Annotated in this window: 61 protein-coding genes (1 of these 61 running past the window's edge); 25 read left to right on the forward strand and 36 right to left on the reverse strand. The window is 49.5% G+C overall.

Annotated elements, in window-relative coordinates:
* Both ABJO30_13415 and ABJO30_13420 read left to right on the forward strand, forming a co-directional pair.
* On the forward strand, positions 1-621 hold a 621-nt coding region (locus tag ABJO30_13415), incomplete at its 5' end, for an NAD(P)-dependent oxidoreductase (protein ID MEP3233818.1).
* Positions 622-650: 29 nt separating this feature from the next.
* Positions 651-1817, forward strand: a complete 1167-nt coding sequence (locus tag ABJO30_13420; GenBank protein ID MEP3233819.1) for a pyridoxal phosphate-dependent aminotransferase — start codon at positions 651-653, stop codon at positions 1815-1817.
* Between the two features lie 39 nt (positions 1818-1856).
* Here ABJO30_13420 and modC read toward each other — a convergent pair whose 3' ends face one another.
* The 11 genes from modC to ABJO30_13475 all read right to left on the reverse strand — a co-directional run bounded on the left by modC (position 1857) and on the right by ABJO30_13475 (position 13095).
* Positions 1857-2933 (reverse strand): molybdenum ABC transporter ATP-binding protein, encoded by a 1077-nt coding sequence (gene modC / locus ABJO30_13425; protein MEP3233820.1) that lies wholly within the window; start codon positions 2931-2933, stop codon positions 1857-1859.
* Entirely contained in the window at positions 2926-3636 is a 711-nt protein-coding gene (gene modB / locus ABJO30_13430) for a molybdate ABC transporter permease subunit (protein MEP3233821.1), read from the reverse strand. The genes modC and modB overlap by 8 nt, the downstream gene beginning before the upstream one ends.
* Positions 3637-3654: 18 nt before the next feature.
* A complete protein-coding gene (gene modA / locus ABJO30_13435) occupies positions 3655-4455 on the reverse strand; it encodes a molybdate ABC transporter substrate-binding protein (protein ID MEP3233822.1) in 801 nt (266 codons plus the stop codon).
* 87 nt (positions 4456-4542) lie between these two features.
* The gene (locus ABJO30_13440; protein MEP3233823.1) at positions 4543-5331 is read right to left on the reverse strand and encodes a crotonase/enoyl-CoA hydratase family protein; all 789 of its coding nucleotides are present in this window, start codon (positions 5329-5331) and stop codon (positions 4543-4545) included.
* Complete coding sequence (locus ABJO30_13445; GenBank protein MEP3233824.1) at positions 5324-6190, reverse strand: hydroxymethylglutaryl-CoA lyase; 867 nt, start codon at positions 6188-6190, stop codon at positions 5324-5326. The genes ABJO30_13440 and ABJO30_13445 overlap by 8 nt, the downstream gene beginning before the upstream one ends.
* On the reverse strand, positions 6187-8148 hold the full coding sequence (locus tag ABJO30_13450; protein MEP3233825.1) for an acetyl/propionyl/methylcrotonyl-CoA carboxylase subunit alpha: 1962 nt from the start codon (positions 8146-8148) through the stop codon (positions 6187-6189). The genes ABJO30_13445 and ABJO30_13450 overlap by 4 nt, the downstream gene beginning before the upstream one ends.
* Positions 8149-8153: 5 nt before the next feature.
* Positions 8154-9698, reverse strand: coding sequence for a carboxyl transferase domain-containing protein (locus ABJO30_13455; GenBank protein ID MEP3233826.1), 1545 nt, complete (start codon positions 9696-9698; stop codon positions 8154-8156).
* A 56-nt stretch (positions 9699-9754) separates the two neighbouring features.
* Positions 9755-10903, reverse strand: a complete 1149-nt coding sequence (locus tag ABJO30_13460) for an isovaleryl-CoA dehydrogenase (GenBank protein MEP3233827.1) — start codon at positions 10901-10903, stop codon at positions 9755-9757.
* Between the two features lie 14 nt (positions 10904-10917).
* Positions 10918-11544, reverse strand: a complete 627-nt coding sequence (locus ABJO30_13465) for a TetR/AcrR family transcriptional regulator (protein ID MEP3233828.1) — start codon at positions 11542-11544, stop codon at positions 10918-10920.
* A 127-nt stretch (positions 11545-11671) separates the two neighbouring features.
* Complete coding sequence (locus ABJO30_13470) at positions 11672-11914, reverse strand: hypothetical protein (protein ID MEP3233829.1); 243 nt, start codon at positions 11912-11914, stop codon at positions 11672-11674.
* Positions 11911-13095, reverse strand: coding sequence for an aromatic ring-hydroxylating dioxygenase subunit alpha (locus ABJO30_13475; protein MEP3233830.1), 1185 nt, complete (start codon positions 13093-13095; stop codon positions 11911-11913). The genes ABJO30_13470 and ABJO30_13475 overlap by 4 nt, the downstream gene beginning before the upstream one ends.
* Before the next feature lie 164 nt (positions 13096-13259).
* On the opposite strand from ABJO30_13475, the gene ABJO30_13480 reads away from it, so the two are divergent.
* A complete protein-coding gene (locus ABJO30_13480; GenBank protein ID MEP3233831.1) occupies positions 13260-13742 on the forward strand; it encodes a hypothetical protein in 483 nt (160 codons plus the stop codon).
* On the opposite strand, the gene tdh is transcribed toward ABJO30_13480, so the two are convergent.
* The 7 genes from tdh to ABJO30_13515 all read right to left on the reverse strand — a co-directional run bounded on the left by tdh (position 13739) and on the right by ABJO30_13515 (position 20113).
* Positions 13739-14764 carry an L-threonine 3-dehydrogenase gene (tdh, locus tag ABJO30_13485; protein MEP3233832.1) on the reverse strand — a complete coding sequence of 342 codons (1026 nt, stop codon included), beginning with the start codon at positions 14762-14764 and terminating at the stop codon, positions 13739-13741. The two genes, ABJO30_13480 and tdh, sit on opposite strands and share 4 nt — an antisense overlap.
* A gap of 8 nt (positions 14765-14772) precedes the next feature.
* The gene (locus ABJO30_13490) at positions 14773-15960 is read right to left on the reverse strand and encodes a glycine C-acetyltransferase (GenBank protein MEP3233833.1); all 1188 of its coding nucleotides are present in this window, start codon (positions 15958-15960) and stop codon (positions 14773-14775) included.
* A 97-nt stretch (positions 15961-16057) separates the two neighbouring features.
* Entirely contained in the window at positions 16058-16615 is a 558-nt protein-coding gene (locus ABJO30_13495) for an XRE family transcriptional regulator (protein MEP3233834.1), read from the reverse strand.
* 35 nt (positions 16616-16650) lie between these two features.
* Entirely contained in the window at positions 16651-17277 is a 627-nt protein-coding gene (locus ABJO30_13500) for a nicotinate-nucleotide adenylyltransferase (protein ID MEP3233835.1), read from the reverse strand.
* A 16-nt stretch (positions 17278-17293) separates the two neighbouring features.
* On the reverse strand, positions 17294-18571 hold the full coding sequence (locus ABJO30_13505) for a glutamate-5-semialdehyde dehydrogenase (GenBank protein ID MEP3233836.1): 1278 nt from the start codon (positions 18569-18571) through the stop codon (positions 17294-17296).
* A gap of 109 nt (positions 18572-18680) precedes the next feature.
* Complete coding sequence (locus ABJO30_13510) at positions 18681-19847, reverse strand: M20 family metallopeptidase (protein ID MEP3233837.1); 1167 nt, start codon at positions 19845-19847, stop codon at positions 18681-18683.
* A gap of 59 nt (positions 19848-19906) precedes the next feature.
* Entirely contained in the window at positions 19907-20113 is a 207-nt protein-coding gene (locus ABJO30_13515) for a DUF1674 domain-containing protein (GenBank protein MEP3233838.1), read from the reverse strand.
* 86 nt (positions 20114-20199) lie between these two features.
* Here ABJO30_13515 and htpX point away from each other — a divergent pair, with 86 nt between their 5' ends.
* Complete coding sequence (gene htpX, locus ABJO30_13520; GenBank protein MEP3233839.1) at positions 20200-21141, forward strand: zinc metalloprotease HtpX; 942 nt, start codon at positions 20200-20202, stop codon at positions 21139-21141.
* The gene (locus ABJO30_13525) at positions 21141-21809 is read left to right on the forward strand and encodes a DNA-3-methyladenine glycosylase I (protein ID MEP3233840.1); all 669 of its coding nucleotides are present in this window, start codon (positions 21141-21143) and stop codon (positions 21807-21809) included. The genes htpX and ABJO30_13525 overlap by 1 nt, the downstream gene beginning before the upstream one ends.
* A 16-nt stretch (positions 21810-21825) precedes the next feature.
* Here ABJO30_13525 and ABJO30_13530 read toward each other — a convergent pair whose 3' ends face one another.
* Positions 21826-22089, reverse strand: coding sequence for a BolA family protein (locus ABJO30_13530; GenBank protein MEP3233841.1), 264 nt, complete (start codon positions 22087-22089; stop codon positions 21826-21828).
* Between the two features lie 154 nt (positions 22090-22243).
* On the opposite strand from ABJO30_13530, the gene ABJO30_13535 reads away from it, so the two are divergent.
* The 9 genes from ABJO30_13535 (at position 22244) to ABJO30_13575 (ending at position 32143) form a co-directional block, all read left to right on the forward strand.
* The gene (locus tag ABJO30_13535; protein ID MEP3233842.1) at positions 22244-22858 is read left to right on the forward strand and encodes a DnaJ domain-containing protein; all 615 of its coding nucleotides are present in this window, start codon (positions 22244-22246) and stop codon (positions 22856-22858) included.
* 177 nt (positions 22859-23035) lie between these two features.
* Positions 23036-24022: a cobaltochelatase subunit CobS gene (cobS, locus tag ABJO30_13540; GenBank protein ID MEP3233843.1), complete on the forward strand. Its 987-nt coding sequence runs from the start codon at positions 23036-23038 to the stop codon at positions 24020-24022.
* An 11-nt stretch (positions 24023-24033) separates the two neighbouring features.
* Entirely contained in the window at positions 24034-26079 is a 2046-nt protein-coding gene (gene cobT / locus ABJO30_13545) for a cobaltochelatase subunit CobT (GenBank protein MEP3233844.1), read from the forward strand.
* Complete coding sequence (locus tag ABJO30_13550) at positions 26079-27116, forward strand: esterase-like activity of phytase family protein (protein MEP3233845.1); 1038 nt, start codon at positions 26079-26081, stop codon at positions 27114-27116. The genes cobT and ABJO30_13550 overlap by 1 nt, the downstream gene beginning before the upstream one ends.
* A gap of 91 nt (positions 27117-27207) precedes the next feature.
* A complete protein-coding gene (locus ABJO30_13555; GenBank protein MEP3233846.1) occupies positions 27208-27876 on the forward strand; it encodes a DUF3833 family protein in 669 nt (222 codons plus the stop codon).
* Between the two features lie 53 nt (positions 27877-27929).
* Positions 27930-28973 carry a GTPase ObgE gene (gene obgE, locus ABJO30_13560; protein MEP3233847.1) on the forward strand — a complete coding sequence of 348 codons (1044 nt, stop codon included), beginning with the start codon at positions 27930-27932 and terminating at the stop codon, positions 28971-28973.
* Between the two features lie 2 nt (positions 28974-28975).
* The gene (proB, locus tag ABJO30_13565; GenBank protein ID MEP3233848.1) at positions 28976-30091 is read left to right on the forward strand and encodes a glutamate 5-kinase; all 1116 of its coding nucleotides are present in this window, start codon (positions 28976-28978) and stop codon (positions 30089-30091) included.
* Between the two features lie 73 nt (positions 30092-30164).
* Positions 30165-30782, forward strand: coding sequence for a recombination mediator RecR (gene recR, locus ABJO30_13570; GenBank protein ID MEP3233849.1), 618 nt, complete (start codon positions 30165-30167; stop codon positions 30780-30782).
* A 29-nt stretch (positions 30783-30811) separates the two neighbouring features.
* Positions 30812-32143, forward strand: coding sequence for an MATE family efflux transporter (locus ABJO30_13575; GenBank protein MEP3233850.1), 1332 nt, complete (start codon positions 30812-30814; stop codon positions 32141-32143).
* Here ABJO30_13575 and ABJO30_13580 read toward each other — a convergent pair.
* Positions 32140-33225, reverse strand: coding sequence for a quinone-dependent dihydroorotate dehydrogenase (locus tag ABJO30_13580; protein ID MEP3233851.1), 1086 nt, complete (start codon positions 33223-33225; stop codon positions 32140-32142). The two genes, ABJO30_13575 and ABJO30_13580, sit on opposite strands and share 4 nt — an antisense overlap.
* Positions 33226-33229: 4 nt before the next feature.
* Positions 33230-33571 carry a DUF952 domain-containing protein gene (locus ABJO30_13585; protein MEP3233852.1) on the reverse strand — a complete coding sequence of 114 codons (342 nt, stop codon included), beginning with the start codon at positions 33569-33571 and terminating at the stop codon, positions 33230-33232.
* 160 nt (positions 33572-33731) lie between these two features.
* Here ABJO30_13585 and ABJO30_13590 point away from each other — a divergent pair, with 160 nt between their 5' ends.
* From ABJO30_13590 to ABJO30_13600, 3 genes are all read left to right on the forward strand, one after another.
* Positions 33732-34133 carry a hypothetical protein gene (locus ABJO30_13590; GenBank protein MEP3233853.1) on the forward strand — a complete coding sequence of 134 codons (402 nt, stop codon included), beginning with the start codon at positions 33732-33734 and terminating at the stop codon, positions 34131-34133.
* A gap of 2 nt (positions 34134-34135) precedes the next feature.
* The gene (locus ABJO30_13595) at positions 34136-34462 is read left to right on the forward strand and encodes a hypothetical protein (protein ID MEP3233854.1); all 327 of its coding nucleotides are present in this window, start codon (positions 34136-34138) and stop codon (positions 34460-34462) included.
* Between the two features lie 113 nt (positions 34463-34575).
* Positions 34576-35217 carry a response regulator transcription factor gene (locus ABJO30_13600; GenBank protein ID MEP3233855.1) on the forward strand — a complete coding sequence of 214 codons (642 nt, stop codon included), beginning with the start codon at positions 34576-34578 and terminating at the stop codon, positions 35215-35217.
* Positions 35218-35254: 37 nt separating this feature from the next.
* Here ABJO30_13600 and ABJO30_13605 read toward each other — a convergent pair whose 3' ends face one another.
* On the reverse strand, positions 35255-38827 hold the full coding sequence (locus ABJO30_13605) for a PAS domain-containing hybrid sensor histidine kinase/response regulator (GenBank protein MEP3233856.1): 3573 nt from the start codon (positions 38825-38827) through the stop codon (positions 35255-35257).
* Between the two features lie 207 nt (positions 38828-39034).
* Here ABJO30_13605 and mscL point away from each other — a divergent pair, with 207 nt between their 5' ends.
* The 6 genes from mscL (at position 39035) to cobU (ending at position 43184) form a co-directional block, all read left to right on the forward strand.
* Positions 39035-39448: a large conductance mechanosensitive channel protein MscL gene (mscL, locus tag ABJO30_13610; GenBank protein MEP3233857.1), complete on the forward strand. Its 414-nt coding sequence runs from the start codon at positions 39035-39037 to the stop codon at positions 39446-39448.
* A 250-nt stretch (positions 39449-39698) separates the two neighbouring features.
* Complete coding sequence (locus tag ABJO30_13615) at positions 39699-40892, forward strand: ATP-binding protein (protein MEP3233858.1); 1194 nt, start codon at positions 39699-39701, stop codon at positions 40890-40892.
* A 7-nt stretch (positions 40893-40899) separates the two neighbouring features.
* On the forward strand, positions 40900-41529 hold the full coding sequence (locus ABJO30_13620) for a response regulator (GenBank protein ID MEP3233859.1): 630 nt from the start codon (positions 40900-40902) through the stop codon (positions 41527-41529).
* Positions 41530-41648: 119 nt separating this feature from the next.
* Complete coding sequence (locus ABJO30_13625) at positions 41649-42167, forward strand: response regulator (GenBank protein ID MEP3233860.1); 519 nt, start codon at positions 41649-41651, stop codon at positions 42165-42167.
* Between the two features lie 103 nt (positions 42168-42270).
* Positions 42271-42663 carry a DUF1636 domain-containing protein gene (locus ABJO30_13630; protein MEP3233861.1) on the forward strand — a complete coding sequence of 131 codons (393 nt, stop codon included), beginning with the start codon at positions 42271-42273 and terminating at the stop codon, positions 42661-42663.
* On the forward strand, positions 42663-43184 hold the full coding sequence (gene cobU / locus ABJO30_13635; GenBank protein MEP3233862.1) for a bifunctional adenosylcobinamide kinase/adenosylcobinamide-phosphate guanylyltransferase: 522 nt from the start codon (positions 42663-42665) through the stop codon (positions 43182-43184). The genes ABJO30_13630 and cobU overlap by 1 nt, the downstream gene beginning before the upstream one ends.
* On the opposite strand, the gene cbiB is transcribed toward cobU, so the two are convergent.
* The 4 genes from cbiB to ABJO30_13655 are packed head-to-tail and all read right to left on the reverse strand — an operon-like array spanning position 43181 to position 47917.
* Complete coding sequence (gene cbiB / locus ABJO30_13640) at positions 43181-44146, reverse strand: adenosylcobinamide-phosphate synthase CbiB (GenBank protein ID MEP3233863.1); 966 nt, start codon at positions 44144-44146, stop codon at positions 43181-43183. The genes cobU and cbiB overlap by 4 nt on opposite strands.
* Positions 44147-44157: 11 nt before the next feature.
* Positions 44158-45168, reverse strand: coding sequence for a threonine-phosphate decarboxylase (locus ABJO30_13645; GenBank protein MEP3233864.1), 1011 nt, complete (start codon positions 45166-45168; stop codon positions 44158-44160).
* The gene (locus ABJO30_13650) at positions 45168-46625 is read right to left on the reverse strand and encodes a cobyric acid synthase (GenBank protein ID MEP3233865.1); all 1458 of its coding nucleotides are present in this window, start codon (positions 46623-46625) and stop codon (positions 45168-45170) included. Before ABJO30_13650 ends, ABJO30_13645 begins: the two co-directional genes overlap by 1 nt.
* On the reverse strand, positions 46622-47917 hold the full coding sequence (locus tag ABJO30_13655; protein MEP3233866.1) for a cobyrinate a,c-diamide synthase: 1296 nt from the start codon (positions 47915-47917) through the stop codon (positions 46622-46624). The genes ABJO30_13650 and ABJO30_13655 overlap by 4 nt, the downstream gene beginning before the upstream one ends.
* A 49-nt stretch (positions 47918-47966) precedes the next feature.
* On the opposite strand from ABJO30_13655, the gene ABJO30_13660 reads away from it, so the two are divergent.
* Together ABJO30_13660 and ABJO30_13665 are read left to right on the forward strand one after the other, a co-directional pair.
* On the forward strand, positions 47967-49094 hold the full coding sequence (locus ABJO30_13660; protein ID MEP3233867.1) for a cobalt-precorrin-5B (C(1))-methyltransferase: 1128 nt from the start codon (positions 47967-47969) through the stop codon (positions 49092-49094).
* Positions 49091-49813 carry a cobalt-precorrin-6A reductase gene (locus ABJO30_13665; protein ID MEP3233868.1) on the forward strand — a complete coding sequence of 241 codons (723 nt, stop codon included), beginning with the start codon at positions 49091-49093 and terminating at the stop codon, positions 49811-49813. The genes ABJO30_13660 and ABJO30_13665 overlap by 4 nt, the downstream gene beginning before the upstream one ends.
* On the opposite strand, the gene cobM is transcribed toward ABJO30_13665, so the two are convergent.
* The 10 genes from cobM to sppA form a co-directional block, all read right to left on the reverse strand.
* A complete protein-coding gene (gene cobM, locus ABJO30_13670) occupies positions 49810-50586 on the reverse strand; it encodes a precorrin-4 C(11)-methyltransferase (GenBank protein MEP3233869.1) in 777 nt (258 codons plus the stop codon). The genes ABJO30_13665 and cobM overlap by 4 nt on opposite strands.
* A complete protein-coding gene (cobJ, locus tag ABJO30_13675; protein MEP3233870.1) occupies positions 50586-52388 on the reverse strand; it encodes a precorrin-3B C(17)-methyltransferase in 1803 nt (600 codons plus the stop codon). The genes cobM and cobJ overlap by 1 nt, the downstream gene beginning before the upstream one ends.
* Positions 52378-53097, reverse strand: coding sequence for a precorrin-2 C(20)-methyltransferase (cobI, locus tag ABJO30_13680; GenBank protein ID MEP3233871.1), 720 nt, complete (start codon positions 53095-53097; stop codon positions 52378-52380). Before cobI ends, cobJ begins: the two co-directional genes overlap by 11 nt.
* Positions 53094-54308, reverse strand: coding sequence for a precorrin-6y C5,15-methyltransferase (decarboxylating) subunit CbiE (gene cbiE / locus ABJO30_13685; GenBank protein ID MEP3233872.1), 1215 nt, complete (start codon positions 54306-54308; stop codon positions 53094-53096). Before cbiE ends, cobI begins: the two co-directional genes overlap by 4 nt.
* The gene (locus ABJO30_13690) at positions 54308-54949 is read right to left on the reverse strand and encodes a precorrin-8X methylmutase (protein MEP3233873.1); all 642 of its coding nucleotides are present in this window, start codon (positions 54947-54949) and stop codon (positions 54308-54310) included. Before ABJO30_13690 ends, cbiE begins: the two co-directional genes overlap by 1 nt.
* Entirely contained in the window at positions 54949-56097 is a 1149-nt protein-coding gene (locus ABJO30_13695) for a sirohydrochlorin chelatase (GenBank protein ID MEP3233874.1), read from the reverse strand. Before ABJO30_13695 ends, ABJO30_13690 begins: the two co-directional genes overlap by 1 nt.
* A gap of 23 nt (positions 56098-56120) precedes the next feature.
* Positions 56121-56360 carry a DUF6732 family protein gene (locus tag ABJO30_13700; GenBank protein MEP3233875.1) on the reverse strand — a complete coding sequence of 80 codons (240 nt, stop codon included), beginning with the start codon at positions 56358-56360 and terminating at the stop codon, positions 56121-56123.
* 180 nt (positions 56361-56540) lie between these two features.
* Complete coding sequence (locus tag ABJO30_13705; protein MEP3233876.1) at positions 56541-56879, reverse strand: LapA family protein; 339 nt, start codon at positions 56877-56879, stop codon at positions 56541-56543.
* 98 nt (positions 56880-56977) lie between these two features.
* A complete protein-coding gene (locus ABJO30_13710) occupies positions 56978-57271 on the reverse strand; it encodes an integration host factor subunit beta (GenBank protein ID MEP3233877.1) in 294 nt (97 codons plus the stop codon).
* A gap of 32 nt (positions 57272-57303) precedes the next feature.
* On the reverse strand, positions 57304-57671 hold the end of the coding sequence (sppA, locus tag ABJO30_13715; protein ID MEP3233878.1) for a signal peptide peptidase SppA. 619 nt of this gene lie beyond the right edge of the window; only the last 368 of its 987 coding nucleotides appear in the window; its start codon lies beyond the right edge, outside the window — the gene reads right to left on this strand; it ends in the stop codon at positions 57304-57306.

Here is a 57671-nt window from a genome sequence, read left to right on the forward strand (position 1 = left end):
ACGGTTCGCGAACTACCGCAAGCGGAGCGTTATTTGCGGGCGGGAAAATGGGGAGCCAAGGGGTCTTACCCGCTCACTCCAGCATCCCTACAAACCCGCACGCTTGGCATTTATGGTCTGGGCCGCATCGGCATGGCAATCGCCAAGAGAGCGGAAGCTTTTGGCATGGCAATTGAATATCACAACCGTTCGAAAAAGAACGATGTTGATTATCCCTATCACGCGAGCCTTTTGAGCCTTGCCAAATCCGTCGACACGCTCATGGTCGTTGTACCAGGCGGTGCTGGCACGTTAAACGCAGTCAATGCTGAGGTGTTGGAAGCACTTGGCTCCGATGGTTTATTGATCAACATTGGACGTGGTTCCACCGTTGATGAAGAAGCGCTGGGTGAAGCGCTTGGCGACAATACAATCCTCGGCGCAGGTCTCGACGTGTTCGCCGATGAACCCTATGTGCCTGCAAACTTCATGAACCATCCGCGCGTGGTACTTTTACCGCATGTCGCGTCAGCGTCGAAACACACATGCGGCTTGATGGCGCAGGTGACAGTCGATAATGTAAAAGCATATACAACCAACGGCAGCTTCATCACACCAGTACCAGAAACACCAGTTTCTTAGAAACTCACACAATCACTATGGGACGTTACATGAAAACCATTTCAGGCTTTGATCGCATTGGCGAAGAGAATGCTTTCGCTGTATTGGCACGCGCAACAACGCTTGCAAGCGAAGGGATGGATGTCATCAATTTGGGCATTGGCCAACCTGACTTCCCAACCCCTGATCACATCGTGGAAGCCGCCGTTAAAGCGCTTAAAGATGGGCATCATGGTTACACACCTGCCAATGGCATTCTACCGCTACGCGAAGCGGTGGCCGCTGATTTGCAAGGGCGTTATGGCGCTGAGGTCAATCCAGATAACGTGATCATTTTACCAGGTGGCAAGGTCACCATGTATGCGGCAATTGTCATGTTTGGCGAACCGGGTGCGGAAATTCTTTATCCTGATCCAGGCTTCCCCATTTATCGCTCGATGATCGAGTTTACGGGCGCAACACCTGTTGCCATTCCGATCCGCGAGGAAAACCAATTTGCGTTTTCTGCCGAAGAAACATTGGCACTGATTACAGATAAAACTCGCTTAGTCATCATCAATTCACCCGCCAATCCTTGCGGTGGTGTGACGCCAAAAGCAGAGATTGATAAATTGGTGGCCGGTCTTGAGAAGTTTCCAAACGTCGCGATCATGTCGGACGAAATCTATGATCGCATGACCTATGACGGCGAGGAGCATGTTTCACTTCTCACCTACCCAGAAATCCGCGACCGTTTGATCCTACTCAACGGCTGGTCAAAGACATATGCCATGACAGGCTGGCGCATGGGTTATTCTGTTTGGCCTGATCAACTCTATGACAAAGTACGCAAGCTGGCGGTCAATTGCTGGTCCTGCGTCAACGCTCCTGCCCAACACGCAGGACTTGCCGCCCTCACTGGCCCACAAGACGAAGTAACCCGAATGATGGCCGCTTTTGATGAACGGCGCAAAGTGGTGACAGACGGTTTAAACGCCATAGAAAATGTCAGCTGCGTCACGCCAAAGGGGGCATTCTACGCTTTCCCCAACATCAAAGCGACAGGTTGGAAAGCCAAAGAGCTTGCCTCTGCCTTGCTGGAAGAAACAGGCACTGCTTTAATCGGCGGACCTGATTTCGGCATCCACGGCGAAGGTTATATTCGCGTGTCTTATGCAAACTCAACAGAGAATATCGAGCGAGCCTTGGTACGGATTTCTGAGTTCTTGAACAAGTAAATTGCACAGACGCACAGCAGTCGATCAAAATACAGAAACCTAGCGCGCGCCTTCGACAGCGACAGATTTGATCATCACGAAGACAGGCAAATCCACGCTAAGCGAAAGCTCATTGTGAGCTTTGTTTGTCACCCGTGCAATGATTGGCTGACCATCAATACTGAGGGTCACGTCAGAAAAAGCAGCGCTCATTTTTTCAATCGCCAAGACACGACCATGCAGCACATTCTGGAAGCTCGTCCCACGAGGTTCTTTCAACGCAATAGCAACATCACTTGCATCAATCCGCACACGATACGGTTCATCGCGTGGTTTCAGTTTTTCAGGTAAGGCAAAATTTTGCCGACCGATCTTTAACCACGTCATATCCCAAGTCGGATCAACTGTTTCAAACTGGGCATCAATCAATGCACTTGGCGCGTGTTTGCCTTGATCGAACTGACCGTGAACTTTCGGCAAAACATCGGCCAGAGCGCCATGATGTTTTACGCGACCTTCATCCATAAGCACCATGTGGTCAGCAAGCTGTACCACTTCATCAAGATCGTGGCTCACGTAAACAATCGGCACACCGCCTTCATTCGCGATCCGTTCAAAATAGGGCATGATTTCCATTTTGCGCCAATGATCCAAACCTGTCAGCGGCTCATCCATCAATAACAAACGCGGGTCAGAAAGAAGCGCGCGACCAATCGCCACCCGTTGACGCTCACCGCCTGAAAGGTTCACCGGCATTCGCTCTAGCAGATCGCCCAAGCCCAACATCTCGACAATATCATCAAAGCTTGCCGCCTTCTTGTTTCGCCACCCAGCCCAACGCGCATAGGTAAGGTTGCGTTTCACATTCATATGCGGGAACAAACGCGGGTCTTGGAAAATGTGACCAACACGGCGTTTTCGAACATTGATATTTTTACGATTGACCGTGTCAAAGAACACGCTCTCACCAACTGTTATGCGTCCGTTTTCGGGCTGCACATGACCTGATATGGCATCAATCAATGTCGATTTTCCAGCACCCGAAACGCCAAATAAAGCCGTTACATTGGCATCACTTTTAAAGGAAAGCGCATAATTAAAATCACCGCGTTGGCCTGCAATATCAACGTCAAGCATCGCTCTCTCCCGAAAGTCGTTTCAGGCGTTGCGCCATTACTTCAGACAAAACAACCGCACCAATCGCCAAGATGATGCTGAAAATGGTGAGCCGCCAAAGGCCCGCTTCATCACTGGGGGATTGCAACAGGGAATAAATGGCAAGCGGCAACGTTCGCGTTTCCTCGGGGATATTAGAGACAAAAGTAATCGTCGCCCCAAATTCTCCAAGCGCTTTTGCAAAACCCAATATCAATGCGCCTATTAGACCGGGAAGAGCGAGCGGAAAAATAATGGTAAAAAACACAGTCAACCTGCCAGCTCCCAAGGTGCGTGCCGTCACTTCCCAATCCCGATTCACCGCTTCAATAGCTTGCCGGATCGGGCGCACCATAAGAGGAAACGCCATAACACCAGCAGCCAGCGCAGCACCTGTCCATTGGAAGGCGAACGAAAAACCGAAGGTTTCAAACAAGAATTTGCCAATAAATCCTTGCCGTCCGAAAGCGACCAAAAGCATATAACCCGTCACAACGGGCGGCACCACCAAGGGCAATAATACCAAAACATTTAAAGCGGTATGCCCAGGAAATTTATAACGCGCGAGCAAAAACGCCACCAACAATGCCAAGGGCAAAGCAATAAGAACAGCAACGCCTGCCACTTTCAACGATAACAAAATCGCCGAAATTTCGACATCGGATAAGGCGAGATAGGAGAGGATGGCGTCCAAGACAGTCCCTTACTTCGGGACAAACAATCCCGCTTTTACAAAATGCATCTTTGCTGATGAACTTCCCAGATAATCTAGAAATGTGGCAGCATCACTGCGACCGTTTAGCAACTTTACCGCGGGGTATACAATATCTGGATGGCTGTTATTGGGAAAAAGGCCAACAAGCTTAATGTCAGGATCATTGACAGCTTCCGAGCGATAGACGATGCCAAGCGGCACTTCTGCACGCCCAACAAGCACTGAAGCAAGGCGAACATTGCCTGTGATTGCCATTCGTTTTTCAACCTCTTTATAAGGCCCAATTCCATTTTCAAGTTTCTTCAAAGCCGTTCTCGCATAACGACCCGCTGGAATATGATCAGGGTCAGCAACGGCAAGGCGGCTATCTTTTTCAGCCAGCCATGTTTTTAAAATCCCAACCACCTTTTGACCATCTTTAACAGGAGCATCTTTGGGAACAACCAGTGCCAATCGATTTCGAGCAACAATACGGCTGCTTTCTGCGTCGATTAGGTTTTGAGTTTTGAGCCACATTGTCCAATCAACATCTGCCGAAATAAACACATCAACAGGCGCCCCTGCCGCAATTTGGCGGGCGAGCGTTGAACTGCCAGCGGCTGAGAGCGTTACTTTGCGGCCAGTTTCTTTCTCATAGTCAGCAATAATTGGTTCCAAAGCTGCTTTCATGCTGATTGCAGCAAAGACAAGCAAGGGTTTCTCATCAGCGCGGGCAGGCAACCAAAAGCTTGCGACCAAGAACGCGGTCACAAATAAAGGTACCATTCTTGCAAGAAAATGAGCTTTCAAACCTATCTCAACCTATCCCTTTGAACGAATGTTACACAGGTTAACATCCCAAGGCAAAACCCTCAACCAAAGGGGAATTGTCACCGATTACTCGGTGACCCAAGGTGCTTTTGATTTGTTGAAGAAGGCCTGAATACCGTCCGCGCACTCTTCATTGGCCCAGCGCTCAGCAAGTCTGTCAGCGGTATATTTCATCGGGTCATCTGTGCTACGGGCCAAATGTTTGGCGAGGTCTTTGCTTGATGCCACAGCACCGGGCGCACAACTTAAAAACGCGTTCGCTTCCGACAAGGCCGCAGCATCCAGCACGTTGGCTTCCACCACATCGGAAATCAAGCCAAGTTTCTCGCCTGCCTCGCTACCTAATATCTTGGAATTCATAAAACAACGCCGCGCATTACCTTCACCCAAACGCTGCACAACATATGGTCCAATGGTTGCGGGGATAAGGCCAAGTCGGGTTTCCGTCAAACCCCATTTTATGTGATCTGCTGCAATCACAATGTCAGAAACACACATCATGCCGACACCGCCACCAAAAGCATTGCCTTGAACTTTGGCAATCAACGGCTTTGGCAAATCATCAAGCGCACGCAGCATGGTGGCAAGCTTCATGCCTTCTGTTACTTTTTCATCCGCTGGTTTTTCTGCCTGCTCGCGCATCCAATTCAGATCACCACCAGCACAGAAGCTTTTGCCCTCACCTGTCAAAATCACCGCGCGAATTGTTTCGCTTTCAGCAATCCCGTGAGCTGCTTGCGTCAGTTCCGCAATCATCTGTGCGTTCAGTGCATTATGTTTGTCAGGCCGCGCTAAGGTGAGTGTCGCAATGCCATTATCCGCTTCATCCAACCGGATCATTTCAAAATCAGTCATGGTTGAGCTTTCCCATAATATCGGTGAGCAACGCGCCCGCTTTAATCAATTGATCACGGTCAATCCCCGTTTCAAAACCAAGCTCTGTCAAACGATCAAAAACTTCAAGCGTTTCCACATTACCCTTCGCACCGGGCGCATAAGGACAACCGCCCAAACCACCAATGGCACTATCAAAAGTTCGAAGACCCTTTTCAAGGCTCACCTCTATATTGGCAAGCGCCCGATTGGCCGTATCGTGATAATGGCCTGCGAGTTTTTCTGTAGGTACAAATTCGCACACCGCATCAAGCATTGCGGCAATTTCGGATGGGTGCGCTTTACCAATCGTATCCCCGAGTGAAATCTCATAACACCCCATCTCAAACAGCGCCTTTGCCACATCAGCCACGGCCTCTGGTTTGGTCATGCCGTCATAAGGGCATTCCACAACACAAGAGACATAACCACGCACAGGCACACCGTCTTCCAGAGCTAATTCCATCAATGGTTTGAAACGTTCTAAGCTTTCAGCAATAGAGCAATTGATATTCTTCTGGCTAAAGCCCTCAGACGCCGAGCCAAAAATCGCCACTTCATCTGCCTTAGCAGCGCGAGCGTTTTCATACCCTTTTAAGTTTGGCGTCAACGCTGCATAAGTCACCGACGGCGACCGTTTGATGCCCGCCATCACGTCAGCACCATCGGCCATTTGCGGAACCCATTTAGGGGACACAAAACTTGCCACTTCAATCTTTTGAAATCCTGCCTCAGACAGACGGTCAACGAGCGCGACTTTGTCATGTGTCGAAACAAACGTCTTTTCATTTTGCAGGCCATCGCGTGGGCCGACTTCAAAGATAGAGACGAAATTCGTCATTCGCCCTCACTCAAAACGATCAAGATAGCACCTTTTTCAACCTGCTCGCCAATAGCAGCATCCGCACTTTCAACAACACCATCAATAGTTGCTTCAAGTGCGTGTTCCATTTTCATGGCTTCCATCACGAGCAGCGTGTCACCGCTTTTCACCGCATCACCAATCGACACATTGCACGCAGTGATAACACCGGGCATTGGAGCGACGATTTGGTTGGAGGCAAAAGCATTGTCATTGCCACCATCATAAGACGTCTCAAGGATGTAATCGACACTTTCGCCATCAATGACAATGCGTGCGCTTTGCTCATCAATGATGATGTCAGCTGCAAATTGTCGCCCATCGCTCATAAAGCGAAAGCGGCCATCCTCTGTGTCATCCATTCGTTCCATATCGACAACACGGTCATCAGATAAAATTTGAAAGCAATCTTCTTTAAGTTGACTGACACGCGCCGCGATTGTTTCGCCCATGCGGTTCACATCAACAAGCCGCGACGGCGCACCCCATAACTGCCAAGCGCCCAACCCGTTCTCACTTTCAAGCGCGCCAAAAACGCAAAGGCAGGCGATAGCATCATGCAGCACAGTTGGCGCGACTGCTTTGGTCAACGCCTCAAGATCACGGGCAATCAAACCCGTATCAACGTCACCACGAACGAAACCTTCGTGCGCTGCCAATTGCGCCAGAAAATCAACATTGGTGACACAGCCCATCACCTGCGTTTCTTGCAACGCGCTAAGAAGGTTTTTCAAAGCTTCATCGCGGGTTTCGCCATGCGTGATAATCTTTGCGATCATCGGGTCATAATGTGCTGTAATCGTATCACCTTCGCGCACACCTGTTTCAACACGTGCATTCTCAGGGAATTGAAGATGGGTGAGTGTTCCCGTTTCTGGCAAGAAGTCATTCGCCGGATCTTCAGCATAAAGCCGCGCTTCAAATGAATGGTCCATCAATGTGATGTGCTCTTGCTTCACAGGCAAAGGTTCACCAGATGCCACACGCAATTGCCATTCAACCAGATCGAAGCCTGTAACCTCTTCTGTCACAGGATGCTCCACTTGAAGGCGGGTGTTCATCTCCATGAACCAGAACCCATCCGCTGACATTTTTGCGCCATCAACGATAAACTCAATCGTGCCAGCACCCTCATAATCAATCGCCTTGGCAGCGGTTACAGCAGCCTCGGTCATGGCCGCACGCATCTCGTCTGTCATGCCAGGGGCTGGGGCTTCTTCAATTACTTTTTGATGGCGGCGCTGCAGCGAACAATCACGCTCATAAAGATGGACGACATCGCCGTGACTATCACCAAATACCTGCACCTCAATATGGCGCGGCGCGTTGATGTATTTTTCAACCAACACCATGCCATCGCCGAAACTTGCAAGGCCCTCCCGCGCGGCACTTTCTAAGGCTTCAGCAAAATCTTCAGCGCGCTCAACAAGCCGCATACCCTTACCACCACCGCCAGCACGAGCTTTGATGAGGACGGGATAGCCAATTTTTTCTGCTTCATTAGCGAGGAAGCCCACGTCTTGGTTATCGCCATGATAACCCGGCACAACGGGTACATTGGCCCCTTCCATCAAGACTTTCGCCGCATCCTTTAAGCCCATCGCACGAATGGATTGAGCCGACGGTCCAATGAAAGTGAGACCAGCCGCCTCAACCGCTTCAACAAAGTCAGGGTTTTCTGAGAGGAACCCAAAACCAGGGTGGATAGCCTCCGCGCCTGCCACCTTCGCCGCTTCAATAATACGGCTTGCAACAAGATAACTTTCAGCCACCGAAGAGGCACCAATATGCACCGCTTCATCAGCCATCGAAACATGGCGCGAGGCTCTATCTGCATCAGAGAAAACGGCGACCGTTTTAACGTTCAACTCGCGGCAGGTGTCGATGACACGACAAGCAATTTCACCACGGTTTGCAATGAGTATTTTATTGAACATGGGCTCTACATTCTAAACACGCCAAAGCGTGTCTCCCCGATTTCTTTATTCAGGCTTACCCGTAAACTCAGCGCTAAAACATCACGTGTTTTGCGTGGGTCGATGATGCCGTCATCCCAAAGGCGGGCGGAGGAATAGAGCGCTGCGGATTGTTCGTTGAACTGATCGATCATCGGTTGCTTGAATGCGCTCTCGTCTTCAACAGACCATTCACCGCCCTTACGCTCAATGCCTGCGCGGCGCACATCAGCCAGTACACCTGCAGCCTGTTCACCGCCCATGACGGAGATTTTTGAGTTTGGCCACATCCACAAGAAACGCGGATCATAAGCACGACCTGCCATGCCGTAATTGCCCGCGCCATACGAACCGCCGACAATCATCGTAATCTTCGGCACTTGCGCGTTAGAAACAGCTGTCACCATCTTCGCACCGTGACGGGCAATGCCGCCGCTTTCTGCTGCACGGCCGACCATGAAGCCTGTGATATTTTGCAAGAACACAAGCGGAATTTTGCGTTGACAACAAAGCTCAATGAAGTGCGCACCTTTAACGGCGCTCTCTGCAAACAACACGCCGTTATTGGCGAGAATACCAACGGGAATGCCGTCAATATGAGCAAAGCCTGTCACCAGCGTTTCACCAAACCGCGCTTTAAATTCATCAAAGCGCGAACCATCCACCACGCGGGCAATCACTTCTTTAATGTCGAAAGGCTTGCGGCTATCAACGGGGATGAGACCCAGCAATTCTTCTGGATCGAGTGCTGGTAATTCAGGGTCTATCAATTGAATTTTGTTCTCAGTCGACCAGTTCAAATTAGCAACGGCTTGACGAGCTAAATGGAGGGCATGAGCGTCATCTTCTGCCAAATGATCTGCAACACCAGAAAGGCGCGTATGCACATCACCGCCACCCAATTCTTCGGCAGAAATCACCTCACCTGTCGCGGCCTTGACCAAGGGCGGGCCTGCCAAAAAGATCGTGCCTTGCTCTTTAACAATAATCGCTTCATCAGACATTGCAGGCACATAAGCGCCACCCGCCGTACAAGAGCCCATCACCACCGCGATTTGCGGAATACCTTGGGCCGACATATTCGCTTGATTGAAAAAGATGCGGCCAAAATGATCGCGGTCTGGGAAGACTTCATCTTGATTTGGAAGGTTCGCCCCGCCGCTATCAACGAGATAGACGCAAGGCAGGTTATTGGCGCTGGCGATCTCTTGCGCACGAAGGTGCTTCTTTACCGTGAGGGGGAAATAAGTCCCACCCTTCACCGTCGCATCATTAGCAACGATCATGCAATCAACGCCGCAAACCTTGCCAACACCCGCAACCACACCAGCGGCAGGCACTTGGTCGTCATACATGCCGTTAGCCGCAAATTGGCCGACTTCTAAAAACGGCGTATTTGGATCGCAAAGTTGAGCCACACGATCACGGGGCAAGAGCTTGCCTCTCGACAAATGCCGTTCGCGCGATTTCTCGCCACCGCCTTCTTGAATGCGCTCGGACAAATCAGCACAGCCTTGGATAAGGCTTTCCATCTGCGCTTTATTGGTTTGAAAATCTTCTGAGCGCGGGTTGAGAGATGAGGTTAGTTTCACTTGGTTTCCTCAAACATTTCACGGCCAATCAACATGCGGCGAATTTCGCTTGTGCCTGCACCAATCTCATAAAGCTTCGCATCCCGAAGAAGGCGGCCCGTGGCGTAGTCATTGATGTAACCGTTGCCACCGAGAGCTTGTATCGATTCCAGCGCTACCTGCGTTGCTTTTTCAGCCGCATATAAAATACAGCCAGCGGAATCTTTGCGGGTCGTCTCGCCACGGTCACACGCTGCCGCCACTGCATAAACATAAGCACGGCACGCATTCATAGTGGTGTACATATCTGCAAGTTTGCCCTGCATTAGTTGGAAGGTGCCGATTGGACGGTCAAACTGCTTGCGCTCATGCACATAAGGCACAACAATATCCATCGCTGCTGCCATAATGCCAAGCGGACCAGCGGCCAAAACTACGCGCTCATAATCAAGACCGGACATTAAAATCTCAGCGCCCTGACCTTCTTGGCCCAAGACATTTTCATAAGGCACTTCGCAATTTTCAAACACTAGCTCACAAGTATTGGAACCGCGCATACCAAGCTTGTCGAGTTTTTGCGCGGTCGAGAAACCAGCCATATCTTTCTCAATCAAGAAGGCCGTGATGCCCTTTGATTTCGCATCCATATCTGTCTTGGCGTAGACGATGAGGGTTGAGGCATCAGGACCATTTGTGATCCACATTTTGTTGCCAGAAAGGACATATTTGTCGTTTCGCTTTTCAGCCTTCAAGCGCATCGAAACCACATCGGAACCTGCCCCTGGCTCAGACATGGCAAGTGAGCCAACATGCTCGCCCGAAATTAGCTTCGGCAAATATTTGGCCTTTTGTTCCGAAGTGCCCCAGCGGGTCAATTGGTTCACACAAAGGTTGGAATGGGCGCCATAAGAAAGACCAACGGAAGCAGATGCGCGGCTGATTTCTTCAATCGCCACTGCATGAGCAAGATACCCCATGCCCACACCGCCATCTTCTTCAGGCACCGTGATGCCGAGCAAACCAAGGGCGCCAAACTTCTCCCAAAGGTCGCTTGGAAATTCGTTGGTCTCGTCAATTTCTTGCGCGCGCGGTGCAATCTCATCTGCTGCAAATTTTTGCACCATATCGCGCAGCGCATCGATTTCTTCGCCAAGACCAAAATTCATACCAGCGTTAAACATCAGCTCGCCTTCTCAGTTAAAACAGGGGTTTCTTGCTCGCAGCAAATAGAGCGCATTGCTAAGGCGAGATAAATTTCTTCGATTTCATTTACATCCAAACGACCAGCCGGTTTATACCAAGCCGTCACACCCGTCAGCATAGCAATCAACGCCATCGCGCTTACATGTGGGTCAGTGATAAGGAAATCACCCTGATCCCGACCCTGCTTAAGAGTATCGCGGATATCATATTCATACCGCTTCCGTAGCGCTTCAACCTTATTGAAATTCTCCGGCTCAAGGCTTCTAAGTTCCATGAATGATGTGAAAACACCATTGTGCCGTGTCATATGATAACGAACGTGGAATCGGACAAAGGCCTCAATTTTCTCAATAGGCGAATTGACGCCCGCACAAGCATCATCCCATGCGGCCAGCAATTCTTGCATATGGTCCAGCATGATCCGCGCAAGCACCTCTTGCTTAGTTGCGAAGTGGTTGTAGAGAGCGCCCACTTGAATACCAACTTCTTGCGCAATCGAACGCATGGATACAGCCGCATAACCGCGCTCAGCAAAAAGCGCTAGCGCAGCCGTTGTGATTGCTTTGTTGGTTTTTTCACCGGATGAACCAGCAGTTCGTGCCATATTCTTGATACCAATTAAATGAACGTTTGTTCATTTAATATATCATCGATGTTGGGGTCAAGACTATTTTAGCAAATATCCGTTTTGCTAAAACTAGCTGACTTCACTGCTTTTATCGGTGATATCGCTACCGATCCCGACCATAATTCACAAGCCGTGCTTTGAGTTGCTCAGCTTGTGGCGCGCCCTGCTCCAGTGCGAAAACATAGGCATGGGTGAAATAGAAGCAGGCCCCCATTTCATCGCCTGTTTTCTCATGAGCAAATCCTGCTTGCTCATAAAGCGCAATCAATGCCTCTTTATCATCGCGGCTATGGGCGTCGATCAACGCACCATCAAGCCAGTTTTTGCCTGCTGCCTCACCCATCATTCTTGCTCAGCTTTTTGCGCGCGCAAATCATTGACGTGGCTTGCGATCCAATGGTGGAATATATGGGTTGGAGTATCCATCACTGGTGAAAATTTCCCACCATCAAACAATCCACCGCGCCGTCCTTTTTGCATACCCTCAACCACGAATACATCTTCGACAAAAACTTCTTTCCAAAAAGCTGCATTCTTTTCAAGCAAAGGCAAATAACTCTCATCCAGAGGTTGGCTGTAATAAAGCTCAATATGCTCCACGGTTTGATCAATCGCCTTTGGCTCAAGCACAATCGCATAAGCATGGTCGCGGTGAACGCCGAATAAAACGTTAGGGAAAAACGAAATATATTCGGCACTCGTATCCCATTTTTCTGAGAGATTTTCAAAATCTGGGAAGGTCTCAGAACCATCCAATTTAAGCTGCTGATAAACAAGCGTGCCCTGCCCTGAATACGCCCCCGGCTCCTCAATATTATAATGATCTTCCAAACGAGAATAAGAATTCAACCCTGGATGGATCCACGGCAGGTGATAACTCTCGCAGTAGTTTTCAACCGCGAGTTTCCAGTTGGTTTTAACATCCAGTTTAAAAGAACTCGACGCCCCGCCATGATAAATTGGTTGGTCGAACTCTTTCCAGCGCTGCATCACGTCACTGGCGTATTCTTCAAACTCTGGCGCATCGCCTGAGATATTCACAAAGACCACATCGCGCCAAATATAAGAGCGCACTTCCAAAAGGCCGAGATCATCGCGTCTAATTTCATCATGGGCATTATTGCCCGGTCCACCAACGTGAGGTGTGGCTTTTAACTCGCCAGCCAGCGAATAGCACCACGAGTGATAAGGGCAACGGATCGCTCCCGTGATGTTCTTAGCGTCTTCCACCAAAATCATCCCGCGATGACGGCAAACATTTTGAAAAACCCGCACGCTCCCGTCTTGGTCGCGGGCTAATAAAAGGGGCTGTCCAAGAAAGTCGATCGGTTTAACATCACCTGCATTGGGCACATCTTTGCCAAAGCCAATGCCAGACCAGTTGTTCAATAAAACGGCTTTGCTCTCTTCCGCGAAAACGGCGTCATCAATATAATGTTCATTCGGAAGCCCACGCGCGGTTTCAACAGGGCGCATAACGGCTTCAAGGGATGGTGATGGTGTTGTCGGCTTTGAATGGATCGTCATCAGGCAAGCTCCCACTACAAACATTTGAGTAAGCATGCCGCGCTTTAACTGCTAACGGTCGATTGTTTGCGACATGGTTGCGAGCTGGAGCGTCAGATTTTAGCCCTTGAAACCTAGCAAAACCATATCCAAACTAGGGGAATAATATTGAAAGAGGTTTCCATATGTTATTTTCAAACAAGCAAACACGTCGCATATTGACGACATTTACGCTGAGCGCTGCCACTTTATTCGCCGCATCAAACTTTGCTCAAGCAAACAAGCTTCTGCCGCTCGATACTTACAAGCAAATGCTCAATGCCAGCATCAACAATGGTTGGGTTGCGTTCAGAAATTATAACGGCAAACAGCATGTCTATTTAACCCAGCTTCAAACCTTGCGCTGCCACATTAAAGAAGTGCGCGTGTCTTTTAATTCCACAGCGCTTGACAATCGCTTGGCACTGCTGCCTTGCAATCCAGATAATCCGTTCGCCATTCCGTCAACGCCGGATGCTAATAAATTTCTTTATGTGACCTTCGCGCCTGGCACCGTTGCAACAACGGCTGTTCAAGTAACGTGGGGGGATGACACCAAAAGCGAAATCGTTCAATTCCGCCCTTGCAATGATGTCGGCGAGCAAACCTGCGCGGTTAAGTTGGATTAGCGCCAATTCAGCACGACTTTTCCTGATTGGCCAGATTTCATGGCGGCAAAACCTTGCTCAAAGTCATCAACACTAAAGCGGTGAGTGATGACTTTGGACACGTCTAATCCGTTTTGAAGCATGGCAATCATTTTGTACCAAGTTTCAAAAATTTCGCGGCCATAAATGCCTTTTAGCGTAATCGCCTTAAACACAATCCGGCTCCAATCGACGGGGCTTTTTCCCGGTGGAATACCGAGCATTGCAATGCGTCCGCCCATCACCATCGATTCAACCATTTGATCAAGGGCTACCTGATTGCCTGACATCTCAAGCCCAACATCAAAGCCTTGCATAATGTTCAATTGCGCTTGGATGTCGTTAAGGTCGTCTTTTTTCACATTACAAGGCGTCACATCAGCAACCTTTGTTGCAAGGTCGAGACGGTCTTGATTGAGATCAGTGATCACCACGTTGCGCGCACCTGCATGTCTCGCGACTGCTGCCGCCATAATGCCGATGGGTCCAGCACCTGTAATCAACACATCCTCACCCACCAGATCAAACGATAGGGCTGTATGAACAGCATTGCCCAAGGGATCGAGAATGGCACCGATGTCGTCGCTAATTTCATCAGGCAAAGGCACCACGTTAAAAGCGGGCAGGCATAGATATTCTGCAAAAGCACCTTGTTCATTCACACCAATACCGCGCGTTTCGGGATCAAGGTGGAATTTACCGGCGCGGCTTTGGCGGGATTGCGTGCCGATCAGATGACCTTCACCACTGCACCGTTGCCCAAGTACCAAGCCTTCAACATTGCGCCCAAGCTCGACAATTTCACCCGCAAATTCATGACCTGTAATCAGCGGCACGGGTACAGTTTTTTGCGCCCAATCATCCCAGTTCCAGATATGAATATCGGTGCCACAAATGCCTGTCTTGTTGATGCGGATCAGCACATCATCTGGCCCGATTTCAGGAACAGGCGCAGTTTGCATCCAAAGCCCTTCACGGGCGTGGAGTTTAGCAAGCGCTTTCATCTCATTGGTCATGCCAAAACTCCCACCGCTTTACCTGCGATTTCAAAAGCGGATAACGCACGATCCAAATCATCTTTAGTAAGGGCTGCATTCATCTGAGTTCGGATGCGGGCTTGTCCGCGTGGGACGACAGGGAAAAAGAAACCACTGACATAAACGCCTTCGTCAAAAAGTCGAGCTGCCATATCTTGCGCCAAATGAGCTTCACCGAGCATGACGGGGATGATGGGATGTTCGCCCGCTAAAAGCTCAAAACCTAAACCCTCAAGACCCGCTCGCCAGTAAGCGGCATTATCAAAAAGCTGAGCACGCAACGCATCACCCTCCTCAACCAAGCGGATGGCTTCAATACCAGCCGCAACGATGGCGGGCGGTAGTGAATTTGAAAACAGATAAGGCCGTGCTCGCTGTCTTAGAAGATCAATGACAGATTGCGGGCCAGCAATATACCCACCGATTGAACCGCCGAGCGCCTTGCCAAGTGTTCCCGTCAAAATATCAACATCGACACCAAAGTGCTGAGGCGTACCCTGCCCCTTTGGCCCCATGAACCCTGTCGCATGACAATCATCAACCATAACGAGGGCATCATATTTTTCAGCGAGTTTTGTGATTTCAGGCAGGTTCGCAAGATAGCCATCCATGCTGAAAACGCCATCGGTTGCGATCATAATGAAACGCGCACCATCGGCTTTTGCAGTCTTCAATTTTTCTTCTAAATCCGACATATCGGAATTGGCATAGCGATAGCGTTTCGCCTTACAAAGACGGATACCATCAATAATGGAGGCGTGATTTAAGGCATCCGAAATTATCGCATCTTCAGGCCCAAGCAGCGGTTCAAACAAACCACCATTTGCATCAAAGCAGGCGGCGAATAAGATTGAATCGTCTTTTCCCAAAAACTGAGCAAGTCGCTTTTCAAGATCGCGGTGCAAATCTTGCGTGCCACAAATAAACCGCACAGACGCCATGCCAAACCCATTGCTATCCATCGCGGTTTTGGCAGCCGTTATAAGGTCTGGATGATTGGCTAGCCCAAGATAATTATTCGCACATAAATTGATGACGGGCTTACCGTTCGCCGTAATTTTGCCGCCTTGTGGCGACGTAATGAGGCGCTCGCGCTTTGTTAGCTGCTCTGCTTCAATTTGAGCGAGCGTATCATCCATGTGGGATAAGAATGCATGGGTCATGGCAATCTCCTTTTCAAAGAAGATTGCATAACGGATAAAAATCCGCAATAGTAGAATTATATAAAAACAGAAAAATATCCACTATAATGGATATTAGTTATTTTCCACTCACCACTAAAAATGCACGGGCTGGTCCATTTGCGCTAATTTTATGAGGGACATCGGCTGGATAACGGGCTGTATCACCCTCTAACAAATGATCAACCACGTCACCACTCATCACCGTCAAATTCCCTTCAACCACGGTTAAATGCTCCCGTGTGCCCTGAGCATGAGGTTGGCTATCAAGTAGACCGTTTTGGGTGAAGCGAAGATCGTAAACCTCGTGCTGACCGGCCTCTTCAGGAGGTGACAGAATACGAATTGTGCACCCCGCCCCATGGTTTTCTATGGTCGGCACCGCGCCATTACGCAAAACTTCAATACTGTTTGCAAGGTCACCTTCTAAGAGGCCCGAAAAATCAACCTGAAGAGCCTTGGTCAAATTCCACAAAGTAGAAATGGTGGGCGACGATTCCCCGCGCTCAATCTGGCTGACCATGCTGCGCGATACACCAGACAATTTAGCCACCGCATCAAGGGACAACCCTTTGGCACGTCTAGCCTCTTTCAAACGAGCAGGCAGTAAGGACAAGATTGCGTCGGTATTTTCCATAATAACGGATACTTACAAAATTCAGCCCAACACGGTCAAGCAGGATTTAAGCGCGCACGACGTAATTGTGTGGAAGACAATGGCGAGCGTGGTGCGTGGATGAATGTCCATGCCGGTGCCCTAAAGTTTTTCAAAAGCGCCGCATCTTGCTCATCCAATCGCGTCTGTGCGAATTTACGCGCAACCATTGACGCGCGGGATGCAAGCGTGTCACCTGGGCGATCAATCACCGCAATTGGCACGTTATCAACAATCTCTTCCCAGCGCTCCCAGTGATGAAAGTTGGTGAGGTTGTCTGCCCCCATCAACCAGACAAATCGAACGGTCGGAAAGCGGCTCACCAACTCGCGGACAAGATCGGCTGAATAGGTGACCGAGAGGCTCACTTCCAAACCAGAGACTTCAACGCGCGGATGATTGATCAAAGAACGCGAAGCTTCAATGCGTTCTGGCAACGATGGAAGGTCATCATTATCTTTAAGCGGATTACCGGGTGAAACCATCCACCAAACACGGTCAAGCTGCAAACGCTTCATGGCCGTCTCAACAACATGCACATGACCTTCGTGCGGCGGGTTGAACGATCCGCCAAACAGACCCACCGACATGCCATTTTCTACATGCGGAATTTTCAAATCATCTGGGTGAAAAGGGCGAACCATATTATACCGCGCAAGCCTACGTGCGCGTTTGTCCTTTGCCGCGCACGCGATAATTGAAGCTGGTCAATTGCTCAACACCAACGGGACCACGCGCATGCATTTTACCTGTCGCAATACCAATCTCAGCACCCATACCAAACTCGCCACCATCAGCAAATTGGGTTGAGGCATTGTGGAGCAAAATTGCTGAATCAACTTCATTGAAAAAGCGCTCAGCAACGTCTGCATCTTCACAAATCACAGCTTCGGTATGGCTCGATGAATAGTCGGAAATATGATCAAGCGCGGCATCAAGCCCATCCACGATACGAACAGATAAAATGGCATCCAAATATTCTGTGCGCCAATCTTCCTCTGTCGCTGGGATCATCCCTTCAATCAAAGCACGGGCCGCTTCATCACCGCGCAATTCGCATCCGCGTTCGCGAAGGCTCGCTGCAATCGATGGAAGATGAGTATCAGCAACAGCGCGATCGACAAGAAGCGTTTCAACAGAACCACAAATACCCGTGCGTCGCATTTTAGCGTTGGCAACAATCTCAACGCTCATATCCAAGGCAGCACTTTGATCAACATAGATATGACAAAGCCCTTCGAGGTGGGCAAAAACCGGCACGCGCGCTTCGCTTTGAACACGCCCTACCAAGCTCTTGCCACCGCGCGGCACAATCACATCAACACAGCCGTCCAGTCCAGTTAACATTGCGCCAACGGCAGCGCGGTCTGTGGTGGGAATATTCTGGATCGCATGCTCTGGAAGCTCGGCAGCCTTCAAGCCTTCCACCAAACAAGCATGAATAGCGCGGGCAGAATGATAGCTATCTGAGCCACCGCGCAAGATCACCGCATTGCCCGCCTTCAAACACAAAGCACCTGCATCTGCCGTTACATTAGGGCGGCTTTCAAAGATAACGCCAATCACACCAAGCGGCGTTCTAACACGGCTAATTTCCAAACCGTTCGGACGGTCCCATTCTGAAATCGCTTCGCCCACAGGGTCGTTCAGGCCGCGAATATCATCTAAGCCTTTAGCAATGGCAGCAATACGATCAGGCGTGAGTTTTAAGCGGTCAAGCATAGCAGCGCTAAGACCCTTCGCCTCACCCGCCTGCATATCAAGTGCGTTGGCCGCCAAGATATCATCGGTTGCCTTTAAAAGTTCGCGACTGGCCACTTCCAACGCTTTGTCTTTTTGCGCGCTCGGAGCCTTCGCAACGATACGGGCAGACGCTTTCGCCTGCTTGCCAATAGCAGCCATCAATGTGGCGACATCAGTGTCATCGTTGGAGGCCATTTCCAAAGCGTGGCTGGTCATTTTCTTCGTTCCTAAAAAAGCTGTTGAGGCTTAAATAAAGGAACACTCCCTGCTTGTCACGCCAACGCCGATTAAAAACCAACGATGTTTAGCCGCCAAGAAGTGAGCGCACCATGTGCAAATATATCGCCGTTGCATCTTGCATCTCGTCAATCGACACATACTCATTCAGCGAATGACACTGCGCCAAAGAACCCGCCCCGCAAATCACGGTTGGGCATTTAAAATTTGGCCCATCAGTCGACCCTGAAAACGAACGAATTTCGGCGGGCTTGCCAAGCACTGCTTGATAAGCTTTTTCAGCGGCAATCATAACAGGCGAGGACATCTCGGTTCCAAGCGGCCCAACATCTAATGACGGTTCCAAAAACTCATACTTAAAATTGGGAATGGTTTTCGCAACACCTTCCACAACGGCCACAAGTTCTTTCATCACCTCATCGTGGGTTTCACCGGGGATAGTGCGTCGATCAATTTCGATCTCGCACCAGTTCGGCACAGAACTCACCATCTCACCGCCACTGATCACGCCAACGCTCAATGTTGGCGTTCCGCACAAGGGGTGAGCCTCCCGCGTCAAAAGTTCAGCCGCATATTCTTGAAGGGCGACTAACACTGACGTCATATGGAAAATCGCGTTAACGCCCTTTTCTGGCACGCTTGAATGAACGGAGACGCCATAGGTTCGAAGGAACGTGCAAATTTGACCTTTGTGAACAGGGCACAGCGCCAAATTGCTTGGCTCGCCAACAATGGCATAATCGACCTTCGGCCCATGCTCCCCAAAATGGCGCGAGCCTGTCATGCCGTATTCTTCATCAACCACGCCTGCAATAATCAGATCGCCTGATAGGGTTTCACCGCTTGCTTGAATATGGCGCAGCACCTCAAAATAAGTCGCAAAGCTTGCCTTCATATCGCAAGCGCCACGGCCATAAATCAAACCATCTTCGACCTTCGGTTCAAACGGTGCGTCATAACCATCAACGCCCACCGTATCGAGATGACCAGCCAGCATGACGGCTGGACCAGATCCGCTCCCTTTAAGCGTACCCCAAACATTGCGCCTACCGTTGCTCACCAATTGGGTTTCGACCTCAAGCCCAAGCTTAGCAAGCTCAGCTTCAAGGTGAACCGCCATCGCTTCTTCAGCGGGCTTGGTACTGTCTATTTCTGCGAACCCATTGACGCTTGGAATACGAACCATCGCGGCAAGGTCTTTAACCAGTGCTTCTTGGTCTATTTCTCTGGCCATCAAATTAGCCTTCCAACAAAATCACGAGGCAGGAAAAAGGTGCAAGGCTATTATCAACCTCAAAAATCGCTGGTAATGCCGTTCTTTTCCCAGTCACCAAAACGAGTAGCTTCAGGCCCATCGCGGCCATTAATCTCTTTCGGGCGGGCAGCCTCTTCTTCTTTTGCTCGCATCACGCGGCGCTCTTCAGCCTCAGCCAAAGCACGCTTTGCAGGCTCGCTTAGCTCTTTGTCAGGCTTATTTTCTGATTTATTGTCATCATTCATCGTGTCAGTTTCCATTGCAGGAAATACAATTTGAACCCATATATAAGCTAAGCCGACCCTATAGGAAATAACAAGGACCAATTAACGTGAATTATTTCAAGACAACTATTCTGCTTGCCGCCATGACAGGACTGTTTGTTGGCATAGGCTTCATGCTGGGTGGAACTGGCGGCATGGTTATTGCCTTTGTGATTGCTATTGGCATGAATGTGTTCAGCTATTGGAACTCAGATAAAATGCTCTTGAAAATGCACAACGCGGAAGAAGTGCATGAAGAAAACGCCCCAGAATTCTTTAACCTAGTGGCTGACCTCGCAGAAGCTGCCGATATGCCAATTCCTGCGGTTTATATCATCCACGAAGCACAGCCCAACGCTTTTGCCACAGGCCGCAACCCAGAAAATGCAGCCGTTGCTGCAACCACGGGTCTGCTTGAAATGCTCGACACCGATGAAGTGGCAGGTGTCATGGCGCACGAGCTTGCGCACATTCAAAACCGCGACACGTTGATTATGACTGTGACGGCGACAATTGCTGGCGCCATTTCGATGCTGGCGAATTTCGCCATGTTCTTTGGCAACAACCGCAACAATCCGCTGGGCATTGTCGGCGTTTTGCTCACTATGTTCTTGGCGCCAGTGGCCGCTGCCCTTGTGCAAATGGCCATCAGCCGTACCCGTGAATATGCAGCCGACAAACGCGGCGCTGAAATTTGCGCCAACCCACGCGGCCTTGCATCAGCTTTGGTCAAAATCTCAAATGGTGCTGCACAAATCCCCAATGAACGCGCTGAGGCAAACCCCGCCACAGCCCATATGTTCATCATCAACCCGCTCTCAGGCCGCAACATGGACGGCCTCTTCTCCACCCACCCCGACACACAAAACCGGATTGACGCTCTCATGAAATTTGATGCGGAATTTGATAGCGACGAAGAGGGTTATGTGGATGATTATGATAGCAAACCACACTCAGCCCGCCGCAGCAGTGTTCCAAACACTGGTAAAAACAAGGGCCCTTGGGGATAATGCGTAATTTTGACGAAGTGTTTCAAATCGCAGCAGAACGAAAAGGTGGTACATCCGCGCTTGAAGAATTGCTCGACCCTCCTCTTTCACTGGAACAACTGAAAAAGATTCCTGATGATCGCTGGCTCGCCATGATGACAAAATGCGTCTTTCAAGCAGGCTTTACCTGGAAAGTGATTGAAGCAAAATGGGATGGCTTTGAAAAAGCTTTTGAAGGTTTCGATATTGGCCGCTGCTTGTTCTTAAACGATGAAGACATGGAGCAACTGCTCTCCAACAAAGACATTGTTCGAAACGGCATGAAGATAAAGACCGTGCAACAAAACGCCGCCTTTATCAGCGATCTGGCAAAGGAACACGGCAGCGCTGCCAACTTCTTCGCCCAGTGGCCAAGTGATGATTATATCGGCCTGTTAGAAACACTGAAAAAACGTGGCTCACGCCTCGGTGGTTCAACATCGCAATATTTCTTGCGCTTCATTGGTGTTGATAGCTTCGTGCTAAGCCGCGATGTGGTAGCGCGATTAATTGCGGAAGGCGTGGTGGATAAAAACCCAACCAGCAAATCGGCAATGAAAGCCGTTCAAGCAGCTTTCAACACATGGTCAGACCAGTCAGGCAGATCACTAAAAGAAATCAGCCGCGTGCTCGCCATGAGTGTCGACTAAGTACAAAGTGGCCGCGTCACTCCGCCTTAAGTTCTAACGCAAGCGCATGAACAGGGTGCTTTAGTTCTTCAACTAAGACCTCATTGACCAAGCGGTGTTGAGCAACGCGCATTTTTCCAACAAAGTGACCACTGGTCATTTTTACCCTAAAATGCGTTTCACCATCCCCGCCCGGATTGCCTGAATGTCCAGCATGAAGATGGCTTTCATCCACTACTTCAAGCACTGATGGGGCAAACGCATTAGCTAGTTTTTGTTCAATTGTGTCACGCACAGACATAAATTAAGACCCTATTCGCATTGATTCCATTTCTAGGGGTGATATATCACCTTTTATTCCGCTATAGTTATGCCCCATCCGGCTTTTGGGCAAGCATGTCTTTAGCCGTGAATACAATTTCAACGCCTCCTCCCGGCGACATTAGGTTCAATCAATGCCAGAAAAATCGTCCATATTCGATTCCATCCGCGTCAAACCAAGCAAAACAGAAGAAGCTGCGAAAGCAGACGAACAGATTTGCCAATGGGAAGGATGTGAGAACAAGGGCATTCATAAAGCTCCCCGTGGTCGCGACCGTGAAGGGGAATATGTTTTTTATTGCGCCACCCATGTTCGTGAATACAACAAGAACTACAATTATTTCTCAGGCATGGATGATGATACGATTGCGACCTATCAAAAAGCATCGTCCACAGGTCATCGCCCAACATGGGAAGTAAGTTCAAATTCATGGGGCAGCCGTCAACGCACTGCAAGCGGCGGCATTCCCGGCAGCAAACCTTGGCTGCACCGTGGCGAACCGCAAAAAGCAGGGGCGCCAGCTCCCGAAGTGCGCCGTCAACGCAAGCTCAAGCGTCTTGAAAAACAAAGTCTTGAAAAGCTCGCTTTGCCAGATAACGCGACGGGCAAAGAGATCAAGGCTAAATATAAGCAGCTCGTCAAAACTCACCACCCAGATGCTAACGGCGGTGATCGCTCATCAGAAGATCGTTTGCGCGAGATTATTCAGGCTTATAATTTCCTTAAATCGGCTGGCTTTACGGATTAATCAGCGCTAGTAAGAATGGCATGCTTTAGGGCCAATCAAAATTAGTTGGTAATCCAAGGCTGGCATTTAGAATTGTTTGCGTTATTTTCTAGCAAAACAACCGAACCATTCCCATTTTGAGACGGTAAGATCTACAATCAGTTCCAGATGAAATTCCCATCGCGGAACGGAGGCATTATGAACGATATGACAACTACACAAACTGGCCTGCCAGACACCGAAGTTTCAGTACGCGATCTTTTCAACATTGATAGCGATTTGAAAGTACCTGATTTTAGCGAAGCAACTTCTCATGTTCCAGAATTGGACCCAGATTACCTTTTTGATCGCCAAACAACATTGGCCATCTTAGCTGGTTTTGCCTTTAACCGTCGTGTGATGGTTTCAGGTTACCACGGTACGGGTAAATCGACCCACATCGAACAAGTCGCCGCCCGCCTTAACTGGCCGCTGGTCCGCGTCAATCTTGATAGCCATATCAGCCGGATCGACCTTATCGGTAAAGATGCCATCGTCTTAAAAGACGGCAAACAGGTTACAGAATTCCGTGATGGCATTTTGCCTTGGGCGCTACAAAACAACGTTGCAATCGTCTTTGATGAATATGACGCTGGCCGCCCTGATGTGATGTTCGTCATCCAGCGTGTGCTTGAAAAAGCGGGTAAACTTACCTTGCTCGACCAAAGCCGCGTGATTGAACCGCACCCATCATTCCGCATTTTCGCAACAGCCAACACAATCGGCCTTGGCGATACATCCGGCCTTTATCACGGCACACAACAATTGAACCAAGGCCAGATGGACCGTTGGTCTGTTGTGACCACACTCAATTATCTGCCGCATGACAATGAAGTTGATATCGTTCAGGCGAAATCTACGAAGTATGGCACAGCTGAAGAGCGCTCTACCGTTTCCAAAATGGTGCGCGTTGCAGAACTTTGCCGTAACGCCTTCATGAATGGTGACATTTCAACCGTGATGAGCCCGCGAACTGTTTTGACATGGGCTGAGAACGCCGAAATCTTTGATGATATTGGCTTTGCTTTCCGCGTCACTTTCCTCAACAAATGTGATGATTTAGAGCGCCCGCAAATTGCGGAATTCTATCAACGCGCCTTTGGTGAAGAACTTCCTGAATCAGTTGCAAATCTGGTCATGAGCTAAACGGTCCCGTCATGGCATTGGATACCAAAACGCCAAGCAAGCCTACCGGCAAAAATGCTGGAAAAGGCCCGACACCAAACGATGTCTTTAAACAGGCATTGTCTGGATGTATGCGTGCGGTATCTGGCGAGGAATTAGAAGTAACTTTTGCTAACGATCGGCCAAGCATGAGCGGCGACACGGCGCGCCTGCCTGAGCCTGCCCGCAAAATGACGGCGCGTGAAATTGCAACCACCCGTGGCCTTGCCGACAGCATGGCGCTTCGTCGTGCTTGTCATGATACCGGCGTGCACCGCAAGAATGCGCCGCAAGGGCAAATGGGTCAGGCAATTTTTGATGCTGTTGAACAAGCCCGTGTGGAAACACTTGGTGCTCAACGCATGCCTGGCATGGTGCCCAATCTCAATGCCATGCTGGAAGATAAATACCATCGCGGCAATTATACAGACATCACAGATAAAGCTGATGCACCGTTAGAAGATGCTATCGCTCTTATGATGCGCGAGCGCCTAGGGGGCATGAAAATTCCTGCGAGCGGCGAAGCCGTCGTCGATATGTGGCGCGATTTCATTGAAAGCAAAGCAGGCACCACCCTCGATGAATTGGGCGACCTTCTTGATGACCAAGAAGGCTTTGCAAATGGCGTGCGTGATCTTCTGACATCCCTCGATATGTCTGACCAAATTGGCGAAGACGATCGCTCTGAGGATGACAACGAAGACGGCGACGATGCAGCCGATCAGAACGACAACAGCAGCGAAGAAAATGATGGCCGTCAGGATCAAGCCGATTCTGACGATGAAGGCGATCCAGAGATGACTGAAGCCTCCGGTGAGGAACAGGATACTGGTGAAACCGAAATGGGCGAAACATATGCCGATGATATGTTTGACGAAGACTTCGGTGACTTTGAAGAAGAAGATGGCGACGCCCCACGCCCAGACCATAATTTTGCCAATGAACCGCCCGTCATTGATTACAAAATCTATAGCGGTGACTTCGATGAAATGGTTGGTGCAGAAGAACTTTGCGACGGTGAAGAGTTAGAACGCTTGCGCGGCTTCCTCGACAAACAACTCAATCAAATGCACGGCGTTGTTGCAAAGCTTGCAAACCGCCTCCAACGCCGCCTTCTCGCTCAACAAAATCGCGGCTGGGATTTCGATCTTGAAGAAGGCGTTCTCGATACAGCAAGGCTCGTGCGCGTGGTCACAGACCCAATGCAGCCGCTTTCCTTTAAAGCAGAGCGCGATACAGAGTTCCGCGATACTGTCGTGACCTTATTGCTTGATAATTCAGGCTCCATGCGGGGCCGACCGATTACAGTGGCCGCCGTTTGCGCCGACATTCTCGCCCGCACACTAGAGCGGTGCGGCGTTAAAGTTGAGATTTTGGGCTTCACCACCAAAGCGTGGAAAGGCGGACAGTCTCGCGAGAAATGGTTGCAAGATGGCAAGCCCACAACACCGGGTCGCCTCAATGATTTGCGCCATATCGTCTATAAATCAGCCGATGCCCCTTGGCGTCGTGCAAGACGTAATCTTGGCTTGATGATGCGCGAAGGCTTGTTGAAAGAAAACATCGATGGTGAAGCGCTATTGTGGGCGCATAACCGTTTGATTGGCCGACCTGAAAACCGCAAGATTTTGATGATGATTTCAGACGGTGCGCCGGTTGATGATTCAACGCTTTCAGTAAACGCGGGCAATTATCTCGAAAAACACCTGCGTGGTGTGATCGAAGAGATTGAGAATAATTCACCCGTTGAATTGCTCGCAATCGGTATCGGCCATGATGTGACCCGCTATTATAAGCGCGCGCTCACCATTGTTGATGCGGAAGAACTTGCCGGTGCAATGACAGACAAGCTTGCCGAGCTATTTGATGAGAACATCAAATCAGATTGGGACAGCCCTGCGCCAAAAAGCAATCAAATGCGCGGACCAATGGCTGTACCACCGACAGTTGAAAGCATGCAAAAGGGCGCCCCAGAAAGTGACAAATTAAAAGCGGCCCGTATCATGGCGGAACTAGCCAAGGGTCGGGTGGTTAAATAATGACCCGTTGCTGGCGAACTGTCTTAACGTTTGCGACTGTTTTATTTTCAATTGTTTTGAGCCAATTGGTTCAGGCTCAAGAAAAGCCCTTCTCGGTCGATGTCAAAGCAGAAATTTTTACGACTTTCGAGCCAAGCAAACCAAACCAACAAACCTATGGCCCGCTCACATTTAAAGGTGGCGCAGCACTGATAGGCAACAGCCGAGCTTTTGGCGGCCTTTCTGGCATACAAGTCGTCAATCAGGGAAGACGGCTCATTGCAATTTCTGATTCTGGTTATTGGCTCACGGCGAAAATAACGCGCGATGACAATCAAAGCTTCAAAGCTTTGAAAAATGTCAAAATGATCAAAATTTATTCCGGCGCTGGGCCGCGCGGTGCGGTCGATAAATATTACCGTGACGCTGAAGGCCTCGCCCGTTTGGATAACAAGCTTTACGTGTCGTTTGAAGGCGCGCACACAATATCAGAATATGGCTACACAAAAACAGGCCTCCTGCTTGACCCTCGCGTGTTAAAACTACCAGACAGCCTGAAAAAATCGCAACAAAACAAAGGCATGGAAGCACTCGCCCATGCCCCACGCGGCACAACCTTGGAAGGCCATCTGGTTACCATTCTTGAGCGCGGTGGCAGACGCCATGAACCGACCTATGGGTGGATTATCAACCCAGAAGGAACCAGCGATAAAGAAGGCCGCTTCACGTTAAAGCGCGACAGTTTATTCGACATTACGGGCGCTGAGTTTTTAAAAAACGGCGACCTTTTGGTGCTAGAACGCCGCTTCACCTTAGCGACAGGTGCGGGCATGCGTCTGCGACTTATAAAAGCGGATGAATTGAAGAAAGGTGCGACCATCACTGGTAAAGTCGTGTTTGAAGCAGGACTGCCACACCGTATCGACAATATGGAATCAGTATCGATCTATGAAAATGAAGCAGGCGAAACCATTTTATCCTTCATTTCAGATGACAATCATTCAGTCTTACAGCGAACGATATTTTTGGAGTTCGTACTCGATGCGAATAAGCTGTAACCACTTCATTTAAGAATGAAATTTCACGAAATTTGGTTGTGCGCCATATTTAGGCTAACAAGTTGATTATGAGTTTTATAAAGACCCTTAAATGACCGGAGTTTTCATCGTGCGACGCTTCTTTTCGCTCTTATCAGTTGCAGTCTTTCTGCCTGTAGCAATTGCACAAGCGGCAACAACCCCAGTTCCAAAGGTGAACCCTTCCGCAGGTAACGCCTCCGCTCCCGCAGTCGCACAAGCAGCAACCGCGCAAGAAGGTCTTGCACCCAAAGCAACTGCAAATTTGCAAAAGAAATTCACCCTTGAAGGTTTTTTTGCTGGAGAAACCATTGCCAAAGGCACCATATTTTCAAAAACCGTTGGCGCATCGCGGTCCTTTAATATGACGACTACTGGCACATGGGACGGCAAAGTATTGACGCTGGTTGAGAACTATCAATATGCCGCAGGTGATAACGAACAGCGCATCTGGAAATTCACCAAAACGGGCGATGGCAAATACACAGCAACCAGCAAAGAAATTCAGAAAAAAGTGAAGGTCGAAATCAAGGGCCGCGTTGCCAGTTTCAAATATCAAAAGAAACTCTCCCGCCCCGGCAAGAAACCGGTGAAAGTAACATTCACTGAGCAATGGGCGCTCAGAAAGAACGGTATACTTGCAAGCACAACAAAGTTGAGCAAACTGGTACGCGTAGGGCGTGAAGCCATCAACTTTGCCCGTGTAGGCAACGAAGCAGCACTAAAAGCACCAGGCTTTTAGGATAATCCCACAAAAAACTTGCAATTTTGCGCTAATTGAACGCATGACACCGCATGAAATTTCTTGATCAAGCAAAAATATACATTTCCTCAGGCAAGGGTGGAGCTGGCTCCATTTCCTTTAGACGGGAGAAATACATTCAACACGGTGGACCCGACGGCGGAGACGGTGGCAGTGGCGGGCATGTTTTTGCCGAATGCGTCGATGGCCTCAACACGCTCATTGATTATCGCTACCAACAACACTTCAAAGGCAAAACTGGCGGCCACGGCATGGGCCGCAACAGACACGGCGCCAATGGTGATGATTGCATCGTGAAAGTGCCTGTGGGCACGCAGATTTATTTCGAAGACAATGAAACTTTGATCGCTGATTTTACGAAGATTGGCGAAAAGGTTCGTATTGCCCGTGGTGGCAATGGTGGCTTTGGCAACGCTTATTTCAAATCTGCCGTGAACCAAGCCCCCCGCCGCGCCAACCCTGGCGAAGACGGCGAAGAGATGACCATCTGGTTGCGCTTGAAGCTGATTGCTGATGCTGGCCTCGTCGGTTTGCCGAACGCAGGTAAATCGACTTTCCTTGCAAGCGTTACGGCTGCAAAACCAAAAATTGCTGATTACCCTTTCACCACCTTGCACCCTAACTTGGGCGTGGTGCGTATTGATGCGCGTGAATTTGTTTTGGCTGATATTCCAGGCCTTATTGAAGGCGCTCACGAGGGCGTTGGCATTGGTGACCGCTTCTTGGGCCACATTGAACGTTGCGCGACGAACCTCCACTTGGTTGATGGAACGGCTGATGACGTTGCAGAAAGCTACCGCATTGTGCGCGGTGAACTTAATGCATACGCCAATGGCCTAGAAGAAAAACCAGAACTGGTGGCACTCACAAAAGTTGACGCACTCAGCGATGATGAGATCAAAGCAAAAACCAAAGAGCTCGAAAAAGCCTGCAATTCAAAAGTGCTCCCCCTATCAGCACCGACCCGCCAAGGGGTTGATGAAGTGCTGCGCGCCTTGATGGATGCAATTACCGGCAAGCGCGATGCAGAACGTGCTGCCAATGAACCAGAAAGTGAAGGCTGGAGCCCGGTTTAATCATGGCGAAGCTGACCAATTTCAAACGCATCGTTGTCAAAATCGGCTCAGCCCTTTTGGTTGACCATTCGACTGGAACGCTCCGACGTGATTGGCTTTTTTCCCTTGCAGACGACATGGCATGGTTGAAGCAGCAAGGTCTCGACGTCATTGTTGTATCAAGCGGCGCGATTGCCCTTGGCCGCCATGTGTTGGGCCTTCCTGATGGTCCATTGAAGCTTGATGAAAGTCAGGCAGCCGCAAGTGTCGGGCAAATCGCGTTGGCACCCGCATGGGAAGAAGCACTCAGCAGACATAAAATCACCACGGGTCAGGTTTTGCTAACATTGGCTGACACGGAAGAGCGCCGCCGCTATCTCAATGCACGCGCGACCATTGGCACCTTGTTGAAACTTGGGGCCGTGCCAATCATCAACGAGAACGACACGGTTGCAACCGCTGAAATTCGCTATGGCGACAATGATCGTCTGGCCGCTCGCGTCGCGACCATGACGGGCGCTGATGGCCTAACGCTGTTGTCTGACATTGATGGCCTTTACGATGCGCCACCAGCCGACAACCCAAACGCCAAACACATTGCCAAAATCGCACAGATCACCCCTGAGATTGAAGCAATGGCAGGCTCTGCCGGAAACGCTTATGCATCCGGTGGTATGACCACTAAAATTGAAGCGGCAAAGATAGCAGTCGCAGGCGGCACAACAATGGTGATTGCGTCAGGCCAAGAACTGCATCCACTTAAGGCCGTAGAAGACGGCGGACTTTGCACCTTGTTTGAAGCGCAAGAAACGCCACTTGATGCCCGAAAAAAATACATTGCAGGCCACCTCGATCCGCATGGAAAATTGATTTTGGATGCGGGAGCTGTGAAAGCACTTAACGCTGGTAAAAGCCTTCTTCCTGCTGGCGTCACAACCATTGAAGGTACCTTCGAACGCGGCGATACGGTTTCCATCGCATCCCCAAAAGGCGAAGAAATTGCCCGTGGTCTTGTTGCCTATGATGATCAGGAAGCGGCACAAATTCTCGGCTGTCAAAGTGGCGACATTGAAAATGTACTTGGATACCCTGGCCGCGCGGTGATGGTTCACCGCGATGATTTGGTGATGATGAGTTAGGTCTGAACCTAAGATTAAAAACTCGCCGCGAATCGCGCTATATCTCGTTGAGTTAAACATTCGAGATAGCACCATGGCTAAATCCGTTACCGGTCCAGAAATTGAACGCCTCGTGCAATTGCTCGCCAAGCTTCCGGGCCTTGGCCCACGCTCTGCACGCCGTGCTGTTTTGCATCTGGTAAAAAACAAAGACAAATTACTAACACCGCTTGCTGGTGCTTTGAACGAAGCCGTCACCACAATCGTTGAATGCGAAAAATGCGGCAACGTCGACACCACCTCTCCTTGCACTATTTGCAACGACCCAACGCGCGATCCAAACACGCTGGTGGTTGTTGAAGATGTCTCCGACCTTTGGGCACTCGAACGCGCGACAGCGGTTACAGGCCGCTATCATGTTTTAGGCGGCACGCTCTCGCCGCTTGATGGTATTGGCCCTGAAGACCTCAACATTGCAAGCCTGATTACACGGGTTCAAGAAAGCACGAGTGACGCACCAATCAAAGAAGTCATTCTTGCCGTTAATGCGACCGTCGAAGGGCAAACGACGGCCTATTACATTATGGATCATCTGGCAGAATTTGATGTCTCGGTTTCACGGCTTGCCCATGGTGTGCCAGTGGGTGGTGAGCTTGATTATCTGGATGAGGGAACTTTGTCTGCCGCCATTCGCCAGCGCACCTCGCTTTAATGCAGCAAATGCTTTAGGCGTGTTGGATCATGTCAAAAACGCAAGACCCTTTAAACGTCACTCATAAGACGGTTTTCACCATTGCAGTGCCGATGGGACTTGGCTATTTGACGACGCCTCTGGTGGGCATTGCAGATACGGCGATTGTTGGCCAATTGGGTCAAGCAGCGCTCATTGGTGGCGTGGCTGTTGCCGCCGCTTTTATCGGCATTCTGCTCACCACGTTTAACTTCTTACGCTTTGCAACATCCGCCCTCACCGCTCAAGCTATTGGGCGCAAAGACGGTGAAGAAGTGGTGGGCGTGCTGCTTCGTTCTTGCTTAATCGGCATCATCGCTGGCCTGCTCATCATTGCTTGCTCGCCGCTCATTTTAAAATACGGCCTCATCATCATGAGCCCGAGCGATGCTGTAGCCGACGCAGTGCGGGATTATTTCAATGTCCGCATTTTGGCAACACCGTTTTCCCTGCTCAACTTTGTCTTCTTTGCTTGGTTTGTTGGAACAGATCGCCCAATTTTAAGCTTCCTCACCCAGACATTTTTAAACGTGCTCAACATCGCTCTCACCTATTATTTCGTGCTGATTGAAGGCATGGGTGTTGAAGGCGCGGCGTGGGGCACCGTGGTTGCAGAAGCGGTCACCGTCTTGGTGTCAATCTTCTTTGCCATCAAGCCTGTTTCAAAATTTGCAGGCCAACTGTTCGCCATGACATTCCATCTACGCAAGCTAACCGCCATGATGATTTTAAACAGCGACATCATGGTGCGCTCATTCTGTCTGCATATAGCCTTCGTCTTTTTCACCCGCCAATCAGCTCAGCAATCAGACAACATTCTTGCCGCCAATGAAATCTTGCTGCACTTCTTTATGATTGCTGGATATTTCCTCGACGGCTTTGCCGTTGCCGCAGAACAATTTGTAGGCCGCGCGATTGGCGCAAAAGATCGAAGCACCTTTAAACGAGCAGTTAGACTGACTGCTTTTTGGAACGTGGTGCAGGCAACCCTTTTATCCTTGGTGTTTGTCATCTTTGGCAGCTTGATTATCGCCTTCATGACACCCAATGACGAAATCAGAGCCATTGCCGCCATCTATTTAATCTGGGCAGTAATCACACCATTGGTCGGTGTTGCAGCTTTTCAAATGGACGGTATTTTCATTGGCGCCACATGGTCACGAGACATGCGCAACACGATGATCATGTCAGTCGTTTTAATGATCATTGCCTATTACGTCTTCTTCCCAATCTTAGGCAATCACGGGCTTTGGCTCGCGCTCAACATATTCCTCGGTTTAAGAGGCTTGCTGCTCTACCTCAGATTAAAAGGCCGCGAGAACGCGACTTTTAGGGCGGACTAGTCGCCTTTTAGCAAGCGCTCAGTATCGATTGAAACAAGGTCAGCAACGCTCGATACTTTTTCCATACGCACAGCTTCTTCAAGCGTATCTTTGATCTCATCAATCAAATCGAAACCGCCGTAAATGAGGCCCGTATAGACCTGCAACAAATTCGCGCCTGCTTTCATTTTCTGCAATGCGCTGGCACCATCCGTGATACCGCCAACACCGATAATCGGCATGTTGGGCCCAACAGCGCGGCGCATTTTTGCAAGCACCAAAGTAGAAGCGTCAAACACCGGCGCGCCAGAAAGACCACCCGCTTCTTCGGCCAATTCATGCCCTGCAATTTTCTCACGTGATACTGTGGTGTTAGACACGATCAAGCCTTCAATACCGCTATCCAACACTTCACCCGCAATCTCATCGATTTCGCGGTCTGAAACGTCGGGCGCGATCTTCAAGAAAATGGGCGCTTTATATCCGACCTCAACAGCCACTTCATCACGCTCCGCTCTGATCGAGGTTAGAAGCTGACGAAGCGCTTCCGCCCCTTGCAAATCCCGCAGGCCCGGCGTGTTGGGTGACGAAATATTCGCGGTGAAATAAGTCGCCACATCAGCAAATTTTCGAATGCCTTTGATGTAGTCGTCAATAAAATCATCCGAGGTTTTATTCGCCCCAATATTGACGCCTACAATGCCACCTTTTTTGCGACGTTGCACAAGGCGCTTTTTAACAACATCATGGCCTTCATTATTAAAACCAAGTCGATTGATAACAGCCTTTTCGTCAGGCAACCGAAACACACGAGGTTTCGGGTTCCCCTCTTGCGGCAAAGGCGTCACGGTGCCGACTTCTGAAAAGCCCATACCGCGCCTCATCAACGCATCTGGCACTTCTGCGTTTTTATCAAAACCAGCTGCAATACCCAGTGGGTTTGGAAAGGTAATGCCCGCAACATCAGAACGCAGCACAACACTATCTATGCGTTTAGTGGCTTTCACCGCGCCACGTTTCAGCGCTTTCACGCCCGCCAAATGCGCGCGCTCTGCATTCAATTTCATCAAGCCCAAACGGGCGAGGTTTTCGAGAAAACTCATGGTTCTAGTTCATCTCCGGAAAATCATGGTTGCCATCTTCTTTGAGCGGTAGTGGTTTGACCCATTCAACAACGCTAACATCAAGCGCACCATAAAGATGAGGAAACAATGCGCCACCACGGGATGGTTCCCATTTCAACCCATCGCCAAGCTGGTCGCCTTCAACTGCAATCAAGAGCAAATCCTCTTGCCCACTAAAATGCTTCGCCGCCGTCTCTCGTGCCTGCTCAGCCGTGGAGAAATGAATATAGCCGTCGCTATGGTCAATCGGTGCGCCATCAAACACACCCTTAACTTCTGCTTGCTGCCAAAGCGCCTGCGGGCAAATTTTATAAATTACCGTCATCGTTCCAATATCTGCTCAATTTGAGGATGCATTGCAAAGGCCATGCCCTACCGCTTTTGTCAATCCAAACAACTTGCTGTATATTATGGTTAACAAAAACTGAATGATAGGATTTCAGCGTATTTTGCTGACTTACTGACCCTATCGACACGGGATCGAAATGCTGAAGCCTAAAACATATCTAACCACGTTTCTCGTCTTTGGCTTACTGTTTAGCCAAATGGCATCTGCCCACACTAAATATGAAGTGAGGGAAATAGAAAACGGTGGCTATATGCTGCTCAACACCGTTACCGGTGATTTGAATGTTTGTGAGCGGCAGCATGATGGCTATCGCTGTGAGAACTTTGTTCCTTTGTCTGATGAGTTGATAGAGGCAAAAAGCACGCCGTCTGATTGGCATAGTGCTTTCAAAACGACCTTCCAAAACGCCGTTTTAAAGGCGCGCAGTGGACTATTGTTTTTACTGGCAGAAGAAAATTTTGAAGGCATCACCAATCTGTCAAAAGAAGCCTTCAATCGGCTGTTCATCTTCACCGACCAATTAAAAGCACGCAGCTAGCAATGGCGATCTCACTGACAAGAATAATAATTGCTCTTTTGGGGATCGGTTTAACCGTTCTCATCATCCTTGCAGTTTTCGAAGCTCCCATTAATGAGAGCTTTGTAAGAATTACACAGGATTTTTGGGGTTGGAGCGCCTTCGTCGACCTTTATCTAGGCTTTATTTTGATCGCAATCATCATTGCCGCCTTTGAAGAAAACAAAATTGTTGCAGCCTTCTGGATTTTGCCAGTATTCTTTTTGGGCAATATTTGGTCAGCATTGTGGTTCGTGCTCAAACTACCAACACTTGCAAATCGCCTAAAAAGGCACGCAATACCTAAGTGAACGCTCATTAATTAAGCGAAAGCACAAATTTGTGCCATCTACCACTTTTTCATGATTGCGCTAGGTAAAGTTTCTGCGATATTGTGCACACTTAGCGGGAGGGCTAAATTTTGATGACAGCACCATGCATAGTGGTTGCAGATGACCATCCTTTATTCAGGGATGCGCTATCTGGCATCATATCTGTTGGCTTCTCTGGAGCCTCAGTTGTTTCAGCAGAAGACCTAACAACGACCATTAAAGCACTTGAAGAAACTGCCGATGTGGACTTGGTATTGTTGGACCTTAACATGCCAGGCGTTCAAGGTTTTTCAGGCCTGATTTTTTTGCGCGGCCAATATCCGACAATTCCAATCATCGTGGTTTCTGGTAGCGAGGACCTTGATACGATCCGCCGTTCAGTTTCGCTCGGCGCATCAGGGTTCATTCCAAAATCTAGTGATACAGACACAATCAAAAGTGCAATGAATAATGTGCTTAATGGTGGTGTTTGGGTACCCGATCAAGCAGCTATTGATAATGAAACTGAAGATGATGAGTTGCTCGAAATAGCGTCGCGTCTTTCAACCCTGACACCGCAACAAATGCGAGTGTTGATGATGTTGAAAGAAGGCCTGCTCAACAAGCAAATCGCTTATGAGTTGACCGTGTCTGAGGCAACAGTAAAAGCCCATGTATCAGCGATTTTACAAAAGCTCGATGTAAACAGCCGCACGCAAGCTGTTATCGTTGCATCCAAAATCGCCACAACTTAAAATCACCAGAAGCAGGACCTAGGGTCAAGGCCGTAGCCTATTCAGCAGCAACCCGCGTTAAACGCCATTGCGACAATAGGGCACGAAGTGCTGCTGGCTTCAACGGTTTGCGCAAGACCAGTATTGCGCGCTCTTCAGCCGTATTTTGCACAGCACGTGAGCGATCCGCAGTCAGCAAAATACTCGGCAAGTCGGCGCGATGGCGATTGCGGCATTCTTCAATCACATCAATGCCGGTTCCAACATCAAGGTGATAATCTGCAATAATTCCATCTGGCACATCGCCATGTTCATCAATCACATCGAGAGCGTTTTTGAGGCTGTCAGCTGTCAAAACAGTGCAATCCCATCCAGACAACATCGAACGCATGCCCTTCAAAATTTCAGGTTCATTATCAATACATAAAATAACAAGCCCGTTTAGCTGAGCGCTGACAGGTGACGGCGCAACAAGCTCTTTGCTCGCCTTATCAATATTGGCAGGCTTCGCAACACTCTTAACCCCAACAGAAAATTTGGAGCCTTGTCCAAGTTCAGATTCAAACTCAATCGGATGGTTTAAAACCTTCGAAATACGCTCCACAATTGACAAACCAAGCCCTAAGCCAGATGCAGCTCTCGCGCCATCTTCAAGGCGGTGGAATTCTCTAAAAATATCTCCACGATGGGTTTCGGCTATGCCTTGTCCCGTATCAGTCACCTCAATCACAAAGTCATTTTTCGAACCTTTTGCCGCAACCAACACCTTACCCGTTTCTGTGTATTTGATGGCGTTCGAAATTAAGTTTTGTAACAATCGGCGAAGCAGCCGTTCATCGGAATTCACAAAGGCTGCAGAGTGAGAAATGGTAAGCGATAAGTCCTTCTCCATTGCTTGGGGTGCGAATTCAACTTCCAATTGATCAAACACATCTTGAATAGCGAAGATGGCAAATCGCGGTTTTAGGGCACCCGTGTCCAGCCGACCAATATCAAGAACGGCACCTAAGATATCTTCCACGCCACCCAGCGACGCATTGATCTTTTGGACATATTCTTCCGTCACCTGATCGCCGTCCCGTGTCGCTCTATCTGCTAACGTTGTGGCGTATAAACGTGCAGCATTGAGAGGTTGCAAGATGTCGTGTCCAGCAGCGGCCAGAAAACGCGTCTTGCCTATATTAGCGTCATCGGCTTCAGCCTTCGCATCAGTCAATTCACTATTGAGATACATCAATTCTTCTGTCCGCGTTCTAACCCGTGCTTCCAACGTTTCATTTGATCGTGTCAGCGCTTCTTCATTCAATATACGGTTGGTAATATCGTTGATAGACAGCACAAAACCACCTTCAGGCATCGGCTTAGTACGCACTTCAACCGCACGACGGGCGATTGCAAGGCGCTCTGTGATAACCTCAGTACTGCCACTATAAGAAGCAATACGACTTGCAATGTCCCCCTCAATCGAACCAAGACCAAATTCGCCTGCTTCTGCCATATGTCGCAAAATTCGGCCAAGCGACGTGCCCACCTCCCCAAACTCAACAGGCAAATCCAAGATGGTGCGGAAGTTTCTGTTCCAACAGGTAAGCCGTAAATCAGAATCAAACACGGCCAAGCCCTGTTCAACCTCATCAATCGCAACTTGCAAAAGTTCGCGGTTATATTGAATGGCCGCGGTTGCTTCATCCAACAATTGCACCGCTTCTTGCGGGTCTGCCCTTTGCCTGCTGATTAACAATGTCATGACAAGACGCGCAGACGATGCACCAATGGCAGAAGCGAGCAATTGCTCAGCAAAACGCAATAGCGGCACATCGGCAATATTGTCAGGATTGAGAACCAAGGAGTTTTCACGCGCGAAACGATCAAAGGAGCGCGCGACCCGTTCTTGGCCAAGATAATGACCAACTGTGTCCTGCAACTCACCCACCTTAATTGGCGTATGCCAGCGCTTATAAACATGTGAAGGCACATAACTACGCGCCACGAAAACATCTGATTGAAGCCGTTCAATTGGCGATTGTGTGGTCATAAGAGAGACCACAACAAACAAAAGGCTATTCACACCAAGCGACCAAAGCGTCCCATGCATAAGAGGCGAAAACTCGGTGCCAAACAAAGCTCTCGGTTTCAAGGCTTCAATGCCGAAAGGGCCGTTCGCAAGAATAGACGGGTCGATCAAACCTGAATCGACAAAAGTTGGTAAAATCAACGTGTAAGCCCAAAGCAAAAAGCCAACACCCATTGAGGCAATAGCGCCTCTTGATGTTGCCCGCTTCCAAAAAAGCCCACCAAAGAAGGCCGGGGCAAGTTGTGCAGCAGCCGCGAATGACAAAATACCGATAGACACCAAAGCCGCCGTATCACCCGCCACGCGGTAATAAACATAAGCAAGCAGAATAATCAGGAAGATCGCCCCTCGGCGAATATTCAAGATCAAGCCGTACATGTCACGATAAGGAATAACGCGGTTTGATGAACGGCGAACAATCCACGGCACAACAATGTCATTAGACACCATGATCGCAAGGGCAACTGTCGCAACAATCACCATCGCGGTCGCCGCCGATAGCCCGCCTAGAAATGCCACAATGGATATGAAATCCGCCCCATGTGAAAGAGGCAAAGCAAGCACAAATGAATCTTCATTGACCGCCGTATCGAATGACAACAAGCCAGCCAAAGCAATCGGCGCTACAAACAAATTGATCAAAATCAAATAAAGCGGAAACAACCAAATTGCGCGACGAGACTCATTGCCGCCGTTACTTTCCACCACCATTACATGAAATTGCCTTGGGAGAATAAAGAACGCACCAAAACTCAATATCGCAAAGCTAATCCATAAACCGTCACCCTGCTCTTGTATCAATGAGCGATATAATACTCCGCTTTCCTCGCCTTGCTGATAAAGGTCACCTGGACCATCAAACATGAACCAAGTGACGTAAATACCAACCGCCAAAAAAGCGACAAGCTTGATGACGGATTCAGTCGCGACTGCGAGCATCAAACCATTTTGGTGTTCCGTTGCATCCGTGTGACGTGCCCCAAACAAAATCGCAAAAGCCGCCATAGAGATCGCAATCAACAAAGGCAAATCACTGAAAAACGGGATGCTAGCCTCATTAGATAGCGTTTGATCACTCACCATAATCGCGACAGATGTTGAAAGCGCCTTTAACTGCAAAGCGATGTAGGGAACCGTACCAATCACAGCAATCAAGGTCGCGATCACAGCAACCGATTGCCGCTTGCCATATCTTGAGGCCAAAAAGTCAGCAATTGAAGTGATGCGTTCTTCTTTTGATAGCCTAATGATCCGGCGAAGAAGCGGATAACCAACAGTCACCAAAAGAACGGGACAGATATAAATCGCAAGGAAATCAAAACCTGAACGGGCCGCCACACCAACCGAGCCAAAGAACGTCCAAGAGGTGCAATACACAGCAATAGACAGAGCATAAATCGTCGGGCGCCAGCGCAACCAACGCTCAGAGCCTGCCTGCCTGTCGCCATAGGTCGCGACCAAAAACAGAAAGCCCATATAAACAAGCGAGATCAGCGCGATGGCTAATCCGCTGGTTAAATCAATTTTCCCAAATGTCGCAAGCAGGTCGCTCATCATTACTCAAATCACACAATCAAAGGCATTCCGCAATTTTGTAGCACATTTTCAATCAAGCGCACAAAACAGCGTTAATCGAAAGTTAAAATAGGGCTTCACACGCGCGTGTTGCTTTGCTATCACTGCAACGCAAGGTAGAAATTCCGCAGAAAAATGCGGGCTAAAATTGCCACAAAAAGTAAAACTGTTAGTACTCAGGGGACAAAAATGTTAAAAGAATTCAAAGAGTTTGCCATGAAGGGCAACATGGTCGACATGGCTGTTGGTATCGTTATTGGTGCAGCATTCGGCGCAATCATTTCATCATTGGTGGATGATGTATTCATGCCAGTAATCGGGCTTTTGCTCGGCGGCATCGACTTTTCCAACTGGTTTATCCCACTTGGCGAAGGTACATTTGCTACTGTTGAAGCTGCAAAAGAAGCTGGTGTTGCAACAATCAACATTGGTCTCTTCATCAATGCGATCATCAAATTCATCATCATCGCTTTCGCGTTGTTCATGGTGATCAAAGGCATCAACTCTGCTAAGAAAAAAGAAGAAGAAGCACCAGCAGAACCAGCTGCACCGCCAGCAAACGAAGTTCTATTGGCAGAAATTCGCGACCTTTTGAGAAAATAGCGAACTGCAAACTTCAAGAATTGAAAAACCCCGGCTTAGCTGGGGTTTTTTATTGGGTGGTGAAACCCACCACGAACCAATCCGTAATTTGACGATAGATGACAATTTAGAAGGGCTGGCATTTCGCCCTTACAAACCAACGTTGCGCGGGCAACTGAGAACTAAAACCTAACAATGCTCCGTTGACCAATTGGCTTATGTGAAAACTCTGGTATATTAAGCTAAACCGACCGAATCTCGGGGGATTTTCATGGTCGAACGAAGCCGTTCTGGTGCGCTTGAATATAGCGTTCGGGGGAACGATAAAACTGATGCCGATAATTATCGAGCTTCAAATGACTTAACCGTCTTTGAAGCGCGGTTTAATACTGTCCTTAAAACGGCCAGTGACGGTATTATTGTGACCAATGATCGCGCGCGCGTTTTAATGTACAACAAGTCATGCGAGGCCTTGTTTGGCTATCAAGCCGGCGAAATTGTTGGACGCTATGCAACCCTGTTAATGCCGCCACGCCATGCGAGAACAGATATTGGTTCAATCATCGACTACGTCAAAAATGGCGGCGATGATGTGATTGGCACAACCCACCAAGTTTACGGACAGCATAAAGACGGTTCATTGATCCCAATTGAGCTAACAATTGGTGAGGCCGATACACCCGCGGGTCGTCAATTCATCGGTGTGGTCAAAGATCTAAGAGCACACCAAACAAATCAAAACCGTATTGACGAGCTTCAACAGCAAGTACTCAAACTTTCACGGCACAATGCCATCGAAGAAGTGAATGCTGGAATGGCGCATGAGATAAACCAACCTCTAACCGCCCTCACCCTTTATTTGCAGGCGATTGAGAAGAAGAACAAGGTCTTTGACTTGCTCGACAAAGACATGTCCGACATTTTGAGCAAAGCAATGCGAGAAACTGAACGCGCGGGCAAAATTATTCAACGCATGCGTTGGTTTGGAAAATATGCGTTGATGCAAGATACATCCGCAAACATCGCCACGCTTATTCAAGATGCCTTTGAATTAACAACGGTTGGCAACCAACGAAGCGGCTTGGAAATCAACATAAATATCGAGGAAAATCTGCCAGATTTGCGCATTGATGCCATTCAGATTCAGCAAATTTTCGTCAACTTAATCCGAAACGCAATTGAAGCTGTGGCGGACCATAAAAAGGCAACCATTTGGATTAATGCCAAATATGAAAACGACTTTGTTGCCATTTCTGTCGCTGACTCAGGCTCTGGAATCCCTGAGGAAGCGAGAGGGCAACTTTTTTGCACATTCGCCAGCAACAAAGACACAGGCATGGGGTTGGGATTAGCAATATCCAACACGATTGCAGAAAATCATGGTGGACATTTCGATGTTGATTATGGGGGTAACGAACAAGGGGCCACATTCACGTTCCACCTACCGGTGAACCAAAAAGGATAAGATCATTTTGTTAGAGGCATCAAATTCTGATCGTAAAAAAATCTACATCGTCGATGACGATATCTCTGTGCGTGATGCCCTGCGGACAATCTTTGATCTGGAAGGCTACCAGCCCATCCTTTTTGATCGTGGCGACCAATTGTTAGATGGCCTTCGCGTCCATGGTGATCACCCAATTTTATTAGATGTTCATATGCCCGGCTCCTCTGGATTAGATATACTCAGCGCAATAGAAGCCACCAAATATGAAGCGCCCATTTTCATTATTTCTGGTCAAGGCGACATTCCAATGGCCGTCGAAGCCATTAAAGCTGGTGCCCATGACTTCATCGAAAAGCCTTTTGACAGCGATAAAATCATCGAACGTGTCAACGATGGTATCGCAAAGTTTGCAGCAAAAGATCGCGCTGGTGCCCCTAGTTTCCCAGGGGCAGATCTTTTAACAACCCGCGAAAGCGAAGTCTTAAAACTAATCGCAGCTGGCGCTTCCAATAAAGAAGCCGGACTTGATCTCACCATCAGTCCTCGCACTATAGAAGTTCATCGCGCGCGCATCATGGAAAAGTTAGGCGCTAAAAACGCAGCTGACTTAGTCCGCATAGTCCTGAGCCCACCCTCTCAACACTTGCCTTCATAACAAAATAAAAGGCAAAAAAGCCCCAACTGGCCAAATAACCAGTTTAGTCAACTTAACCGCTCGTTAGTGCTAACTTGCTAAAATCCCCCTACCATTTGTATTGAGTAGGGAGCGGCCTGATGCAGGACGTTGATTTTTCAGAGCTATCATTTGTTGTTGCCGAAGATGGTGCCTACATGCGCGCTATCATCCGAAATATGCTGCAAGGCTTTGGTTGTCGCCAAATTCACGAAGCTGAAGACGGTGCAACAGCGCTTGAACTCATTGAGCGCGTCATGCCCGACATTGTCATTCTTGATTGGATCATGCCTGTTCTTGATGGCTCCGACGTTATGCGAATGATCCGCCAGCCCGAACATCCAATGGCTTATGTGCCCGTTATCATGGTAACGGCACACACGGAACGCAAACGCATTTTAGAAGCCCGCCAGCTTGGTGTGAATGAAGTGCTCGGCAAACCGTTTTCCGCTAAAGCCGTATCGCAACGCATTCGCTCCGTCATCATGAACTCCCGTTCCTTTGTCAACGAAGGCGGGTACTTTGGGCCAGAACCGCGGGAAGTCATCTCGAACCGTTCAACGGCATCAGCAGCCCTTCGTGCGAAACAACAAGCACAAGGCGAAGAGCAAGAGGCATAAGCAACGCCTTTGCGACATTTTTCGCGTGGGCACACCGTTTTTTGTGTTTCAGCAAGCCGCATCATAGCGTATTAAATTCCTTCAAAGAACAGAAGGATACCCCATGTCTCGTGCTATTATCGTTTGTAAGAGCTGCCGTTATACCGCAGAAGAAAAGGTTGATGGCGAGGGGGTTACTGGCGGCGAAAGATTAGCCGAGCACTTGCAAAAAGCGCTCGAAGGCCGCGATGACATCACCATACAAGAACAAGATTGCCTTTGGGCCTGTTCCCAACACTGCAATGTTGTGATGTCCGACACTGAACGTTTTTCCTATCTTGCAGGACGCTTTGAGCCGAAACAAGAAGCCGCTGACGCCATTGTGGAATGGTTTGATAAACACGGTACGAGCAAAACCGGCCAAGTGCCGTTTCGTGAATGGCCACAAGAAATGAAAGGCCATTTTATTGCCCGCTTGCCTGTTCAAGGCTCGCCTGAAAATACGGATCCTGAGTGATGATCACGCTGGTTCTTGGTGGGGCACGCTCAGGCAAAAGCCGATATGCTGAACAGCTCGGCCATGATTGGCTGGAAGTCAACCCAAAAGGCGAACGGCTTTATATTGCGACCTGCCAGGCATTCGATGATGAAATGTCGAACCGTATCGACAAGCACAAACAGCAGCGTGGCGATAATTGGAAAACGATCGAAGAGCCGTTTCAGTTGAGCGATTGCTTGACGAGAGATGCAAACAAGTCTCGCTTCATATTGGTAGACTGCTTGACCTTATGGCTCACCAATCACCTGCTTGCTGAAAATAACATTGATCAGGAAATCTCAAACCTCTGCGATGCACTTACCAAAGCAGAGGGCGAAATTGTTCTTGTCGCCAATGAAGTTGGCCTTGGCATCGTGCCTGAGAACAAACTCGCCAGACAGTTCCGCGACCACGCAGGTATTTGCAACCAACGGGTGGCCGAAGTTGCCGACCGTGTCGTGTTCATCGCCGCCGGATTACCATTGGCCATGAAGGGTTAGACCAGCATTAAGGCAAGCAAGGTGACCACACCCAAAGTCACGGCCAACAATGTCATGCTCCAACGAAAAAATTCGATTGCAATCTTGATATCGGTTTTCGTCAAAAAGTCCCGACCATGGCCCATGGTTGCAAGGTCAACTTCCCGCCCTTCATAAGAACGTGGCCCGCCAAGCTTCAAACCAAGAGCGCCCGCCATCGCCGCTTCCGGCCATCCTGCATTGGGTGAGAGGTGTGACTTAGCATCACGCATCATCACTTGATAGGCTTGCTTGCCCGACCATTTTTGCTGCAAAAAAGCAGTAGCCACAAAGAGAAATCCGCACAGGCGTGACGCTGGATAATTGGCCAAATCATCAAGCTTTGCTGATGCCCATCCAAAATCCACGTACTTCTCACTGCGGTAGCCAACCATGCTATCCGCCGTATTGATTGCTTTATAAACAGCAGCACCCGGCAAGCCAAAAAGCATCATCCAAAACAGCGGCGCAATCACACCATCAGCAGTGTTTTCTGCAAGGCTCTCAACGCCTGCTTTCGCCACTTCACTCTCGCTCAATTGGCTAGGGTCACGCCCCACAATATGGGATACAGCCGCACGGCCTTTGTCGATACTCTCACTCAGCCCTTTGCCAACTGCATCCACGAAATCTCTCAATGATTTTTGCGCAAGCATGGAGGAGGCAAGCACCGCCTCAATCAACAATCCACCAACGAATGCGCGCAGAAAAAGTGAGATGAAAATCGCAACCACTAAGACAACAGAAATGACAATTACAAGCGCAAACGCCCCCTTTAATCGTCGAGAATTAGGTAGCGAATTCTCACTATTTAAAGAACGGTCCAAAATCGAAATAAGTTTACCTATCCACACAACGGGATGAGTGATGGCCTTATAAAGCCAATCTGGATATCCAACTAATCTTTCGAAAATGAGAGCTGTAAGAGCAATCAAAAGATTCATGGCTAGGTAACTCATAGCCCGCTCACTACTGCTTTTAAACGAGCAAGCTCATCATCATTTGCAGGCAAGCCAACACGCAACCAATTTCCATTATAATCAAATGATCGGACATAAATTTTCGCACGAAGCAGTTCTTTGAAAAGGGCTAGTTTTGAACTTTGATCAACCAAAGTAAAAAGATCAGTACCGCCAACAACGGGAATAGAGGCGTGTCTGAATATCTCCAGAACCGCATCCGTTTGCGCCTTCAAAAAGGCCCTCGTCTCGTTCTGCCAAGCAACATTGGAGAGCGCTTGAAACCCAATTTCTAAGGCTGGTCCAGACACAGGCCAAGAGCCGAGCTGTTTTGCCATTCCCTCAATTATCGCGGGCGGTGCGACCATAAAACCAAGCCTTACGCCTGCTAAACCAAAAAATTTTCCAATAGATTTCAATATGATGACATTAAACTCATCAACCAAAGCAGCAGTCGGCTTCTCGCCATCACCTAAATCAGCGAAGGCTTCATCAACAATCAACCAACTACCCGCACGCGTTTGTTTCTCGGCCAAGCCAAGTAACTCGTCAGCGCTATATTTGCGACCATCGGGGTTATTAGGATTGGTCAAAACCAAATTTCCATCATGATGTTCATCCGCACTCCCAATTAAAGAACAAGCACGAGCACTGCGTTGCCAAGCAGCTGCGTGGTCACCATAAGTCGGGCTGACAATTGAGACAGCCTCACCTTCAAAGAGATTTGGCAAAAGCTGGATTAAGAGAGCGGAACCAGAGGCTGCAAGAACGTGATCAGAGGACGGCGCACGGTAATATGTGGTGGCTGCACCAATTAATTTTTCACGCAAATCTTGGGTTGGCAGCCCGTGCCACAAGGACATATCGAGTTCTGGGATTGGATAGGCGCGCGGATTAATTCCGGTCGACAAATCTATCCAGCTAGATAGGTTTCCTGCCTCAAACCCAAATTCACGAGCAAGCGCCATTGCACTTTTTAGATCGCCGCCATGCACAGGAGCCGCCATTAGCCATTCCCTTTTGCAATTTCATAAAGACGGTCTAAATCAACATGAGTTTCCATGTGATCGGCCAACTGATTGAGCGTTTCATCAATCAATGAATTGTAGGAGAGATCAGCGGTTTGAAGTCCAAATGATGCGAGATAGGATTTTCTGAAATCATCGCTTGAGAAAATACCGTGCAAATAGGTTCCGGCAATTTGCCCGTCCCGTGCAACAGCCCCTTCTGGTCGCCCCTCAATCTCAGCAAAGGGGCGCGCGTGCGCAGGTCCATCGCTTTCACCTAAATGCATCTCAAAGCCATCCATCATCTCACCACTGGCAAGATGTTTTGCCACGCGGTTTTCAAGTGATTTTTTCGGCGTTAAAATTGTCTCAATATCAAGCAGACCAAGCCCATCAATGCTGCCACTTGCCCCCTCGATGCCATCAGGGTCATGAATTTTTTTACCCAGCATTTGATAGCCACCACAAAGACCGAGCACGCGACCACCACGCCTGACATGGGCCTTGAGATCAATGTCCCAACCCTGTTCATTGAAAAAAGCCATATCGGCCATCGTCGATTTTGAACCGGGTAACAAAACCAAATCAGCATCGGCTGGAATGGGCTCGCCCGCTTGTACAAAAATAACGGCAACACCCTCTTCAAGCCGAAGCGGATCAAGGTCATCAAAATTGGCAATACGGGCAAGGCGCGGGACTGCGATCTTCATCTGTCCTTTGTCGTTCGAAACATTATCAAGCGCCAAAGCATCTTCAGCTGGAAGGTTTCGAGCAGCCGCAAAATGTGGAACGACACCAGCTGAAAACCAACCCGTCGCTTCTTCAACAATCTTTATGCCTTCATCAAACAACGACACATCGCCATGAAAATTATTGATGAGGAAGGCTTTGATCCGCTGATTATCAGCCTCATCCAAAACCGCCTTAGTCCCAACAAGTGAGGCGATCACTCCGCCGCGATGAATATCGCCGACCAGCATCACAGGCAAATCGGCAGCATGGGCAAACCCCATATTGGCAAGGTCTGCCTTTCGAAGATTAACCTCCGCAGGACTGCCCGCCCCTTCCACTAGCACGAGGTCTGCGGTCGCCTTCATCCGCTCGAAGCTATCGAGGATTGCTGGCATAAATTGCTCACGGGTTTTGAAATATTCCCGAGCACTCATAGTCGCAGCCCGCTTGCCGTGCACAATTACCTGGCTACCGGTATTTGTCTCAGGTTTTAGCAAAACGGGGTTCATATGAACGGACGGCTCGACACAAGCCGCCAAAGCCTGAAGCGCTTGAGCGCGTCCAATCTCACCACCATCCGCTGTTACAGCTGCATTGTTCGACATGTTCTGTGGTTTAAACGGGCGCACGGTTAGACCACGATTTTTATACGCGCGGCAAAGCCCTGCAACAATCAGCGACTTACCAACATCAGACCCCGTACCTTGCACCATCAACGCGCTCATGAGCCATCCTCCGGCGCAATCACATGAGCGTAAGAACCGACGCATTTGCCAAATGATAAGCCCATAGGTTCAAGCACATCGCCCACAGCATTTTCAGCCGTAAACAGGGCTGTATTATCACCCTGCGCAATCAGCGTTGAATAATGGAATTCATGACCTCGCAAAGTCTTTGGCCACGGCAAGGCGCTGTTATGAGTAAGACGACGATAACCCAAATGCCGTGTGCGCTGTTCAAAGCTGGTGGTAACAGGCAATAGCCCCGCCATTTCATAGGCCACACCTTCGCCATCAATCAACACATCGCCCATCACCATAAAGCCGCCGCACTCACCATAAATCAGCGCGTCGCCGTTTAACCCTCTCAAGCCATCAAGAAACACTTCATTGTTCGCAAGCTTGCCCGCATGAAGTTCTGGATAACCGCCTGACAAGAACACAGCGTCAGCAGACGGATCAGGGACCTCATTGTTTAAAGGTGAAAATGGCAAAATTTCCGCACCTTGCCCCCGCCAGCCATCAATCATGTGCGGATAAGCGAAACTAAAAGCTTCATCCTTCGCCAAAGCAATACGCTGACCTAAAGGAGCAAGAGGTTTCACTTCAGCGGCGTCAAACCCACCACCTTGAAAAGCAGCAATCGCTTCAAGATCAACATGCGTCACCATCAAATCAGCGGCTTGCTCAATCAATGCTTCCAATGCGCCGTGCTCTTGAGCCTGAACCAAACCCAAATGGCGCGAGGGCATTTGCAGGCTTTCAACACGGGGCAAACAGCCAAGCACGGGAACATCAACGGCCTCCGCTGCTTTTCGAAGCAGCCCCGCATGGCGTTCACTCCCCACACGGTTGAAAATGACGCCCGCAATATCAACATCACCGCGAAAGCTCTTAAATCCATGCAAAAGGGCGGCAGCTGAAAAACTCTGTGAGCGGGCATCCACCACCATCACCACTGGCAGGTTTAAACAAGCCGCCAAATCCGCCGTTGAGCCATAGCCATTATCAGCTCCGTCAAAAAGGCCCATCACGCCTTCAACCAGCAGATAATCTTCGGTTTTGGCAAGATGCCTAACCCGCGCCTCACCCATTGCCCAAAGATCAAGGTTCACACAAGGGGCGCCAGATGCCCGCGCGTGAAAGGCTGGATCAATATAATCTGGCCCAACTTTCGCGCTTTTCACCCGCACGCCAGATCGCGCCAAAGCTCTCAACAAACCAAGCGTCACCAACGTCTTTCCCGACCCAGATTGGGGGGCCGCAATTACGCATCCATTTGGTGGTTGACGGGTCACAAAAAATCCTGACGTTTTAATCTTTCAAAGAGTTGTATAGAACGTGGTTATGGCGCACTCAATCGGCGATGTAAAAGACGGTGAAAATAACCAACCTCTCAAAAGAGGATGGACCACAGGCGCGTGCGCGACTGCTGCGACAAAAGCGGCATTATCCGCGCTTTTGGGTGGCTCTTTTGAAGACCCCGTAACAATTACATTGCCAAAAGGCGAAACACCGAGTTTTCCTCTGGCCATCGAAGAACAGGCAGAAGACTTCGCCCGCGCAGGCATTATCAAAGATGCAGGCGATGATCCTGATGTTACGCATGGCGCAATGATTGTTTCAAAAGTTCGGTTAGGTGAAGCAGGTTCTGGCATCACGTTTAAAGCGGGCAAAGGCGTTGGCACGGTGACAAGGCCTGGTCTGCCTTTGGATGTTGGCGAACCTGCCATCAACCCCGTTCCACGATCTTTGATGAATGAAGTCGTTACAGCGCTTTGTAAGGCGCACGACATCGCACCTGATATCGAGATTGAAATTTCCATTCCCACAGGCGAGCAATTAGCAGATCAAACGTGGAACCCGCGCCTTGGCATTATCGGCGGCCTCTCAATCCTTGGCACCACCGGCATTGTTCACCCGTTTTCGTGTTCTGCATGGATACACTCCATCCATCGAGGCATTGACGTTGCTGTGGCAGAAGGATTGCCGCACGTGGCAGGTTGCACGGGATCAACGTCTGAAAAAGCCGTGCAAGAGCATTTCGGCCTGCCCGATCATGCCATGCTCGATATGGGCGACTTTGCTGGCGGCATGTTGAAGTATATCAGAAACCACCCCGTGCCCCGCGTCACCATCGGCGGCGGATTTGCAAAACTGACGAAGCTCGGCCAAGGGTTCATGGACTTGCATTCTGGTCGTAGCCAAGTGGATTTTGAATGGTTGGCAGAGCGAGCCGTTGAAGCGGGCATTGAAAGTGCCGCAGATGCTATACGCGGTGCAAACACCGCAGCCCATGCGCGAGAAATTGGCTTAGAGCACGGCGTGGACCTCGCACCCACCATCGCACGGCACGCGCAAGAGCAAGCCAGCAAAACTTTGCGAAATTCGTCAACGATTGTTGACATTATAGTAATTGACCGCAGCGGCGCGATCATTGCCCAGCAAAATGACCCGAAGGCGGGCTGCTCATGAGCAAACGTGTTTTGATATTAGGCGGCACGGGTGAAGCAAGAATGCTGGCGGTGCATTTGAACGAATTAGCTTTCGACGTCATCTCCAGCCTTGCAGGGCGCACCGACAATCCAACATTGCCAGATGGCGAAACCCGCATTGGTGGTTTTGGCGGCATTGAAGGTCTTCGTGATTATTTGGTTGAGGAGAAAATCGACCTCTTAATTGACGCAACCCATCCCTTTGCAGCCCGTATTTCAAGCAATGCCTATGAAGCAACGAAGCAAACAAACGTTGAAATTATTCGTCTGGAGCGACGACCTTGGCAAGCGGAAGAAGGCGACATTTGGCATCACGTTCAAAGCTTAGAAGATGCTGTTACCGCATTGCCGAAAAACTGCACAGCACTGGTCACCATTGGCCGCCAGCAGCTTGGCAGTTTTCTAGATCGTGACGATGTGAAGGTTATCGCCCGCGCGATTGATGCTCCATCTATCACTGTGCCAGATCATTGGGAGATCATCCTCGCCCGTCCGCCTTTTACGCTTGAAGATGAAATTGAACTTATCCGTAGCCGCAACATTGATGTATTGGTGACGAAAAACGCAGGCGGCAATGAAACGCGCGAGAAACTACTCGCCGCACGTCAATTGCAAAAACCAGTCATCATCATTGACCGCTTACCTAAGCCAGCAGTGACGACCTATTCAACAATCGACGAATTGCTGGCAGCACTCTAAGAGGCTTTTTTCTTCTTACCCTTATTGCGCAGCACATGGGCAAAGCCTGCATCATAAAGGGCTGAATCTTTAAAATCGTGCTGTTCAAAAACACGTCCAACAAAGATGAGCGCTGTGCGCGTAATTTTCGCAGCACGCACTTTTTCGCGAATATCTGAGAGCGTGCCACGAATGATTTCTTGGTCTGGCCACGTGGCGCGGTAGATCACGATAACAGGACAGTCAGCGCCATAATAGGGCGTCAGCGTCTCTTCAATATGCTTGAGATTGCGTATCGACAAATGGATCGCAAGCGTCGCACCAGACTTACCAAACGTATCAAGGTCTTCACCCTCAGGCATGCCAGAGGCCTTGCCGGAGGTGCGGGTGACAATGACGCTTTGCGCTATTTCTGGAAGGGTCAATTCCATTTTCAGTTCTGCCGCAGCAGCCGCAAAGGCTGGCACACCTGGCACAATTTCATAATCGATATTCGCTGCATCAAGCCGTCTGATTTGTTCAGCAAGCGCACCATATAAAGACGGATCACCAGAGTGCACCCTTGCCACGTCTTGCCCTTTTGCATGGGCAGCCTCTATATCCACCATGATCTCATCAAGGTTCATTGGCGCTGTGTCTTTTACAAGCGCATCATCAGATGCAGCCTCCACAATAGCCGTTGGCACCAGCGAACCCGCATACAAACAAACAGGGCAACGCTCAATCAGTTTGAGACCGCGAACCGTGATAAGGTCTGGTGCACCTGGACCAGCGCCAATGAAATAAACAGTCATCAAATTTCCTTTCGGTCATAGCCGCGTGGCGTATAGACCCATGTTTTTCCGTCGCCCGTTTTCACAGCTTTAGAGTTGCTTGAGCCGACCATCACCAGCGTCAACATATCGACATCCTCGCTGTTGACCGTTTCGAGCGTAAAGACACGCACGTGTTCAGCAGGACGACCAAGATCGGTCGCTAAAATCACAGGCGTATCAGCGGGGCGGTGTTTGCGGAGAGTGTCGAAGGCCTCATCCAAAAGCGTGACGCGACGTTTAGAACGCGGGTTATAAAACGCGGTCACAAAGTCACCTTCTGCTGCTGCCTTAAGGCGCTTCAAAATATCATCGCGCGGGGTCAAAAGATCAGACAACGAGATACAGCAAAAGTCATGACCAATCGGCGCACCAGCACGAGCGGCGGCCGCTTGGAACGCAGAAATTCCCGGTGCGATAATAACCTCAACCCGCTTTGCCGCAGGTGATACCTCCCCTTCAGCAGCACCCGTGTCGATCAGCTCATAAGCAAGGGTCGCCATGGCGAAAATGCCTGGGTCACCAGAGCACACCACAGCCACATCGCGGCCAGAACTTGCAAGTTCCAGCGCATGCCGCACGCGCTTTTCTTCAGCACCAAGAGGGAAGCGATGTTCTTTCTGGTCAGATTTTAAATCCTGAATAAGATCGAGATAAAGATCATAGCCAACCCAATCCGTTGCGGTTTGAAGCAGGCTAACAGATTCAGCAGAGCGCCATTTTTGATCGCCTGGACCAAAGCCAACCAAGAACACGCGCCCGCGGGCTTGGCCCTCTTGCAACATTGCTCCATCAGCAAGTTCTGCAATGGCAGCCGTTGCATGAGGTGATTTGATTTTCTCAACCAGAAGCGCGCCATTTGTCGCAGCCAAAGCTGCGCCTTCTGCAACGCCAGCAACGCCTACTTCTGCCTTCACAACATCAGATGGGTTTTTGAGCTGGCTTTCAAATTTGTTGAGTGTATCAGCATCATAAAACCATGCGGGTACACCGAAGTGTTCGGCCACGGCATGAAGTGCCGCCTCATCAGATTTCAAATCGATTGAAGCGATGGCTTCGAGTGAAAGGGGAGATAAGCCGCCATCGCTCAATGCTTTTTCAGCGAGAGCAATTGCATCTTCAACGGGCGCACCGCGTTCTGAACCCATGCCGAGCACGAGGTTTTTCTTGTGATAGACAAGGTGGTTTTCAGAACCTTCGAGGGGTTTGTTTGAAACGGTTATCTTAAGCGCACCATCTGTATCAATTGGTAGTTTGCTCTCAACCAACCATGATGCATTGCCTTCAACCTGCACACTCTCACCTTGAAGCAGTCCGGCCATGAAGCCTTTGGCATCGGCAGGATTTGAAAGCACATAGTCTTTTGGCGGCTGATCAAGAGCCACGCCAAAATGCACATCACCGCTTGTCGTAATCGCCGCTGATGTCTCACACACCGCCGCAATATCACGCGCCAAATCATTAGCCCCATGATGTCCGCCCAAAAGCGGCACGACGGCAGAACCATCTTCTGCAACAGCCAGCACAGGTGGCTCCTGCCATTTGTCTTGCAAGCTTCCACTTAACAGACGGATCAAAATACCCGACGCGCAAAGGCCTATAATTGGGTGGCCCGCTTTAAATAGGCTCACCATATGGTCAGAGGCTTTGGTGAAAGAGACATCACCCGTTGCACGCCCTTCAAGGGCATGAATCGACGCATTGCCTAATTCAGATTTCAGCCGCGCAGCCAGCGCTTCTCCCCGCTTTGAGAAGATGAAAATGGCGGTTTGTTTATTGGTCATTATCGCCCCAGCTTTCTGAGCCTTTGTAGATTAGAATAGTCGAGAAATAGGGGCGCTCCCCCTCAGTCATATCCGACAGGCGCGTGATCTTTTCTTCGCGCCCCGTTGCCCGCTCAGTGATCATCGCATTGTCTGCAAGGCCGAGCTTATTGATGACACCGCGCACCTTATCAAAATGCCGACCAACCTTGATGATTGCGGCCGCTTCCGTGTTGGCAAGCTCCACTTCGATGACATTAGCATCAAGGGGGGCAGGAATAATTTTAAGGCGATCATTACGCGCTGCCAGTGGCCGCTTGACGGCACCAGCACAAGCGGTGAGCGATGTGACACCTGCCACAATTTCGCATTCAAACCGTGGTGCTAAACGTTCCACCAAATACATAGCAGAACCATAAAAGAACGGGTCGCCCTCGCATAAAAGCACCACATCGCGGCCCGCGCTCAACAAGCTCGCCATATGGCTTGCCGCCTTATCATAGGCCTCGCTTGCAGGCGCACGTTCGACGCGCATGGGGACGGCAAAACCGAATTCTTCCGTGCCTTCTAAAATATGACTTCCCGCAATTTCGCGCGCAAAGCTTGTACCGCTATCACCGCCCAACGGATAAGCAACCACGGCCCCTGATTGGATCAAGCGGACGGCTTTTAACGTCATAAGTTCAGGATCGCCCGGCCCAACGCCAACGGCATAAAGTATTCCCGTCATGGCTTCATCACCTGCCACTGCAAAACACTCATGCGGGGATCAAATGCATGCATTCGTCCAACCTTTGTTAGATGAGACACATCCATGCGCACCAAATCGCCACCATGAATTTGATGGAGCGCCAATATCATAGCTTCGCCTTCAAGTGTCACGGTATTGACTACCAGCACACCGCGAGAACGTAAGGCATTCCACGCAAGATTAAACGTCCCTTCGCTGGTCAATCCGCCACCAATAAAAACCGCGTCCGGTGCTGGCTGATCTTGTAAAACCTCCGGCGCCGAGCCATCAATAATGCTCATATCCGGCACACCGAGTGCCTGTGCATTTTCGGCAATCATCGTAAGGCGCGTTGCATCCCGCTCAAAGGCAATCGCTTTCGCGCCCCGTGCTGCCCGCATCCATTCAATCGCGATGGAACCACAACCAGCACCAATGTCCCAAAGCGTTGCATTCGGGTATGGGCGAAGCGCGGCCAGAGTTGCAGAACGCACTTCGCGCTTGGTTAGTTGGCCGTCATGGGAAAATGCATCATTAGGCAAACCTGCAATGCGCGGCTGAATGAGAGCATTTTCTCCAGCAACGCACTGGATCGCCAACACGTTAAAATCAGCAAACTCATGGCTTGCAATTTCATGGGCTGACGCATGGATAATTCGCTCATCCGGCCCACCCATATGTTCAAGCACGCTTACTTGCGATGCGCCAAAACCGCGTTGACCCAATATCTCGGCTGCAAGCTTCGGTGTTTCGCTATTTGAGGTGAGAGCCAACACACGATTATCCGGTTCAATGAACGGCTGCAAACGTTCCACCTTGCGACCATGCAGTGAGATACAATCAACATCTTGCAACGCCCAGCCCATACGATTGGCTGCAAGTGAAAAACCTGACGGGTGAGGAATGGTAATTATTTCTTCGCTTGGGATTGTCCGCGCCAATGTCGCCGCAATGCCGAAATGAAAAGGATCGCCCGTCGCCAAAATCGTTACAGGTTCACCGCGTTGATCCTGCAAATTACGCAAGGTTTCATGAATGTTGGAAACCCACAGCGTCACCTTTTTACCAGCAACATCAGCGTCTGCGATGCGGGCACGCACCCGCTCTGGCAAGATGATGTGTTGAGCTTGATCAAAATGAAGACGCGCGGCAGCAGTCAAGCTTGCAAGGCCGTCATCCCCAATGCCGAGTATCGTGAGCCACGGTTTCATTAGGCTGCAAGTTGATCGCGGGCGATTTTTGACACCGCGTTAAAGGCAGCCGATGCAATGGCACTGCCACCTCTGCGCCCTGTTACCGTCATGAACGGAACATCACGCGGATTAGCGGCAAGCTCTGCTTTTGATTCAGCAGCCCCCACAAATCCAACCGGACAAGCGATAATCGCCGCTGGCTTTGGTGCACCTTGGTCGAGCGCTTCAAGCAAAGCAAAGAGCGCGGTCGGGGCATTACCAATCACAATCACCGCGCCTTCAAGATGCTCTTTCCATAGGGCAACTTGAGCCGCTGACCGCGTTGTTTTTTCACGCCGCGCAAGGGATCGAACTTCTTCATCATTAAGGTGGCAAAGCACATCGTTATTAGCGGGCAAAAAGGCTCCGATAATACCAGAACGCACCATCTCACAATCTGTGATGATTGGCGCGCCATTGCTGATTGCTTGTGTCGCACGAAGCGCCACATCGTTTGAATATTGAATATCCTCAACCAGATCGACCATACCGCAAGCATGGATCATGCGTTCCACCATCATCGCAACATCAGACGGATATTGATTAAAGTCCACCTCACCACGGATGGTTGAAAAAGACTTTGCGTAAATCGCCGTTGGGTCTTTGATATACTCCATCATCATGTTCCCTTCTTTGCTGGATCAGATACAGGGCGAAGTGTTTTAGGCCCAAGCGGGTGATCAGCATGCGGGTATGGGTGATGGGTATGACCATGGTCGTGATCATGCGAATGCCCATGGTCATGAGAATGATCGTGATGATGGTGGTGCCCATCATCTTCTGGCAGCGCTTCAACACCGCCTTGACGACAATAAAACCCGTTGCAATCACCTTTACAGGGACAATCTTTTGCCGCGACTGTACCGATGCCTTCCACGTGGTGGTGATGGCTTTCTTGCGGGAGACCGACTTGATCTTCAAAACCTAAGACTTGCGCACGATACTTACAAAGCGCGCAGTTCATGGTGTTTTCGCCCGTATCGATCTGCTCAAGGCGCTCCGCAAAAGTTTCAAGCACTTGCGGGTGGTCGTTTAAATAACCAGCCTTCAAAAACTCGATGTCTTTGTGCTGTTCAGCGACAAAATCTGTGCTGTCATAAATGCGCTTAATCAACACACCAGTGAACAAGAAATAAGGGAACACGATAACCCGTTTAAAACCGAGTTTCGCAACGCGTTCAAGCGCAGGCTCCACCAGCGGGAACGTGACGCCAGAATAAGCAACCTCGCCCCAACCAAAACCGAAACCTTCCCATAAAAGGCGCATCACTTTGGAGATATTAGAATTGGCATCTGGATCAGATGAACCACGACCGACCACCACCAACAAAGTCTCTGAAAGCGGCACGTCTTGGCTTGCCTCATCCAATGTTTCTTGAATACGGCTTGCCGCCGCTTTCATCATTTTCGGGTCGATACCAAGCTCTTTGCCATAATCGATCTGAACGTCGTTTTCAGCAGCATATTGATTGAGGACTGATGGAATATCGTTTTTCGCGTGACCTGCGGCAAACAACATACCGGGCACAGCTTTAATGCGCGTGCAGCCTTGATCGCGTAAACTGTCTAGGCCTGAACGAATGACGGGCGTTGCAAATTCCAGATAGCCATATTCAACCGGCACATCAGGATAAAGCTGGCGCAGGCCTTGGGCCACTTTCGCAAATTCATCAACCGCGAATTTGTTGCGGCTGCCGTGGCCGCACACCATGATGCCAACTTTTTCAGACCCAAAAGAAGCAACGGATTTTGAGGATGTCTCTGACATTGATTTGATCCTATATGGAGTGGTTAGGCAGCATCACCAACGGCATCTTCTTCAGCGCCATCTGGATCATTTTCAGTCTCGGTATCGACTTTTTCTTTTTTAGGCGCTTTGGCAATCAACCCGCCTATAACGGCAGCAGCAACGATGGCACCGACGGCCACAAGATGGCCGTGCCCTGCGACCTCAGCCACATGACCAATATGTGCGAGTGCTGGAAGCGGCGCACACAAAATTACACAAGTTAAAGGGAGTAGTCGCGTCATTATTTCCTCTCAGCGCCTGACTTTGTCCCCTGTTTGGGTCAACAGCCTCAAGCGTCCGTTCCAGCCACACATTGCGTGGCACTGATGGGTATATTCTAGATGACTTCTAGCGCGTTATTTCGCCCATTGCGACAAAATTCGGCGCGCATTTGTTGGGCGTTGAAAAATGGCGAAATGAGCCTAGCTGCGAGGTACCGGAAGGGCGGTCCTTTGCAGAGCATTTGCTTGTTGCTTGATTTTCTTCGCTTCGTGACGGGCTTTAGCCGCTTGAAAGCGTTGCTCCCGGGCTTCCTTGCGAAACTTACCTTGCTTCAACCAAGAAACCACGCCGCCAATCAAAACACCGACAGCAAGACTGCCAAATATCAGCCAGAAAACAGGCACAGTGACTTCAAGCCAAGGTTCCGTTTGACTGAAGGGATCAAGAGATAATTTGATTTCTTGACGATTAGCCACCGACAATGCGATCAAAACAATCGCAACAGGTGCGAAGATGATGAACTGGAATAAACGTTTCATTTCAAATCCCAACGAAAAGACTAAGGTTGCGATACATCATACTGAGCACGCGCTACAACCGCAACCAATCAAAAGATGATTGATGAATTTGTTAAAAATCAGGCTTGAGGGTGGTCAGGGTTCATGCGTTCACGCATTTCCTTGCCTGTCTTGAAAAATGGACTAGATTTCTCTTCCACTTTCACCTGTTCACCTGTGCGCGGATTGCGGCCAACCCGTGCAGGGCGATGCTTAACTGAAAACGCGCCAAAACCGCGCAATTCAACGCGATCGCCACGGGCCATAGCATCAGAAATTTCATCCAAGATTGAATTAACAATCGCTTCGACATCGCGATGATAAAGGTGCGGATTTTGATCCGCCAACTTTTGCACCAATTCTGATTTAATCACTTTCCCTTGCCTCCCATATTCGAACGTAAAAATTATTCCGCTCTATTAGTATCAACCTGCCAAACAGACAACATGCCGTCAATATGCCCCAATCGCGATGTTCCAAGCGTTTTGCCCGGTAATTCAGCTAATTCCTGAAGCCCAAACGCTGACAGTGCACCCTCCCAAAGGACACTTGTCAATGGAAAATCCTTTTTTGGCTTTCGCAATGACCATGTCACTACTTTCAAAGTTTTATCGAGTTTCTTCTCATCAACAAGCCATTGCTTCGCTGTATTTTCATCTCCAAGCCCATCAATCAACTTTCGATCAAGCGCTTGTTTTCCCGTAAAGACAGAACCATCGAGCAGCCCTTCGCTATCACTAGCAGAAAGGTTGCGACGCTCTTTTACCAAATCAG

It is taken from the genome of Hyphomicrobiales bacterium (assembly GCA_039973685.1).
In the GTDB taxonomy this organism is placed as follows: Bacteria; Pseudomonadota; Alphaproteobacteria; order Rhizobiales; family JACESI01; genus JACESI01.

Bases quoted from the DNA above. Each gene is read 5' to 3' on its own strand.
- ABJO30_13650 (MEP3233865.1), bottom strand. From the start codon at position 46,625: ATGAGCGCGTTGATGGTGCAAGGTACGGGGTCTGATGTTGGTAAGTCG.
- ABJO30_13500 (MEP3233835.1), bottom strand. From the start codon at position 17,277: ATGGTTCGCCCTTTTCACCCAGATGATTTGAAAATTCCGCATGTAGAA.
- ABJO30_13525 (MEP3233840.1), top strand. From the start codon at position 21,141: ATGCGTAATTTTGACGAAGTGTTTCAAATCGCAGCAGAACGAAAAGGT.
- obgE (MEP3233847.1), top strand. From the start codon at position 27,930: ATGAAATTTCTTGATCAAGCAAAAATATACATTTCCTCAGGCAAGGGT.
- ABJO30_13660 (MEP3233867.1), top strand. From the start codon at position 47,967: ATGGCGCACTCAATCGGCGATGTAAAAGACGGTGAAAATAACCAACCT.
- ABJO30_13585 (MEP3233852.1), bottom strand. From the start codon at position 33,571: ATGACGGTAATTTATAAAATTTGCCCGCAGGCGCTTTGGCAGCAAGCA.
- ABJO30_13590 (MEP3233853.1), top strand. From the start codon at position 33,732: ATGCTGAAGCCTAAAACATATCTAACCACGTTTCTCGTCTTTGGCTTA.
- cbiB (MEP3233863.1), bottom strand. From the start codon at position 44,146: ATGAATCTTTTGATTGCTCTTACAGCTCTCATTTTCGAAAGATTAGTT.
- cobI (MEP3233871.1), bottom strand. From the start codon at position 53,097: ATGACGGGAATACTTTATGCCGTTGGCGTTGGGCCGGGCGATCCTGAA.
- ABJO30_13445 (MEP3233824.1), bottom strand. From the start codon at position 6,190: ATGACGAATTTCGTCTCTATCTTTGAAGTCGGCCCACGCGATGGCCTG.
- ABJO30_13490 (MEP3233833.1), bottom strand. From the start codon at position 15,960: ATGACCCATGCATTCTTATCCCACATGGATGATACGCTCGCTCAAATT.
- ABJO30_13505 (MEP3233836.1), bottom strand. From the start codon at position 18,571: ATGGCCTCCAACGATGACACTGATGTCGCCACATTGATGGCTGCTATT.
- mscL (MEP3233857.1), top strand. From the start codon at position 39,035: ATGTTAAAAGAATTCAAAGAGTTTGCCATGAAGGGCAACATGGTCGAC.
- cobJ (MEP3233870.1), bottom strand. From the start codon at position 52,388: ATGACCAATAAACAAACCGCCATTTTCATCTTCTCAAAGCGGGGAGAA.
- ABJO30_13530 (MEP3233841.1), bottom strand. From the start codon at position 22,089: ATGTCTGTGCGTGACACAATTGAACAAAAACTAGCTAATGCGTTTGCC.
- ABJO30_13625 (MEP3233860.1), top strand. From the start codon at position 41,649: ATGCAGGACGTTGATTTTTCAGAGCTATCATTTGTTGTTGCCGAAGAT.
- cobM (MEP3233869.1), bottom strand. From the start codon at position 50,586: ATGACTGTTTATTTCATTGGCGCTGGTCCAGGTGCACCAGACCTTATC.
- ABJO30_13510 (MEP3233837.1), bottom strand. From the start codon at position 19,847: ATGGCCAGAGAAATAGACCAAGAAGCACTGGTTAAAGACCTTGCCGCG.
- cobT (MEP3233844.1), top strand. From the start codon at position 24,034: ATGGCATTGGATACCAAAACGCCAAGCAAGCCTACCGGCAAAAATGCT.
- ABJO30_13550 (MEP3233845.1), top strand. From the start codon at position 26,079: ATGACCCGTTGCTGGCGAACTGTCTTAACGTTTGCGACTGTTTTATTT.
- ABJO30_13665 (MEP3233868.1), top strand. From the start codon at position 49,091: ATGAGCAAACGTGTTTTGATATTAGGCGGCACGGGTGAAGCAAGAATG.
- tdh (MEP3233832.1), bottom strand. From the start codon at position 14,764: ATGAAAGCGCTTGCTAAACTCCACGCCCGTGAAGGGCTTTGGATGCAA.
- ABJO30_13645 (MEP3233864.1), bottom strand. From the start codon at position 45,168: ATGGCGGCTCCTGTGCATGGCGGCGATCTAAAAAGTGCAATGGCGCTT.
- ABJO30_13455 (MEP3233826.1), bottom strand. From the start codon at position 9,698: ATGGAAAGCCTTATCCAAGGCTGTGCTGATTTGTCCGAGCGCATTCAA.
- ABJO30_13465 (MEP3233828.1), bottom strand. From the start codon at position 11,544: ATGGCACGAACTGCTGGTTCATCCGGTGAAAAAACCAACAAAGCAATC.
- recR (MEP3233849.1), top strand. From the start codon at position 30,165: ATGGCTAAATCCGTTACCGGTCCAGAAATTGAACGCCTCGTGCAATTG.
- ABJO30_13450 (MEP3233825.1), bottom strand. From the start codon at position 8,148: ATGTTCAATAAAATACTCATTGCAAACCGTGGTGAAATTGCTTGTCGT.
- ABJO30_13515 (MEP3233838.1), bottom strand. From the start codon at position 20,113: ATGAATGATGACAATAAATCAGAAAATAAGCCTGACAAAGAGCTAAGC.
- ABJO30_13595 (MEP3233854.1), top strand. From the start codon at position 34,136: ATGGCGATCTCACTGACAAGAATAATAATTGCTCTTTTGGGGATCGGT.
- ABJO30_13605 (MEP3233856.1), bottom strand. From the start codon at position 38,827: ATGATGAGCGACCTGCTTGCGACATTTGGGAAAATTGATTTAACCAGC.
- ABJO30_13705 (MEP3233876.1), bottom strand. From the start codon at position 56,879: ATGAAACGTTTATTCCAGTTCATCATCTTCGCACCTGTTGCGATTGTT.
- cobS (MEP3233843.1), top strand. From the start codon at position 23,036: ATGAACGATATGACAACTACACAAACTGGCCTGCCAGACACCGAAGTT.
- cbiE (MEP3233872.1), bottom strand. From the start codon at position 54,308: ATGAAACCGTGGCTCACGATACTCGGCATTGGGGATGACGGCCTTGCA.
- ABJO30_13600 (MEP3233855.1), top strand. From the start codon at position 34,576: ATGACAGCACCATGCATAGTGGTTGCAGATGACCATCCTTTATTCAGG.
- ABJO30_13615 (MEP3233858.1), top strand. From the start codon at position 39,699: ATGGTCGAACGAAGCCGTTCTGGTGCGCTTGAATATAGCGTTCGGGGG.
- ABJO30_13440 (MEP3233823.1), bottom strand. From the start codon at position 5,331: ATGACTGATTTTGAAATGATCCGGTTGGATGAAGCGGATAATGGCATT.
- ABJO30_13480 (MEP3233831.1), top strand. From the start codon at position 13,260: ATGTTATTTTCAAACAAGCAAACACGTCGCATATTGACGACATTTACG.
- modC (MEP3233820.1), bottom strand. From the start codon at position 2,933: ATGCTTGACGTTGATATTGCAGGCCAACGCGGTGATTTTAATTATGCG.
- ABJO30_13695 (MEP3233874.1), bottom strand. From the start codon at position 56,097: ATGTCAGAGACATCCTCAAAATCCGTTGCTTCTTTTGGGTCTGAAAAA.
- ABJO30_13535 (MEP3233842.1), top strand. From the start codon at position 22,244: ATGCCAGAAAAATCGTCCATATTCGATTCCATCCGCGTCAAACCAAGC.
- ABJO30_13495 (MEP3233834.1), bottom strand. From the start codon at position 16,615: ATGGAAAATACCGACGCAATCTTGTCCTTACTGCCTGCTCGTTTGAAA.
- ABJO30_13460 (MEP3233827.1), bottom strand. From the start codon at position 10,903: ATGAATTTTGGTCTTGGCGAAGAAATCGATGCGCTGCGCGATATGGTG.
- ABJO30_13555 (MEP3233846.1), top strand. From the start codon at position 27,208: ATGACCGGAGTTTTCATCGTGCGACGCTTCTTTTCGCTCTTATCAGTT.
- ABJO30_13420 (MEP3233819.1), top strand. From the start codon at position 651: ATGAAAACCATTTCAGGCTTTGATCGCATTGGCGAAGAGAATGCTTTC.
- ABJO30_13470 (MEP3233829.1), bottom strand. From the start codon at position 11,914: ATGATGGGTGAGGCAGCAGGCAAAAACTGGCTTGATGGTGCGTTGATC.
- ABJO30_13690 (MEP3233873.1), bottom strand. From the start codon at position 54,949: ATGATGGAGTATATCAAAGACCCAACGGCGATTTACGCAAAGTCTTTT.
- ABJO30_13580 (MEP3233851.1), bottom strand. From the start codon at position 33,225: ATGAGTTTTCTCGAAAACCTCGCCCGTTTGGGCTTGATGAAATTGAAT.
- ABJO30_13475 (MEP3233830.1), bottom strand. From the start codon at position 13,095: ATGACGATCCATTCAAAGCCGACAACACCATCACCATCCCTTGAAGCC.
- cobU (MEP3233862.1), top strand. From the start codon at position 42,663: ATGATCACGCTGGTTCTTGGTGGGGCACGCTCAGGCAAAAGCCGATAT.
- ABJO30_13630 (MEP3233861.1), top strand. From the start codon at position 42,271: ATGTCTCGTGCTATTATCGTTTGTAAGAGCTGCCGTTATACCGCAGAA.
- ABJO30_13700 (MEP3233875.1), bottom strand. From the start codon at position 56,360: ATGACGCGACTACTCCCTTTAACTTGTGTAATTTTGTGTGCGCCGCTT.
- ABJO30_13575 (MEP3233850.1), top strand. From the start codon at position 30,812: ATGTCAAAAACGCAAGACCCTTTAAACGTCACTCATAAGACGGTTTTC.
- proB (MEP3233848.1), top strand. From the start codon at position 28,976: ATGGCGAAGCTGACCAATTTCAAACGCATCGTTGTCAAAATCGGCTCA.